Consider the following 57671-nt stretch of genomic DNA (forward strand, 5'->3'; position numbering starts at 1 on the left):
GCAAAGTATCTTCGTGCCGCTGTTCGGGATTCAGGCCGCGACCGTCACTGCCACCAGCAAGTTTGCGCGGTTGGGCAAGGCGCTGGTGGTGCCGTTCACTCAGGAACGTCTGGCGGATGGCAGCGGTTATCGACTGGTGATTCATGCTCCGCTCGAAGGTTTCCCCGGCGAAACCGAAGAAGCCGACTGCCTGCGGATCAACCAATGGATCGAAGGCGTCTTGCGCGAATGTCCGGAGCAATACCTTTGGGCTCATCGTCGCTTCAAGAGCCGTCCCCCGGGTGAGCCGAAGCTGTACGCAAAACGCGGTTGAACCACCGTCCTTATAAGCACCATGGAGTGTTGCGATGAGTCCTGCTGAACCGGTTACAGGGTTGATTCTTTCCGGCGGCGGGGCTCGGGCGGCTTATCAGGTAGGTGTGCTGGCGGCGATTGCCGAACTGTTGCCGGTGGGTGCGAGCAATCCGTTTCCGGTGATCGTCGGCACCTCGGCCGGCGCAATCAACGCGGTCAGCCTCGCCAGTGGGGCGATGGATTTTCGTGGTGCGATTCAACGTCTGACAGCCTTTTGGCAGGGCTTTCGCAGTCATCTGGTGCTGCGCAGCGACTGGCCGGGCGTGATCCACCAGGCCAGCCGTTTTGTCAGCCACAGTTTGCTCGGGATTGGCGCTCAGGTGCCGGTGGCTTTGCTTAACAGTTCGCCGCTGCGCGGATTGCTCGACGACAAACTGCAGATGAGCGGGATTGCCGAGGCCATTGCACAGAAGCAGTTGCAGGCGGTTGCGGTGACCGCGTTCGGTTACGAGTCCGGTCAGGCGGTGACCTTTTATCAGGGCGGCGGCACCATCAATGCCTGGTTGCGCCATCGGCGAATCGGCGTCCCCACGCAATTGACAGTCGATCACTTGCTGGCCAGTTCCGCCATTCCGCTGTTGTTTGCGCCAGTGAAAATCGGTGAAGAGTATTTCGGCGACGGCGCGGTACGTCAGTCGGCACCGATCAGCCCGGCGCTGCACCTGGGCGCCAGCCGGGTGCTGGTGGTGGGCGTCAGCGGCAACCCCCGCGGCGTCGACCCGGAACAACCGCTGCAACGCGCCTACACCGGCCAGCAGCCGAGCCTGGCGCAGATCGGTGGGCACATGCTCAACAGCACGTTCATTGACAGCCTGGAAAGTGACATCGAGTTGCTGCAGCGGCTCAATCAGTTCAGTCATCTGCTGCCCGATGGCACGCCGGCGCGCGCGCTGGGTGTGGCGCCGGTAGATGTGCTGGTGATTTCGCCGAGTCAGCCGATCGATGAGATTGCGGCACGGCATCGGCAGGAGTTGCCGGCGGCGCTGCGCCTGTTTCTGCGCGGGCCGGGGGCGACCAAGACGAGCGGGGCGGGGGTGCTGAGTTATCTGCTGTTCGAGGCGGGGTATTGCAGCGAATTGATTGATCTGGGACGGCGGGATGCGTTGGCCAAGCGGGATGAGTTGTGTCGGTTTCTCGGGTTGGCGGAGCCGGTGGTTCCGGCTTGAGTTTTTTTGTGTTGCGACCATTCGCGAGCAGGCTCGCTCCCACAGTTGAAATGCATTGCAGTGTGGGAGCGAGCCTGCTCGCGAAGACGTCTTTACAGACGCCGCCGGATCAGAAGTGAACCTTGACCAGGAAGCTGGTTACGCTCTGATCGGTTTTGAAGCCCTGACTGTCTTCAATACCGTACTTGTTTTTCCAGTAGTCATACTCGACGCCGACGTACAACTGCTTTTCGCCAAGGTTCAGCGCCTTGCCCAAGTCGTATTTGACCTGTGGATTGAAGTGCAGGTTGGCGTGGTATTCGCCTTTTTTGTTGACGTCGTTGTCGACCACCCAGTCCATGAAACCGTCGATCAGGATGTTCGAATCGCCCACCGGGATGGTGTAGGACCAGACCGGAGTGACCTGCCAGATATTGTCACCTGGGCGGTCGCCTTCGGTATGACGGTTGTAGAAGTTCAGCTGGAAGTAGTCGAAGCCCGGGATCGCCAGGTCGAAAGCGGGACCGATCAGGTAGGACTCGGTGTCGTCTTCACCGAACTCGTAAGTCATGGCCAGCAACACGTCTTTGATTGGGCCGAACTCGAGTTTCTGATCGAAGATCTTGCCGAACGAAAGGCGCGGGCTGATTTCACCGTAATAGGTGTTCTCACCGGCGAAGGAATCTTCCTTGCCGTTGTAGAAAATCTTGTCGATGAACATGAAGTTGTCGCCGTATTTCCAGCCATCGACGTGTTCGAAGGTCACCGTCTGCTGAATGCGCGGGTTGACCTGGAAGTCCTTGCCATACAGGTAGGTCAGGCTGTTGTTCTGCCATTGCAGCAAGTCGCCGGCCATGGCCTGGCCCCCGGCCAGCAAAGATCCCGCCAGCATCAGGCTAGTGCACGTACGTTTCATTCAGTTGCTCCCAAAAAGTAGGTGGTTCCACGTTATTTTTCTAAGGTCGGCGCTCTGGTGTGGCGCCTTTTTCTGTAGCTGTAAAAAATCATCCATTCGGTCAGCTTAAGTGCTGTTAGCAAGAGCTGAGCCAAGGCTTTTTAAAAGCAAAAAAACTCCCGTTCGGCGGCTCAAGAGCAGTCGATTGAGAGTGGTTTTGGAGTGCCTTGGTACCGTCCAGCGCCGGGATAAGTTGGCTTTCTGGTCAGGAATTAAATCCGGGCTTTTTTTTAGACCAGATTCGGGCGGCCGCGGAGAATACTGACTCGTTGGCCAGGTCTCAAGTGCCCCGCAACAGCGCACCGACGACAGGTTTGGAGCACGGTTGCGGGCCATCTTAAAAGTGCACCTTCACCAGCAGGCTGGTGGTGTTTTCATTGGTGTCGAAGTTGCCGTTGTTTTCGATGCCGTACTTGTCTTTCCAGTAGCTGTATTCGACGCCGACGTACACCTGTTTCTCCCGCCAGCCCCAGGCCTTCCCCAGGTCATATTTGATCTGCGGGTTCAAGTGCAGATTGGCGTGGTAGGTGCCCTGTGAGTTCTGGTCGTTATCCACGACCCAGTCGATGTAGCCGTCGATCAACAGGTTCGAGTTGCCCAATGGCAGGGTGTAGGACCAGGCCGGCGTGATCTGCCAGACATCGTCGCCGGGACGCGAGCCTTCGGTCTGGCGATAGTAGAAGTTCAAGGTGAAAAAATTGAAGCCCGGTACCGCGAGGTCGAAACCGGGGCCGATCAGATAGGCCTCGGTGTCGTCTTCGCCATTCTCGTAGGTCATGGCCAGCAACACGTCCTTGATCGGGCCGAATTCGAAACGGCGGTCGAGGATTTTGCCGAAGGAGAGGCGCGGACTGAACTCGCCGTAATAGGCGTGAACGCCTTTGTTCCGGTCTTTCTCGCCGTTGTAGTAAGTGCTGTCGACGAACAGGAAGTTGTCGCCGTACTTCCAGCGGTCGGCGTGCTCAAAGGTTATCGTCTGCTGGATCGACGGATTGACCGCGAAATCCTTGCCATACAGATAGCTCAGGCTGTTGGTCTGCCACAGCAACAAATCGCCGGCCATGGCCTGGCTGGCGGCCAATAGACCGCCGCCTAACAGCATGTTTGTCTGTGTCCGAATCATCTGTTGCTCCCTCTTGTTTTTATTTTTCAAGGCGCAGGAGTTTCCACTGTGGGAGCGAGCTTGCTCGCGATGGCGTCGGTTCAGTCAACATTGATGTTGAATGTGATACGGCTATCGCGAGCAAGCTCGCTCCCACAGGTACTGTGTCGTTACTGGATCAATGCGGGTTAGCGGGGCAGTCGTTGATGGCCGCGCGTTCGGCGCCGCCGAGGATGTTGAACAGCAGGTTCAGCGACAAAGCACTCAACGTCGCCATGGCGATTCCGCTGTGGGTGATGGGACTCATCCACATCGGAAGGTGGGCGAAGAATTCCGGACGCACCACCGGGATCAGCCCCATGCCGATGCTCACCGCCACCAGCAACTGGTTGCGACGGTCACCGATGTCGGCTTCCTGAAGAATCTTGATGCCGGTGGCGGCGACCATGCCGAACATCGCTATCGCTGCGCCACCCAGTACGGCGGGCGGAATCGATGCCACCAGAAACGCCGCTTTCGGCAACAAACTCAACACCACCAGCAAACCGCCGGCAACGATGGTCACCGAGCGGCAACGCACGCCAGTCATCTGCACGAGGCCGATGTTTTGCGCGAAAGAGGAGTGGGTGAAGGTGTTGAAGAAACCGGCGAAGAACGAGGCGCCGGCATCACACAGCAAGCCGCGACGGAGCATTCGTGGGCAGACGTCCTGGCCGGTGATTTTGCCCAGCGCCAGGAACATACCGGTGGACTCGACGAAGATGATTACCACCACCAGGCACATGGACAGGATCGGTGCGAGCTCGAACTTTGGCATGCCGAAATGCAGCGGGGTCACGAATTGCAGCCACGGCGCCTGCGCCATGCCGCTCAGGTCGACCATACCGATCAGGCCGCAGATCACGTAACCCAGGCACATGCCGATCAGCACGGAAATGTTGACCCAGAAACCGCGCATGAAGCGATGGACCAGCAGAATGGTTGCCAGCACCAGTGCGGCGATAGCCAGGTAAATCGGCGAACCGAATTGCGCGGCACCTGCACCGCCGCCGGCCCAGTTCACGGCCACGGGGAACAGCGACAAACCGATCGAGGTGATGACTGTGCCGGTCACCAGAGGCGGGAAGAAGCGTACGACTTTGGACATGAATGGCGCGATGATCATGCCGAAGAATCCGGCGGCAATGGTTGCACCGAAGATCCCTTGCAGACCGATGCCAGGCATGCCGGCCATGGCGACCATGCTGCCGACAGCGGCGAAACTGGCGCCCATCATCACCGGCATACGGATGCCCATGGGGCCGATGCCCAGCGACTGCACGATGGTAGCGATCCCGGCCACCAGCAGGTCGGCGTTGATCAGGAAGGCGATTTCTTCACGACTCAGGCCGGCGGCCTGTCCGATGATCAGCGGCACCGCGATGGCTCCGCCGTACATCAGCAGAACGTGTTGCAGGCCGACCAGGATCAGTTGCAAAAGGGGTAAACGCTGAATGGCGGGTGCGTCGGGGATGCGCGCTTTGGGTAGCTCGGACATGCAACACCTCGGATCTTTTTTTTTATTCTTGTGATTTTTGTATCAGGGGGACCGCGGTGCGGCCAATCGCGAGCAAGCTCGCTCCCACAGGTTCTGCGTAATCCCCTGTGGGAGCGAGCTTGCTCCGGGCGGCGCTCCGACGATGCTTTTCAACGGTTAATTAGTTGGAGCTCCCTGCACAATCCACGCGCCGATCAGGTCACGTTCCTGCTGGGTCATCTGGGTGATGTTGCCCAGTGGCATGATCTGGGTGGTGACGGCTTGAGCCTGGATGCGTGCAGCGTTCTGACGGATCTGCTCAGGGGTATCGAGCATCACGCCGGCAGGTGCGGCACTGAACAGCGGGCTGGTCGGTTTGGCCGAATGGCAAACCGCGCAACGCTCCTGGATCACACTGTGAACCTTGTCGAAACCGGGGCCGGCGTTGGACGCCTGAGCCGGTGCAGCGGCAGGCGCAGCAGGTTTCGCAGCTTCAGGTTTCACACCACCACCGAGGGCAGTTTCCGGCAACGGCTGGTACTCGATGGTGCCAGGCGCCTTGGCTACTTCAGGCGCGCTGGGCATCTGCGCCGGACCAGTCACGTACGCCAGGCAGATCATGCCCACTGCCGCAACGGGCAAGGTCCAGGCAAATTTGTGGCTGTCATGACGGGTGTTGAAGTAGTGACGCACCAACACCGCCAGCACCGCGATCCCGGCCAGGATCAGCCAGTTGTATTGGCTGCCGTAGGTGCTCGGGAAGTGGTTGCTGATCATGATGAACAGCACCGGCAAGGTGAAGTAGTTGTTGTGACGCGAACGCAGCAAGCCTTTGGCCGGCAGCGCCGGATCCGGCGTGCGGTTTTCGGCGATCGCCGCCACCAGTGCACGCTGTGCCGGCATGATGATGCGGAACACGTTGCCGACCATGATGGTGCCGATGATCGCGCCGACGTGCAGGTACGCACCACGACCGCTGAACACTTTGCTGAAGCCGTAAGCAGCGCCAATGATCAGCACGAACAGGATGAAGCCGAGCAGGGCAGGGCGTTTCCCCAGGGCCGAGTCGCAAAGGAAGGAGTAGACGAACCAGCCGACGAACAACGAGGCGATGCCCAGTGCGACCCCTTCAGGGCCGGTCAGGCTGCTGCCCGGTGCCAGCAGGTACAGCGTCGGATTGGAGTAGAACACCACGCACAGCAGCGCGATCCCCGACAGCCAGGTGAAATAGGCTTCCCATTTGAACCAGTGCAGGTTGTCCGGCATGGTCGGTGGAGCCAGTTTGTATTTTTCAAGGTGGTAGATACCGCCGCCGTGGATCGCCCACAAATCGCCCGCCAAACCACTTTTCGGGTTGACCCGATTGAGGTTGTTTTCCAGCCAGACGAAATAGAACGACGCACCGATCCAGGCTACGCCAGTAATCATGTGAACCCAGCGCACGCTCAGGTTCAGCCATTCCAACAGATGTGCTTCCACAGTCTTTACCTCTCGCCTGTCACTCTGTTGTCGAGTGATCAGACCTTCTCTTATTGGTGGGGGGCGAGGATCAAACACTCATCCTCTTTGAAAAAATGCTCATCGCAGTTATTGCCTGTGCCACTGCGATCAACCACCAGGAAGTCATCCCGCTTTTCGATCGTCAGCACCGGATGGTGCCAAACGCCGCGATGGTAATTAATGCCCTGCCTGCCGTTGGTGACGAAGGCGCGGACCAAGCCTGATACAGGTTCATCGCCAAGTGGCGCGACCACGATCAGAAAAGGGTTGCCGAGCAGCGGAATGAAAGCCTGGCTGCCCAGCGGGTGACGCTCCAGCATGCTGACGGTCAGCGGCATGTCCTGCGCGTCGGCGCGGAAGATGCTGATGATCGCGTTGTCCTCTGGCGTGGCGGTTTGCACCGTCGCCAGTTTGTGAAAGCGCATGGTCGAACCGTTGTTGATCATGAAGTGATCGCTGCCGTCGGTTTCGATCACGTCACCGAAAGGGGCGAAGGCTTCTTTGGTCAGCGGTTCAATCGTCAATGTGCGCATGCTGGTCTTCTTACCTTGAGTTCTGTGTTGTTTGTTCTATTGCTTTCGCGAGCAGGCTCGCTCCCACATTTGGAATGCATACCCCTGTGGGAGCGAGCTTGCTCGCGATTGGGTTCAGCGCTTATTTAGCGACCTTGCCCAATACCCGCAGGCGACTCACACCACCATCCGGGAACACATTGAGGCGGATGTGGGTGATCGGCCCCAGCGCCTTGATCTGCTCGGCGAAGGTGTGTTCGGCGTGCATTTCCAGTTTCTGCGCCGGCAGCAATTCGCGCCAGAACAGCGATTGGGTTTCGATCTGGCTGTCGGTGCCGCCCTTCACGAACGCGCCCTGGATCGAGCACGTGTCCGGGTAGTTGCCCTTGAAGTGCAGGGTGTCGACGATGACTTTCTCGATTTCGCCGGCATGACCCAGCGCGACGATCACCCAGTCATTGCCTGGGGTACGACGACGTGCGGTTTCCCAGCCGTCGCCCATGTTGATGCCACGGCCCGGGTTGAGGATGTTGCTCATGCGGCCGAAGTGTTCGTCGGAGCAGGCGAGGGCGCGGCCACCGTTCAGGGCTGCAGCCAGATCTACTTGCTCGTTGTCGCCCACCGCGGACCAGTCGCGGAACGGAACACCGTACACACGCAGACGGGCCACGCCACCATCCGGATAGATGTTGAAGCGCAGGTGGCTGAAGGCCTGGTCGTTGCTGATTTCGTGGTAGTGGTGGCTGTTGCCTTCCAGCTCGACGGCGGACAGCACTTCAGTCCACTGAGTGTTTTCGTCCGGCTCGCCCGAAGCCAGGAAGCACGCTTCCAGGGAGGCCGACGGCGGGAAGTTGCCGGTGAAGAATGAAGTGTCGATGTCCACGCCTTTGATCGAGCCCGGTACGCCCAGGCGGATCACGGCGCTGTCGTAGCCTTCGAAGCGCTTGCGGCGCGACTCCCAGCCGTCCATCCACTTGCCGTTGTCATCGAACACGCCCTCCTTCCACACAGCCGGGGTCGGCTGGAACAGGCGGTTGGCATCAGCGAACCAGTCATCGGTGACCGAGATGATTTTGGTGCCCAGACGGGCGTCGGCCAGGTTGACGAACTTCTCGAAAGGTACGGCGTAAGCTTTCATTCTTCTTGTCTGCCTTTAATTAGTTGGCTTGGGATGCTTGCAGTGCCCTTGGTTATTCGCGTTTTTAACGCCCGGGCTTTTCACAAGGGCTGCTCGCTATAGGGTCAGTAATCGGAACAGGGCGATCTTGTTGATCTCCGCCAGCGCGCATCTGAACTCGGTGTCTTCCGGGTTGTGAATGCGCGTTTCGAACGCCGCGAGGATCTGATGCCGGTTGCTGCCTTTTACCGCCATGATGAAGGGAAACTTGAACTTGGCCTTGTAGGCGTCGTTCAGCTCGGTGAAGCGCTGGAACTCATCGCTCGAGCATTGGTGAATACCGGCGCCAGCCTGTTCATTCGTGCTGGCTTCGGTCAGTTGGCCCTGGACGGCAGCTTTGCCGGCCAGGTCCGGGTGAGCGACGACCAGCTCAAGCTGGCTGGCGTGATCGGCGCTCAACAGGATGTCGCTCATGCGCTGGTGCAGGGTTTCGATCTCGTCGATCGAAGCGTCCTGGCCCAGGTCGAAGGCCTTCTCGGCCACCCATGGCGAATGTTCGTAGATGTCGGCGAAGGCGGCGACAAATGCGTCGCGGCTCAGGGTCGAGGGCTTCAGGGTTTGGAAGTGGCTCATTTCGCGGCCCCTTGGTACGGGTGGGTTTCGTGCCAGTGGCGAGCGATGTCGACGCGACGGCTGAACCACACCTGTTCATGACTTTTAGCGTATTCGATAAAGCGTTTGAGCGAGGCCAGACGCGCCGGACGGCCAATCAGACGGCAGTGCAGGCCGATCGACAACATCTTCGGTGCTTCGGCGCCTTCAGCGTAAAGCACGTCGAACGCGTCTTTGAGGTATTCAAAGAAGTCGTCGCCCTTGTTGAAGCCCTGAACCTGGGTGAAGCGCATGTCGTTGGTGTCCAGCGTGTACGGAATCACCAGGTGCGGCTTGCCGGTCGGGTTGTTCGGTTCCCAGTAGGGCAGGTCGTCGTCGTAGGTGTCGCAGTCGTAGAGGAAACCGCCTTCTTCCATCACCAGTCGACGGGTGTTCGGACCGGTGCGGCCGGTGTACCAACCCAGCGGGCGCTCGCCGGTGATTTCAGTGAGGACGCGGATCGCTTCGAGCATGTGCTCGCGTTCTTGCGCTTCGTCCATGTACTGGTAGTCGATCCAGCGATAGCCGTGGCTACAGATCTCGTGGCCGGCATCGACCATCGCGCGGATCACGTCCGGGTGACGCTGGGCGGCCATGGCCACGGCGAAGATGGTCAGCGGGATGTCGAATTCCTTGAACAGTTTCAGAACCCGCCAGACGCCGGCACGGCTGCCATACTCGTAAAGGGATTCCATGCTCATGTTGCGCGCGCCTTGCAGCGGTTGCGCCGAGACCATTTCCGAGAGGAAGGCTTCAGATTCTTTATCACCGTGCAGGATATTGCGCTCGCCGCCTTCTTCGTAATTGAGTACGAAAGACAAGGCGATGCGGGCATTGCCCGGCCAGTGTGGGTGAGGAGGGTTACTGCCGTAACCGATCAGGTCGCGTGGGTAGTCAGCGCTCACTGCAGTCTTCCTTCTTATTCGTTCGACTTGTTCAAGGTCAGGGTTGTATGGCGGCCTGGCGATGAGATGACAGGCTGGCGTCACAGCGATGGGCTGATTGTATACAACTTTATATCCACTTTGTAAGCCTGTTTTTTTGCATTTTTCACTGACTGTCATCTTCACATGTTATTGCAAGAAACCTGCCTGATTGGTCAGCTAATGGATGGAAGGTCCTTTTAGCCTATGGTTCAGCGTCATATTCAATATGAATCCCCGAGTGTCGTGCGCGGGGCTAAAAAACTCGTTTTTATTGTGTACAATTTTTTTGAAAAGTGTCTTAATCAGTCGCTCGCCGCAGCGTTTCGTGCTCCGAACCGGTGCGGTCTCCTTTTCAACTGACTTCGGGAGGCGCGCGGTCTGACTGCTCCACGCAGGCAGGCGCGCATAATCAATGGGACGTTTGACTACTCACGTTTTAGACGCTGCACATGGTTGCCCGGGCAGCTCGATCAAGGTCGAGTTGTACCGCGTTGAAGGTTCGCAGCTGGAACTGGTGGCCACAGCAGTCACTAACAGCGACGGCCGAGTCGATGCGCCGCTGTTGCAAGGCGATGACTACCGTACCGGGGTCTATCAGGTTCAGTTTCATGCGGGCGATTACTACCGCGCCCGTGGCGTTCAGCTACCGGAACCTGCGTTCCTGGATGTGGTGGTGCTGCGTTTTGGTATCTCTGCGGAACAGGATCACTACCACGTGCCGTTGCTGATTTCGCCGTACAGCTATTCGACCTACAGAGGAAGCTAGGACTTTCCCCCCCAAAAATCCTGCGCATATAGCTTCTTTGGTCTTTCGCCCGCTCACACTGCGGGCTTTTTTTTGCCTGCTGAAAAGGTGTCGCTTGTGCTGACGCCATCGCGAGCAGGCTCACTCCCACATTGGTTTTGTGTTGATCACACATTCCCTGTAGGAGTGAGCCTGCTCGCGATGCTTTTGCTCTTTAGCGGCTCAACAACGACGCAGCACCGGCACCACTGAACAACCCCGCACTCACCCGGTTAAACCAGTTCTGCCCTTTGCCACTGCGCAGATACCGCGCCGCGCCGTGGGCACCCAGCCCATAAGCCAACTTGCACAGCAGGTCCAGCACGGTCCAGGTCACGATCATCACCAGCAACTGCGGCAGGAATGGTTGCTCTGCGCTGAGGAACTGCGGGAGGAAAGCGGCGAAGAACAGAATGTCTTTCGGGTTGCTGGCGCCCAACATAAACGCGCGACCGAACAGTGCGCGAAAGCGTGGCACTGGCGCAGTCTGGGGCACTTCAGCGCCGTGTGAGGGCAGGCGCGATTGCTGCCAGCTCTGCCAGGCCAGGTAGAACAGATACAGCGCACCGACGATCTTCAGGGCACTGAACAGCTGTTCCGATGCCAGCAGCAAGGCGCCCAAACCCAGCGCCGACGCACTGAGCAAGCAGATCGATGCAATCACTCCCCCCAGAAACGCCGGGTAAGAACGACGCAAACCGTAATTCAGACTGTTGCTGATCATCAGCAAAGACAATGGCCCCGGGATCAGGATTACCACCAGCGCAGCGCCGCTGAACAGCAGCCAGGTTTCCAGACTCATCACTTTCCTCCATTTGTACAAAAGCCTCACCCGACGGGGTGAGGCTGTTTTGAAACACTGTTTTTGAAACGTAGACGGCTTACAAGAAAATGAACTTGGCGATGAAGATCGCGCAAAGCACCCACAGGCTGACGGAAATTTCCTTGTGCTTACCGGTGAAAGCCTTCAGCACCACATACGTGATAAAGCCCAGCGCAATGCCATCAGCGACCGAGAAGGTCAGGGGCATCATGATCGCGGTTACGATCGCCGGAATGCTGTCGGTCGCTTCGTCCCATTCGATGTGCGCCATCCCGCCCATCATCAGCATCGCCACATAAATCAGCGCACCGGCAGTTGCGTAAGCGGGGATCATCCCAGCCAGCGGTGCGAAAAACATTGCGGCAATAAATAGCACACCTACGGTCACAGCGGTAAGACCAGTCCGACCACCCGCTGCTACACCAGCGGCACTTTCAACGTAACTGGTAACCGGCGGAACGCCGACCACCGCACCGAATACGCTGGACGCACTGTCGGCTTTCAAGGCGCGGGAGAGGTTTTCGATCTTGCCGTCGGCGTTCACCAGGCCGGCGCGCTGGGCGACGCCCATCAAGGTGCCGGCAGTGTCGAACATGTGCACGAAGAGGAAGGCCAGCACCACGCTGATCATGCTGACGTTGAATACGCCGGCGACGTCCATGGCCATCCAGGTCGGGGCCAGGCTCGGCGGGGCGGACATGATGCCCTCGTAGTGCACCAGGCCCAGGCCCCAACCCGCCAGGGTGACGGTGATGATGCTGATGAGAATCGCGCCGAACACTTTGTGGTAGCTGAGTACAGCGATCATCAGGAAGCAGATGGCGGCCAGCAGCGGGCCAGGTTCGCGCAGGGAGCCGAGCTTGATCAGGGTGGCCGGGCTGTCGACCACGATGCCCGCGGTTTTCAAGCCGATCAGCCCCAGAAACAGTCCCACGCCGGCGCCCATGGCAAAGCGCAAACTCACCGGGATGCTATTGAGCAGCCATTCGCGGATCCGGGAAAAAGTCAGAAACATGAACAACACACCGGAAACAAACACCGCGCCAAGCGCGGTTTCCCAGTTGTAGCCCATGGTGCCGACCACGGTGTAAGTGAAGAAGGCGTTGAGGCCCATGCCCGGCGCGAGGCCGACCGGCCAGTTGGCATAAAGGCCCATCAACAGGCAGCCCAGCGCAGCGGCGATGCAGGTGGCGACGAACGCGGCACCGTGATCGATCCCGGCGTCGGCCATGATGTTGGGGTTGACGAAGATGATGTAGGCCATGGTGATGAAGGTTGTCAGACCGGCAATCAACTCGGTCTTCACCGTGGTGCCATGCAAGCTGAGTTTGAAGATGCGCTCCAGCCAGCCATTGCGTAATGGCGGCGAGAGTTCCAGCGTCGGGGCTTCGGATTTGCGGCTTTCCACAGCGAGTACTCCTCAAGAGTTTTATTGTTATTTCCAGGGCCGGACCCATGAGGGTGGCAGCGACCTTTTGAGGTACTTGCGAATTTGTTGACCGCTTGGTCAGGAACTCGCACGAAGTGGATTATGCTTTTGTATACAAATAAAGCAAATAATGTTTTTGATTTTGTAGACGAAAAGTTTGTTGATCGGGATATATCGGCTATAAACGATCGTTCCCGGTACGGCTGGACGAAGGGCCCAAAAGGCTGGCAGCGGTGCTGCGTCAGGCCCTGGCGGCAAAAGCGGCTTGAGGCTGCTGGTGCGAAGGGTGCAAATACAAATAAACCGGCCAATGGGCCGGTTTATTTTTATCCGAAATCTGTACGGCTTCAGGCGGCGGCAAACCGCTTGTCCAGATAATCGATAATCACCTTGGACTCATACATCCAGGTCGTCTGGCCATTCTCTTCGATGCGCAGGCACGGAACCTTGATCTTGCCGCCCTGTTCCAGCAAGGCTTGGCGATCCTGTTCGTTGTTCTTCGCATCACGCAACGCCACCGGCACGTTCAAGCGGCGCAGGGTGCGGCGGGTTTTCACGCAGAACGGGCAGGCGTGGAACTGATACAGGGTCAGGTCCTTGGCCGCCGTGTTGATCTGAGCCTGAACCTCGGCAGGGCGCTGTTTTTTGCCCGGACGGGTGATGAAGTCGATGAAGATGATCAGTTGGCCGAGGCCGACACGAAGCGCTTTAACGAACACGGGATAAGCCTCACAGGGGGCGAACAGAAGGCGCGCAGCTTACCTGATTTTCGCAGGCGAAAAAAAACCGGCGATGAACGCCGGTTTTCTTGGTGCTGCGAATTACTTGATCAGGCTGAGAAACTCGCTGCGGGTTGCCGCGTTTTCGCGGAACTCACCCAGCATCACCGAGGTGATCATCGACGAATTCTGTTTCTCCACACCGCGCATCATCATGCACATGTGCTTGGCCTCGATCACCACCGCAACGCCCAGGGCGCCGGTGACTTGCTGGACCGCATCGGCGATCTGGCGGCTGAGATTTTCCTGGATCTGCAGGCGGCGGGCGTACATATCGACGATCCGCGCGACTTTCGACAGGCCCAATACCTTGCCGCTCGGGATGTAGGCGACGTGAGCCTTGCCGATAAACGGCAGCAGGTGGTGTTCGCACAACGAGTAGAGCTCGATGTCCTTCACCAGCACCATTTCGCTGTTGTCGGAGCTGAACAAGGCACCGTTGGTGACCTCTTCCAGTGTCTGTTCATAACCGCGGCAGAGGTACTGCATGGCTTTGGCGGCACGTTTTGGCGTGTCGAGCAGGCCCTCGCGGGAGACGTCCTCGCCCAATTGGCCGAGAATCGCGGTGTAATTCTGTTCCAGGGACATGAAACTACCTGTGGGATTTTACGCAAAGGGCAAGGGTACGGTGGCGGACACGACGCTGCAAGCGTGGCGCGACAGGTTTACTCGTCGCGACCTTCCATCATAGTCCGTTTAAGCATCACATAAACCGCTCCGGCGCCGCCGTGTTTCGCTTGGCACGAGGTGAAGCCGAGCACTTGTGAATGTTGGCGCAGCCAGGTGTTGACGTGGCTTTTGATCATTGGCCGCTTGCCGTCCAGACGCACGGCCTTGCCGTGGGTGACACGCACGCAGCGGATTTCGAATTTGGTCGCTTCGGCCAGAAACGCCCAGAGGGTTTCCCGAGCCTTTTCCACGTTCATGCCATGCAGGTCGAGGCTGCCTTCGAACGGGATCTGTCCGATCTTGAGCTTGCGCATCTGGCTTTCCTGAACACCGTCACGCGCCCACATCAGCTCGTCTTCCGGGCCAACATCGATGACGAACTGATCGGACAGCCCGTCTACGGTGGTGGCATCGGTGCGCACGGTGGCGGCCTGACGCAACTTGGCGATTTGTGCGCGGTCAGCTTTGGGTTTGCCGGTTTCGGCGCGATCGTGTTTGATCGGCTTGACGCCTTGGATCGCGCTTTTGAACAGGGAAAAATCGTCGTCTTGCATGTCAGCCTCCGCGAAGGGCGGCCAGTTTACCCAACTCGAGGCGAATGGGGCGCGAGAAAACGCGCAACGCTCGGCTCAGTCGTGCTTTTTCATCAAATGCGGGGAGATGTTCAGCGCTTGCGACTGCCGCGAGCGGCGACGGCAGCGGCGCCACAGCCACACGCCGATGTACAGCACGAACAGGCCAATCGCCAGAATCACTGCCGACCCGACCCGGTTGGTATTCAACTCGCCCAGGGCGGGCGCGTGACCAAGCAGGCTGGCTATGCCTGCCATCGCCAGCAACACACCGCACATCGACAGCAAGGCAGCAAATGCCGCGCCGATTCGAAAACGCCAGTTGCGTTGGCCTTTGGGCCGCAAGCGGCGAGCGTCAAAACCATCGGATAACTTCATTCCGACCTTCCTCAATGGGTATCGGCCCTTCGACCGGGAGTTGACCGGGATGTTCCTGAGGCTAAGACAATTACAGCAAATGATAGGCTTTTGCGGATGAGCGGCGGCATGGACCGCTCATCGAGCGTCGATCAGATCAGTTCATGAGTCAGCGCGAGGGTGGCAAAGTTGTCCGCCATGATCGCCATTTCGGTCTGCTGAATGTGGTCTGCGCTCAATACGCCGCCCTTGTAAGGCAGGTCGCGAGTCGCGCAGGCGTCTTCCACCAGCGTGCAACGAAAGCCCAGGTTCTTCGCGGCGCGCACCGTGGTGCTGACGCTGGAGTGGCTCATGAAACCGCACACGATCAGGTCCAGCGAACCGAGATTCTGCAGGCGTTCCAGCAGTTCGGTGCCGTGGAACGCACTCGGCAGCAATTTACCGATGATGGTTTCGTCGCCCTGTGGTTCCAGGCCCGGGATGAACTCACCGCGCTCACCTTGTGGATCGAACAGCCCGCCGACGGTGCCGAGGTGGCGGACATGGACGATCGGCCGGCCGGCTGCACGGGCAGCGGCCACCAGTTGCTTGATGTTCGCGACGGCAGCATCCATGCCGCTCAAGGCCAACGGGCCGCTGAGGTATTCTTTCTGGGCATCGATGATGACAAGGGTCGCATGGCTCAGAACGGCAGCTGCATAACCGCGGCCGCTGAGTTGAAACATCGTTTTTGGAACGGACATTCTGGGGCTCCTTCGGGTGGGGCTTTTGCGACATTGTCCTCTGGCTGAGCGCTTCTGTGAATCGCTACCATCGTAGGCGCCGTCTTTGCTGGCTCGCAGCCTTGTCAATAGGCCCGTTTTGTTCAATAGCCAGCTGAAAAAATAGAATAGTCCTACATTTGCCCCGGTAGTTTTCCCGCGTCGTCGAGACGCGTTTTGGCTGTTAGAATCGCCAGTCGTTTTTTTTGGAGTTTGCCCCGTGATCACTTCCCGACTTCGTACCCTGCGTGACCATATCCGTTGGGCCGTCAGCCGCTTCCATGGGGAGGATCTGTTTTTCGGCCATGGGACCGACAACGCCTGGGACGAAGCGCGCCAGTTGGTGTTGGGTGCCTTGCACTTGCCGTGGGAAATCGCCGACAGCTACCTCGACTGCAATCTTGAAGAAGACGAGCTGGTCAAGCTGCAACGCATGCTCAAGCGCCGTATCGAAGAACGCATTCCTACCGCCTACCTGTTGGGTGAAGCGTGGTTTTGCGGCATGTCGTTCATTGTCGATGAGCGCGTATTGATCCCGCGTTCGCCGATTGGCGAGCTGATCGAAAAGCGTTTCGAACCGTGGCTGGGCGCCGAACCTGCGCGAATTCTCGACTTGTGCACCGGTTCCGGCTGCATCGGTATCGCCTGTGCCTACGAGTTCCAGAATGCCGAAGTGGTGCTGGCCGATCTGTCGTTCGAAGCGCTGGAGGTGGCCAACCAGAACATCGAGCGCCACGGCGTTGATGAGCGGGTGTACACGGTACAGGGCGATGGCTTTGATGGTTTGCCGGGGCAGCGTTTCGACCTGATCGTGTCGAACCCGCCTTACGTCGATGCGGAAGATTTCGCCGACATGCCGGACGAATACCAGCATGAACCGGAGCTGGGCCTGGCTTGCGGTGATGATGGTTTGAACCTGGTGCGTCGCATGCTCGCCGAAGCGGCGGATCATCTGACGGAGAAAGGTTTGCTGATTGTCGAAGTGGGCAACAGCCAGGTTCACGTCTCGGCGCTGTACCCGGAAGTCGATTTCGCCTGGCTCGATTTCGAGCGCGGTGGGCATGGTGTATTCATGCTGACGGCGGAACAGTGCCGTGATCATCAGGCGCTGTTCGCTTCCCGCGTTTAACCCCGCAATGATCGTTCCCACGCGGTGTGGGAACGATCAGTCAGCGGTGCGTCGCAATCCAGATCAACAACCCCGCCTGAAACACCGCAAACGCCACCAGACAGGTAATGGTAAAGCGCAGCCCGGCGTCTTCGCGCTTGTACTTGCTGACCTTTTCTTCGTGTTTCTTGAGTTTGACTTCCTGCTCGGCCAGATTCTGCTCGGCTTGCTGGAGCATCTGCGCCGCCTCAAGAATTTCCACGACCTGCAATTTTTCCGTGCTCCAGTCACCCAACAGGTCGCCGACCTGCACTTCTTTGACGCTGCCCTTCAAATGCTGGGCGTCGGCGTAGATCACATCAAAACCATGCATCCGCAAAAAGTGATCGCGGCGCAGGCGAGTGTCTTCGTTCAGCGCATCCTTGTTGTTCAGGTCGGTGCCGTCGACGGTGTAGCCGGGCCATCTCTTTTTCGCCCAGGTGATGCCCTGAGCGGCCATGAAACGACCGATGCCACGGTTCATTGGTTCGATCTGCAAACCGCTGTCAGGTCCGAAATGCACGCGCTTGGTGGTGTGATCGACCCACACGTCCAGATGATTCTGTTCCTTGCGCACGCGCTGGCCGGGCAGCGAAATGCTCATGCGCATCAGGCTGTGTTCCTTGTTGTTGCGCTCGGCGTAACCGAACTCAACAAAGCGCAGCGGCCGTCCACCGGTGTTGCGGTCGGTTTTCAATGGCGCCAGACGGAGCATCTTGTGGTGCTCGGCGTGGACGTCCGCCCACGGCAGCTCGACCACTGGTGGTGCGTCTTTTTCGGCAGTGGTGTCGGGTGAAGTCTGGGTATCAGTCATAACGGCGAGATCCTGTCCAAGCTCTGCTTGCCGCCAGTCATAGCGCTGGCGACAAAGGCTTATCGGCCGTTTTTTTCAGGACTGGAGGGTTAGGGGGCGTTCTCAACCAGTTTTCACGCCCCCTGACACCGCTTAACTGGTGCGAAGTCCGTCAATAAACCCGAGGATTCGCGTGCCTAGTTCGGCCGCCAGTGGCAATTGCGGATCTTTGTAAGAGGCCAATTGCCGTTTTACATCGTTGGGCACGATGCGCATGACGTGGTTCATGCCTTCGATCAGCGCCAGTTCGGCGTCCGGTTTGGCGGCCTTCAACAGCCTGGCGTCACCGACGCCGACCTGGATGTCGTTGCTGCCCTGGATAATCAGCGCCGGCATCTTCAACTTGGCGAACGCCGCCGCCGGGTCCTGGCGGAACAATGAAATCAGATACGGCTGCACGCTCGGGCGGAAAATCACCTGCAACTGCGGCGGCACGTTGTCGTCGGTGTGGCCGGCCTTGAGGCTGTCGAGCAGTTCATTGCTGCGCAGCATCAGCGGTGGCGGCAGGCGATTGCTCAATTGCTGGCGCAGCACCTGATCGATCGGCCGGGCGCTGCCGGACATGGAGATGACTGCGGCGGCGTCCAGGCTCGGCGCCGCGAGGCTGGCGATCAAAGCGCCTTCGCTGTGGCCCAGCAGGATCAGTTGGCCAAAGCGCGGGTCGGTTTTGAGCTTCCGGCCCCAGGCCTCGGCGTCGGCCACGTAGGCTTCAACCGAAAGATTGCGTTCATCCGGGGTCGCCGCAAGGCTCGCCGCCACGCCGCGTTTGTCATAACGCACGCTGGCGATGTTGTGTTTGGCCAGTACCCAAGCGAGACGCTTGAGGCTGTCGTTGCGTCCGCCGTCGGGGTTGTTTCCGTCACGATCTGTAGGACCGGAGCCGGAAATGATCAGGACAACCGGTACCGGCGTGTCGGACTTGGGCAGCAACAACGAGCCGAAAAGCTCGCCGGTGCCGGTGTCCAACGTGATCGGGCGTTGCAGGACAGTGGCCTGTACAAAGCCGGTAAAGAGGGTAAGGCTCAAGGCTATAACTCGCAGCATCATCACGCCATCATGAACAAGATGCCGGTTGGACTCGCAGGCACCCATAAGGTTCGAGGATGAACTAGTTGGGTAGCCTGCGTATACTGGCGCGCATTACGTATTTGGTTCGATTTCACGGAGCGTCCTGCATGTCCGGCAATACCTACGGCAAGCTGTTCACTGTCACCACCGCGGGCGAAAGCCATGGTCCGGCGTTGGTCGCCATTGTCGACGGCTGCCCGCCGGGCCTGGAGATCTCTCTGGAGGATCTGCAGCGTGACCTGGATCGCCGCAAACCCGGCACCAGCCGCCATACCACCCAGCGCCAGGAAGCCGACGAAGTCGAAATCCTCTCCGGCGTGTTCGAAGGGCGCACCACCGGTTGCTCCATCGGCCTGTTGATCCGCAACACCGACCAGAAGTCCAAGGATTACTCGGCGATCAAGGATCTGTTCCGTCCGGCCCACGCCGACTACACCTATCACCACAAATACGGCGAGCGCGATTACCGTGGCGGCGGTCGCAGTTCGGCCCGTGAAACGGCCATGCGCGTGGCTGCCGGGGCAATTGCGAAAAAATACCTGGCCACTCAGGGCATCGTTATTCGTGGCTACATGAGCCAGCTCGGCCCGATCGAAATCCCGTTCAAGACCTGGGATTCGGTGGAGGAAAACGCCTTCTTCAGCCCTGATCCGGACAAGGTCCCGGAACTGGAAGCCTATATGGACCAGTTGCGCCGTGACCAGGATTCGGTTGGCGCGAAGATCACTGTCGTCGCCGAAGGCGTCATGCCGGGTCTTGGCGAGCCGATCTTCGACCGTCTCGATGCCGAACTCGCTCACGCGCTGATGAGCATCAACGCGGTCAAAGGCGTGGAAATCGGCGCCGGTTTCGCCAGCGTTGCCCAGCGCGGCACCGAACACCGCGATGAAATGACCCCGCAAGGATTCCTCAGCAACAACGCGGGCGGCATTTTAGGTGGCATTTCGTCGGGTCAGCCGATTGTCGCGCACCTGGCGCTCAAGCCAACCTCGAGCATCACCACGCCGGGTCGTTCCATCGACATCCATGGCAACCCGGTGGAAGTCGTCACCAAGGGTCGCCACGACCCGTGCGTCGGCATCCGCGCCACGCCGATTGCCGAAGCGATGATGGCCATCGTGCTGATGGATCACCTGTTGCGTCACCGTGGGCAGAACCTGGACGTGCGCGTGAGCACGCCGGTGCTGGGTCAGCTTTAATGGCTGACCTTTCAGTCGCTGCGGCCTGATGGCGGTGGCGGCGCTCCCGTACTGGCGGCTCTCCAGTTTCTATTTGTTCTATTTCGCCTTGCTCGGTTCGACAGCGCCGTTTCTGGCGCTGTACTTCGATCACCTGGGCTTTTCCAGCGCGCGCATCGGCGAGCTGGTAGCGATCCCGATGCTGATGCGCTGCGTGGCGCCGAACATCTGGGGCTGGCTCGGTGATTACACCGGCCGACGCCTGGCCATCGTGCGCTTCGGTGCGGTCTGCACGCTACTGACGTTCTCGCTGATCTTCGTCAGCAAGACCTACGCCTGGCTGGCGATGGTCATGGCCTTGCACGCGTTTTTCTGGCACGCGGTGTTGCCGCAGTTCGAAGTCATCACGTTGGCGCACTTGCAGGGCCAGACTAACCGTTACAGTCAGATCCGCCTGTGGGGTTCCATCGGTTTCATCATCACCGTGGTCGCGCTCGGACGGCTGTTCGAAGGGTTGAGCCTGGATATCTATCCGGTGACGCTGGTGCTGATCATGGCCGGGATCGTGGTTAGCAGCCTGTGGGTGCCCAACGCTCAACCCGTCCAGGGTGAGCGGCCGGCGGGGGGCGGTTTTCTCAAGCAGTTGCGCAGTCCTGGGGTGTTGGCGTTTTACGGTTGCGTGGCGCTGATGCAGATGAGCCACGGTCCTTATTACACCTTTTTGACCTTGCACCTGGAGCGACTCGGGTACAGCCGTGGGCTGATCGGCATGCTCTGGGCGGTCGGTGTGGTCGCCGAAGTCTTGATGTTTCTGGCCATGAGCAAGATCCTCGCGCGTTTTTCTGTGCGCCGGGTGCTGCTGGCGAGTTTTCTGCTGGCGGCGTTACGGTGGTTGTTGCTGGGTTCGTTCGCAGAATTTCTTTGGGTGCTGTTGTTCGCTCAGGTGCTGCACGCGGCGACATTCGGCAGCTTTCACGCGGCTGCCATCCAGTTCGTGCAACGTAGCTTCGGTGCGCGCCAACAAGGGCAGGGCCAGGCGTTATACGCCGCACTGGCCGGTACCGGCGGCGCACTGGGCGCGTTGTATTCCGGCTATAGCTGGAATGCCCTCGGCCCCGCATTGACCTTTAGTATTGCCAGCCTCGCAGCCTTCGCGGCAGCCGTTATCATTGCCATACGTATGCAAGAGGACAGGCCATGAGCCTTACCCGTGAGCACCTCGCCCAGGAAATCATCGATGCCGGGCGTTTTCTGTATGGCCGCGGCTGGTCGCCGGCCACCAGCAGCAACTACTCGACGCGCCTGTCGCCGACTGAAGCGCTGCTGACGGTGTCCGGCAAGCACAACGGCCAACTCGGCGTCGACGATGTGCTGGCCACCGATCTGTCCGGCAACAGCCTGGAACCGGGCAAAAAACCGTCCGCCGAAACCCTGCTGCACACCCAGCTCTACAGCTGGCGCCCGGAGATCGGCGCGGTGCTGCATACGCATTCGGTGAACGCCACGGTGCTGTCGCGTCTGACGCCGCAAGACTTCATCGAGTTCGAAGACTACGAACTGCAAAAAGCCTTCAGTGGTGTGTCGACCCACGAATCCCGGGTACGTGTGCCGATTTTCGATAACGACCAGGACATTGCGTGCCTCGCCGCCAAGGTGCAGCCTTGGCTTGAAGCGCATCCCGATTGCGTTGGCTACCTGATCCGCGGCCACGGTCTCTACACCTGGGGCGCGCGCATGAGCGATGCACTGCGGCAGATCGAGGCCTTTGAATTTTTGTTCGAGTGCGAGTTGAAGATGCGCTCACTCTTGAACCATAAAGCATGAACCGTTAAGGAGTTGCCCTGATGAGCAGCCTGTCCGTTTACCACGTCTCAAGCCCTGACTTGCCAAACAAGGTGCTGACGCATTTCGAAGACATCGCCTCGACCCTGGCCGAGCAGGGCGTGCGTTTCGACCGTTGGCAAGCCACGGCGAAAATCCAGCCCGGCGCCAGTCAGGAAGAAGTGATCGCCGCGTATCAGGAGCAAATCGACCAGCTGATGACCGAACGCGGTTACATCACCGTCGACGTCATCAGCCTGAACAGCGATCATCCGCAAAAAGCCGAATTGCGCGCCAAGTTTCTCGACGAACACCGGCATGGCGAAGACGAAGTACGATTTTTCGTCGCCGGCCGTGGCTTGTTCACCCTGCACATCGACGATTACGTCTACGCGGTGCTTTGTGAGAAAAACGACCTGATCTCGGTACCGGCCGGCACCCCGCACTGGTTCGACATGGGCGAGCATCCGCATTTCGTCGCGATCCGTCTGTTCAACAACCCTGAAGGCTGGGTGGCCAATTTCACCGGCGAAGACATCGCCAGTCGCTTCCCGCGTCTTGAGGACTGAGGCGATGCCGATCAAGGCGATTCTCACCGACATCGAAGGCACCACCAGCGCGGTGAGTTTTGTGTTCGACGTGCTGTTTCCCTACGCCGCCAAACATTTGCCGGATTTTGTTCGCCATAACGCCGCGCGTGCGGATGTTGCCGAGCAACTGGACGCGGTTCGCCAGGATACCAACGAGCCGAACGCCGACGTCGAGCGGGTGATCGACATTCTTCTGCACTGGATCGCCGAAGACCGCAAAGCCACGCCGCTGAAAGCGTTGCAAGGTATGGTCTGGGAACAGGGCTATCTGGCCGGAGAGTTGAAAGGCCACGTTTACCCGGACGCCGTTGAAGCGCTCAAACGCTGGCATCAGGACGGCTTCAAACTGTTTGTTTACTCTTCGGGGTCGATTCAGGCGCAAAAGCTGATCTTCGGCTGCTCGGAAGCAGGGGATCTGTCACCACTGTTCAGCGGCTATTTCGACACCACCTCAGGGCCCAAGCGTGAAGCGAAGTCCTACGAGCGCATTACCCAGGCCATTGGCCTGGACGCTTCGCAGATCCTGTTTCTGTCCGACATCGTCGAGGAACTGGACGCGGCGCGTACGGCGAGAATGGCTACGTGCGGGCTGGCCCGAGAGGGCGGGGAATTGGCGGGGCATGTGACGGTGGACAGTTTTGCGCGGATCGATCCTGCGACGTTTTAAACGACAACCGACGCCATAAACAACTCAGGCCGTGAAGCGAAAGCTCTCACGGCCTGTTTGTTTACAGCATTGGAACGGTTTATACCGAGTGATACGTCGGCAGGGCAAACCGCTGCTGGCTTTGCAGCATGGAAATCTGCGGCAGTTCGCTGGCCTGTTCGGCGATGTCACGGCGAATGGCACTGATCACCCAGGACAACTGATCACCGGCATGTAATTGCTGGTACGAAATCGAACGTTTGAAGACTTTGCCGTCGGTGCTGCTCAAGGTCAGCAGAATGCCGCCGTCCGGACGTGGCTGGGTGTTCACTTCGAAGTTGGAGAATAGGGACGAAAATTTTTCTTGGATCAGGTTCATGGCTATCAGCTCCGTTAGCTCTTGAATGGCAAGCATGCAGAGGTAGTTGCAGTGATTGTGCCAGCATCTTATTTTTTAAAAGTCCTTATATATCAATTGGTTATTGTTTCAGTGCTTTTGCACTTTCGTGCAATCTGCATGAATGGCCATCGTGCATCCTGCATTTTGCGTGGTCGACATCGGTTCGATGGAACCAATTGCCCGGCGCAGGCTCACGATTTCAAATGCCGCAGCCGTGGATACAAATCATTTCAAAAACCGCGTGTACAGCTCAGGAACCGCTGACGTATTTTCGGCCTCAATCAACGCCGCCCGAACAATAAAAAGATCGACCGGGAGCAACCATGAGCCGCACGCCGCACGACACGATTACCTGGGGCATGATGCTCCGCAAGCTGCCTTCCATTGCCAAAGCCATTCCTCGCGTGGTGAAAGGTATGAAAGCCGCCAACGTCAAGGACCCGACCCAACCGTGTGGCCTGGGCTGGAGCTTCGAGCAAGCGACGTTGCGCAATCCCGATGGCCCGGCATTGCTGCAGGGCGAGGTGGCGCTGACGTATGCTCAGGTCAACCAATGGGCCAATCGCATTGCTCATCATCTGATTGCCCAAGGCATCCGCAAGGGCGATGTGGTGGCGGTCTTTATCGAGAATCGCCCGGAATTGCTGGTGACGATTCTGGCAGTGGCCAAGGTCGGCGGGATCAGTGCCTTGCTCAATACTTCGCAGACCCGCGATACCCTGGCTCACAGCCTGAACCTGGTGGCACCCGCGGCGATCATTGTCGGAGAAGAGCTGGTGCCGACGTTTTCGGCGGTGCGCGAACGGGTGTCGATCGACGCGGCGCGCACCTGGTTCGTCGCTGATCGAGACACCTTCAGCCATCCGGGGATTGCGCCCGACGGGTTCATCAACCTGATGACCGCCAGTGCCGACAGCTCCAGCGCCAACCCCGTCAGCAGTCAGCAGGTTTTTTTCGACGACCCTTGTTTCTATATCTACACCTCAGGCACCACCGGCTTGCCCAAGGCCGGGGTGTTCAAGCACGGCCGCTGGATGCGCAGCTCCGCCAGCTTCGGGCTGATCGCCTTGGATATGCGCCCGGAGGATGTCGTCTATTGCACCTTGCCGCTCTATCACGCCACCGGGCTGTGCGTGTGCTGGGGCTCGGCAATCAGTGGCGCCTCGGGCTTTGCCATTCGCCGCAAGTTCAGCGCCAGTCAATTCTGGAACGATGTGCGCAAGTACCGCGCGACCACCCTCGGTTACGTCGGTGAATTGTGCCGCTACCTGGTGGATCAACCGCCCAGCGTCGACGACAGCAAGCACAGCGTGACGAAGATGATCGGCAATGGCCTGCGCCCCGGCGCGTGGGGCGAGTTCAAGACACGTTTTGCGGTGAATCACATCTGCGAGCTCTACGCCGCCAGCGACGGCAACATCGGCTTCACCAACATCCTCAACTTTGATAACACTGTCGGTTTTTCCCTGATGTCATGGGAGTTGGCGGCGTACGACCACGACAGCGGCGCGCCGATTCGGGATGCCAAGGGCTTCATGCGCAAGGTTGCCAAAGGCGAGCAGGGACTGTTGCTGGCGAAAATCGACGACAAGGCACCGCTGGACGGCTACACCGATCCGCAGAAGACCGAAAAGGTAGTGCTGCACGACGTGTTCGAGAAGGGCGACCGTTACTTCAATACCGGTGACCTGCTGCGCAACATCGGTTTTGGTCACGCGCAGTTTGTTGACCGTTTGGGCGACACCTACCGCTGGAAGGGCGAAAACGTCTCGACCACCGAGGTCGAAAACATCCTTTTGCAACACCCGAATATTTCCGAAGCCGTGGCCTATGGCGTGGAAGTCCGCAACACCAACGGGCGTGCGGGGATGGCGGCGATTACGCCGGCCGAGTCCCTGGCGACCCTGGATTTCAGTGAACTGCTGGCCTTCGCTCGCGAGCAAATGCCGGCCTATGCGGTGCCGTTGTTCCTGCGGGTGAAGGTGAAAATGGAGACCACCGGCACCTTCAAATATCAGAAGACCCGGCTTAAGGATGAAGCCTTCGACCCCGGCAAAACCGGCGATGATCCGATCTATGCCTGGCTGCCGGGGACCCAGACTTACGTGCAGGTCACTCCGCAGTTGCTGGCGGATATTCACGGCGGCGCTTTTCGTTATTGAATGCAGCGCTATTGAATGTGGCTATGGCCTTCCATGAGAAAAAAGAAGTGACAGCCTCGGGGCTGCTCGGGAAACTGTCGGCTTTGCGAATAACAGAACGTGGAGTCCCCAATGTCAGACCAAAGCCGCCAGATGTCCCCCGAAGAAGCCGCTGAATTTGCCGAACAGGTATTCAACAAAGCGCGCGAGGGCGATGCGGCCATGATGGCTGCGCTGTTGACCAAGGGCCTACCGCCGAACCTGCGTAACCACAAGGGCGACACCTTGCTGATGCTGGCCGCTTACCACGGCCATGTGGAGACGGTAAAAGTCCTGCTCGAACACAAGGCCGACCCGGAAATCCGCAACGACAACGGCCAGAGCCCGATTGCCGGCGCGGCGTTCAAGGGTGATCTGGCTGTGGTCAAGGCACTGGTTGAAGGCGGCGCACAAGTGGAAGGTTCATCCTTCGACGGTCGCACTGCGCTGATGATGGCGGCGATGTTCAATCGCGTGGAAATCGTCGACTACCTGATCAGCAAAGGCGCCGACCCGAAAGCCAAGGACGCCAATGGCGTCTCTGCGCTGGATGCCGCCAAGACCATGGGCGCGGTGGACACCACGGCGCAGCTGCAGAAACTCCTCGGCTAACGGCTCAAGGAATCTTGAGGCAAACGAAAAACCTGTGGCGAGGGGATTTATCCCCGTTGGGTGGCGCAGCCACCCCATTCCAGTCACCTATGCTTCTCAAAAAGACCGCGTTATCCGGATTGACGACTGCTTCGCAGCCGAACGGGGATAAATCCCCTCGCCACAGATAATCCCCCTGCACACTGGTAAATCCACTGACGACAGTGTGGTCGGCCTGAATCAGGCGGGTCTCAATACACCCAAACCTCAACCCGCCGATTCTTGATTCGCCCCTCATCCGCGCTATTGGCCGCCACTGGCATCTCGGCGCCAAAACCACGAATCTCGCGAAACACCACGCCGCTTTTCACCAGTTCCCGCCGCACCGCCATGGCGCGCAGTTTCGACAGCAGATCGGCCCGCGCCGGATCACTCTTGGCGTCGCCAAACCCCACCAGCGTCACCTGCCGATTGGTCTTGTCACGCTGCTTTATATAGTCGAGTACCCGCGACAGGTCCTGTCGGGCCTTGTTGTCCAGCGTCGCACTGCCTTCTTCGAAACGGAAATTCACGGTCAGGCGCTGGGCGTGACGGCTGAGTGCCTGATAACCCTCCGGCATCAATGCATTCGGCGTGACCGTCATGGCCTGGATGGTCTGGGCGATGAAACCATTGGCCGCGACAATCGCCTGACCCTTGCTGCTTTGGGCGAACGCCACCAGTGCTTCGGCCCACGGATTTTTCCCATTGGGCGGCAGGTAAAAGAACAGCCGGCGGGACAACGGATAGTCTTCCGTAGCAATCAGGCTGTTGAGCGGCAACATGGCTTGGGATTGGCCATCGGCAATCGCCACGGCTTTGGCCTGACGCACGTAAGGCAAGCCGATGAAGCCGATACCTTGCTGGTCGAGGCTGACCGCGTCGGACAATTGTTCGCTGGATTCGAAACGTTTCGCAGCGCTGCTCAGCGTTTTCCCACGACGGCTGAGAACCAGTTCCTTGAACGTGTCATAGGTGCCTGATTGGTCATCCCGCGCATAGAGATGAATCGTCCCACCAGTGCCGCCGAGTTCTTCCCAGGTTTTTGCCTCGCCGCTGAAGATTCGCGCCAGTTGTTCGGTGTTCAGTTCGCGCAACGGATTTTGCGGATGAACAATGATCGCCAGACCATCGATGGCGATGACTTGCTCGGCGCCGGCGCTTTTAAAGTCGCCCAAGCGTGCAAGGTCTGCCCGTTCGCTGTCCTTGATCGGGCGCGAGGAGGCGGCGAGGTCGGCGGTGGCGGTTTTCAGGGCGGTGAAACCGGTGCTGGAGCCGTGGGCCGCGACGTCCACCGCGACCCGGCGGCCCTGAACGGTTTCGCCGACGACGCGCAGTTCGTTGGCTTTGTCCGGGGCCTCGCTGTGAATCTTGAGCAGGCCCTGTTCGCGCATCAATCCCTCAACCAGCGCCGGGCCCAATGCCGCGCCAATGGTGTTGGAACCCTGGATGCGCAGCACCGGGCCAGCCTCGGGCGTCGGCAACGCGCCAGCCGAAGCCGTCAGCGGCAGGCAGGCGCACAGCATCAACAGGAACAACACGCGCAGCGTCATGCCAGCACCTTATAAGCCAAAGGAAGTGCCGGGAGAATAAGTCAGTAAGGTTTCTGAAAGATGACAGTTTTCAAATGTGGGAGCGAGCCTGCTCGCGAAGAGGGCGTAACATTCAACGCAAATGTTGAATGTAAGACCGCTTTCGCGAGCAGGCTCGCTCCCACAGGTGATCTATGTCGACGGGCAGAGATCAGCTCAGCTCAAGCCAGATAGGCGCGTGATCCGACGGCTTTTCCATCCCGCGCAATTCGTAATCCACACCCGCATCCTTCACGCGTGGCAACAACCCGTGGGACGCCATGATCAAGTCAATCCGCAGCCCACGCTTGGGCTCATCCTCAAAACCGCGGCTACGGTAGTCGAACCAGCTGAAACGGTCGGCCACCTCCGGGTTCAAGTGACGGAAGCTGTCCACCAGGCCCCAGTTCTTCAAACGGGCCATCCACTCGCGTTCTTCCGGCAGGAAGCTGCATTTGCCGGTTTTCAGCCAGCGTTTCATGTTGTCCGGGCCGATACCGATGTCGCAGTCTTCGGGGGAAATGTTCACGTCGCCCATCACCACCACCGGCTGATCGTTGCTGAACTGGCTTTCCAGCAATTGTTGCAGATCGCTGTAAAAGCGTTCCTTGGCCGGGAACTTGGTCGGGTGATCGCGGCTTTCGCCCTGAGGGAAATAGCCGTTCATGATGGTCACCGGCACGCCATTGGCGTCGGCGAACGTGCCCCAGATGAAGCGGCGCTGAGCGTCTTCTTCATCGGTGGCGAAGCCTTTGTGCAGCGCGATAGGTTCCTGACGCGAGAGTAGGGCCACGCCGTAGTGACCTTTTTGACCGTGGAAATACACGTGATAGCCCAGCGCCTGAACCTCGGCCAGCGGGAATTGGTCGTCGTGAACCTTGGTTTCCTGCAGTCCGATCACATCTGGCTGATGCTTTTCGATCAGCGCCGCCAGCTGATGGGGGCGAGCGCGCAGCCCGTTGATGTTGAAGGAGACGATCTTCATGGTCGGCAGTCCTGGCAAAAGGGCGATGCTAGCTGACATGTAGGATCGGGGCCAGTCTGGGGTGAGGGCATTCACTGTGTTCTGTCAGATCTATATTGGCAGTTAGGGCCTCTTCGCGAGCAGGTCGAATCGTCGCACCGTCGCTCCCACAGGTTATGAGTCTGGTCTATACCTGTGGGAGCGACGGTGCGACGATTCGACCTGCTCGCGAAGACGGCTTAAGCAGCAACACTGATTCGGATCAGCAAGGAACTGTGCCAGCGCTATAGGCTCGTAACCAGAAGAGCGCCGTCATTTGAACAGCGCCCCGGGGAGAAATACCGTTATGCCCGAAACCTCGACCGTCATCGCCGATATTCACATGCTCGACAGCGGCTATTCCCGCGAAGCACGTTCGTTGCTGTACCAGGCTTACCGGCATGAGCCGACCTTCGGCTACCTGTTCGAAGCGGAGCGTCCCGGTTATGAACAGCGGGTCCGCGCCACCGTGCGCGAACTGGTCAAACAACACTTTCTTCAGGACTTGCCGGCCATCGGCCTGCTGGTCAACGACCGGTTGATCGGCATCGCGCTGATCGCGCCGCCGCAACGTCGCCTTGGCATCACAGAGAGTTGGGCCTGGCGTCTGCGCATGGTGCTCAGCACCGGGTTTCGCTGCACCCGACGCTATCTCGAGTATCACGATGCGGTGATGGCTTGCGTGCCGTCCGATTCGGTACACCTGCTCCCATTGCTGGGGGTTCATCCGCAATTTCAGGGCCAACACTTTGGCGAACAACTGCTGCAAGCGGTGCACAACTGGTGCGCGGTGGATGAGCACTCCGAGGGCGTAATCCTTGATACCGGGAATCCTCGTTATCTGGAGTTCTATAAGCGTCAGGGCTATGAGGAAATTGGTGAGGTCGCCGTAGGACCGATTCGCGAGCACGTATTTTTCCACGCCAATCCGCAGGTGTTACAAACAGCAACGGCATAAAGGTAGAACTTTAACCGCACGCCAGGCTCTATCACGCTCCCAAGCTCGTGATAGCATCCGCGCCTATGAAGTTTCCAGGAAGAATTACCAGCGGCGTGCTGATGCTGATTACCAGCTGCGCGGCGTTGGCGCAAAGTGAATTGGATGTGCGGATCAAACCGTCCAACGATGAACTGAAAGCCAATATAGAGGGCTATATCGGCAGCCTCGGCGATCGTGACGAAGAAGCCTTGCTGCGCTTCAGTCGGGGCGCCGAAGAACAGGCACGCAAGGCTGCCCAGGCCTTGGGTTATTACCAGCCGCAGATAGACACGGATGTGAAGGGCGGCAAAACACCGCGTCTGGTGCTGAATATCGAGCCCGGCGAGCCGGTGCATTTGCGCAACGTCACTGTTCGCATCGACGGCCCGGCCGCCGCCCTCAAATCCTTTCGTGTACCCAAAAGCAATGCGCTGAAAACCGGCGCCGTGCTCAACCATGGCCATTACGAAGACGCCAAGCGCCTGATTCAGAATCAGGCCTCGCGCTACGGTTTTTTCAGCGGTTACTTCAGCAGCCAGAAATTGTCGGTCGACCCGCGAGCCGGCGTTGCCGACATCGAACTGATCTACAACAGCGGCCCGCGTTATTCACTGGGTAAGGTCAGTTTCGAAGGTGACACGCCGTTCGACGAAGACCTGCTGCGGCGCATGGTGCCATTCAAAACGGGCGCGCCTTATGACTCCGAACTGATCGCCGAGCTCAATCAAGCCATGCAATCGAGCGGCTATTTCGAAAGCGTGCGGGTGGATGCGGCGCCGACGGCGTCCAAGAACGACGTGATCCCGGTGGACGTCAAACTCGAAACGCGCAAACCACGGACCATGGGTCTGGGACTGGGTTATTCCACCGACGTCGGCCCACGGGTCAAGGCCAACTGGACCCGACACTGGGTCAACCCTCAGGGGCACAGCTATGGCTGGGAGACCGAAGTTTCGGCGCCTCGGCAGAACGTCGGTGTGTTCTACGACATTCCCCTGGACCCGCCGCTGACCGATAAGCTGCGGTTCGCCGGTGGCTATCAAAATGAAGAAATCGCCGACAAGGACTCCCTCAGCAAACTGCTGACCATCGGCCCCGAGTGGCACAGCAAGCTGCCCAGCGGTTGGCAGCGGGTGGTGTCGCTCAAGTGGCAGCGCGAAGAATACAGGCTCGGCGACGACTCGGGGCTCAGTACGTTGCTGATGCCTGGCGTCAGCTATTCCTATCTTAAAAGTGATAACCGCATCGACCCGCACAACGGCTATCGCCTGGAATTCGAGACCAAAGTGGCCAAGGAAGGTTTGGGCTCCGACACCAACCTGCTTTACGGCACCGCGTTGGTGAAAGGCTTGACCACGGTCTTCGACAAACACCGCTTCCTCGGTCGGGTGCAGGTTGGCGGCAGCGCCACCAACGGCTACAAATCGGTACCACCGTCGTTGCGCTTCTTCGCCGGTGGCGATCAGAGCGTGCGCGGTTACGACTATCAGAGCCTGTCCCCGGAAAACTCCGAGGGTGACCGCATCGGTGGCCGTTACATGGTTGCCGGCAGCGTCGAGTATCAGTACTCCATCGCCGAAAAATGGCGGGTCGCGACCTTCATCGACCAAGGCAACTCCTTCAATACCCTCGAACTGCCGGACCTCAAGACCGGCATCGGTATCGGTGTGCGCTGGGTTTCTCCGGTAGGGCCGATACGCCTCGACCTGGCCCATGCGATGGACGACGACGGCGGCATTCGACTGCACTTTTCCATGGGGCCTGAACTGTGAAGCGTGGTTTGAAAGTAACGCTGCTGGCGATTCTGGCGCTGCTGATGCTGGTCGTTTTGACCGTGGCCACGGTGCTTGGCACGGCGACGGGCAGTCGTTGGGCGCTCGGCTTTGTGCCGGGTTTGACCGTCGAGAACTTCCAGGGCCGTTTGGGCGGACAGTGGAGTGCCGACCATGTGCTGTGGCAGCAGGACAGCAGTCGGGTTGAGCTGAACAAGGTGATTTTCGCCTGGTCGCCGCTGTGCCTGACGCGCATGACTCTGTGCATCGAGCAATTGAAAGCCGATCAGGTCAGTCTGCAATTTCCGCCAGGCACCGATGAAGACAGCAGCGGCGATATCGAGCTGCCGGATCTGAAGTTACCGTTGGCCATCGAATTGGGTGATGTCCAGGTCGGCAGCTTGCTGTTCAACGGCAGCGAAGAACTCAAGGGCCTGCAACTGGCGGCGCACTGGACGGTCAACGGCTTGCAGATCGACTCCGTTCATTTGGAAAGGGATGACCTGAGCCTGAATCTTTCAGGCCTGCTGCAACCCAGCGGTAACTGGCCGCTCAAAGCGGAAGGCAAACTGACCCTGCCAGCCCCTGGCACCGGGCCTTGGACGCTGGCCCTGAAGGTCGACGGCGATCTGCTGAAAACCCTGAACCTGAAAGCCGACAGCAGCGGTTACCTGAACGGTCAACTGACCGGCGAGCTGCAACCACTGGTGGAAAACCTGCCGGCCAAGGTGCGGATCACCGCTGACGGCTTCAAACCCAGCACCGATCTGCCGGACACCCTGCAATTCAACCAACTGGAACTGACCGGCGACGGCGACCTGAAAAACGGTTACCAGTTGCTCGGCAAAGCCACGTTGCCCGCAGAACTTGGCCCGGTCGCATTGCTGCTGCAAGGCAAGGTCGACGCCAACGGCGCTCAGATTGCCGGGTTGGACCTCACGGCCAACGACAAGCAAAACCTGAAACTCACCGGCAATCTCGATTGGAGCAAAGGCCTGAACGCCGACGCAAAAATCGACTGGCTGGATTTCCCGTGGCATCGCCTCTATCCGCTGATCGACGAGCCCGAAGTGGCGTTGCGCAGCTTCAACGGTGAAGTCTCCTACACCGACGGTAAATACATCGGTAATTTCAAAGCCGCACTGGACGGTCCGGCCGGCGCGTTCAGCCTGACCAGCCCATTCAGCGGCGATCTGACAAAAATCTACCTGCAACAAATTCAAGTCGAAGCCGGGCAGGGCAAGGCCGAAGGGCACCTGAACCTGCAATTCACCGACGGCATTGCCTGGGACACGGCGCTGGACCTGTCGGCGATCAACCCGGCGTACTGGGTCGCGGAATTACCAGGCATCCTGGCCGGACCGTTGCGCAGCAAAGGCGAGATGAAGAATGAAAAACTCAGCCTGACCGCTGATCTCGACTTGAAAGGCAAACTGCGCGGCCAACCGGCAGTGATCCAAGCCAAAGCCGATGGCGGTGGCGAGCAATGGAATCTCAGCGCGTTGCAAATTCGCCTCGGCGACAACAGCATCAACGGCAAGGGCAGCCTGCAACAGAAGCTTGCCGGCCAGATCGATATCAAGCTGCCGCGCCTGGCTCAGCTGTGGCCGCAACTGCGCGGTCAGCTCAATGGTCGCGTCGATGTCGCGGGGACACTCGAGGCCCCGCAAGGCAAGCTCGGGCTGCAAGGCACGCAACTGGCCTTCGAAGACAATCGCCTGCAAAGCCTGAATCTGGACGCCACCCTCGACAGCGCGCAACGGGCCAAAATCGACCTCAAAGGGAGCGGCATTCAGGCCGGTGAGACGTCACTGGGGACGCTGACCGCCAGCGGCCAGGGCGATATCAAAAACCAGAAACTCAGCCTCGACCTGCAAGGGCCGAAGCTGAAACTCGCGCTCGGCCTCGACGGCAATCTGGACAAAGGCAATTGGCGTGGGCGCCTGGCCAGCGGCGATATCCAGGCCGGGGGGCAGGACTGGAAGCTGCAAGGTCCGGCAAAGCTTGAACGGCTCGCGGACGGCAAGATCAATTTTGGCGCTCATTGCTGGACATCCGGCCCGGCCAGTCTGTGCGGTGAGGATCAGCGCCTGATGCCTGAGCCGAAGCTGCGTTATCACCTCAAACAGTTCCCGATCGACAGCCTGGCGCAGTGGTTGCCGAAGGATTTCGCCTGGAAGGGCCGGCTCAACGCCGACCTGCAACTGGACCTGCCGGCCAGCGGCCCGAACGGCCAGATCAGCGTCGATGCCAGCGGCGGCACGTTGCGCATCAAGGAAAAGGACCAGTGGCTGGACTTCCCGTACCAGACCCTGAAACTCAACAGCAAACTTACGCCCAAGCGCATCGACACTGACCTCAATTTCGTCGGCGGCAAGCTCGGTGAGCTTATGCTCCAGGCGCAGATCAATCCTTTACCGAAGGACAAGCCACTGACCGGCTCATTCCGTTTGAATGGGCTGGACCTGTCGGTGGCGCGGCCATTCGTGCCGATGGTCGAGAAACTGACCGGACGCTTGAATGGCAGTGGCACGCTCGCAGGTACGCTGCTGGCGCCGCAGGTCAACGGCAATCTGCTGCTCAGCGACGGCGAGATTTCCGGGCCTGAACTGCCGATGGACCTCGAAGCGCTGCAACTTCAAGCCGTGATTGCTGGCGAAACCGTGCAATTGAACGGCGGCTGGAAAAGCGGCAAGAGCGGGCAGGGCACCTTGAACGGCAACATCGCTTGGGGTCAGGCGTTGGTGGTGGATCTGGTGCTCAAAGGCACGCAATTGCCAGTCACCGTCGAGCCCTACGCCAAGCTGGAAATGGCGCCGGACCTGAAGATTTCGGTGAAGGACGACAAACTGGCGATTGCCGGCAAGGTACTCGTGCCGAAAGGCGAGATCATCGTGCGCGAGTTGCCGCCATCGACGGTCAAGGTGTCCGATGACACGGTGATCGTCGGCCAGCAGACCGAAGAGGGCAAACCCCCGATGGCCATGGCGATGGACATCGATGTGGTGGTCGGGCAGGACAAACTCAGCTTTGCCGGGTTTGGCCTGACCGCCAACCTGCAAGGTCATGTGCACATCGGCGACAACATGGACACCCGCGGCGAGCTCTGGCTCAACGATGGGCGTTATCGCGCCTACGGTCAGCGATTGACGGTGCGCCGGGCACGTTTGCTGTTTGCCGGCCCGATCGATCAGCCGTATCTGGACATCGAAGCGATTCGCCAGACCGAAGACGTGATCGCCGGCATTCGCCTGAGCGGCAGCGCCGAGCAGCCGACGACCCAGATCTTCTCCGAGCCGGCGATGAGTCAGGAGCAGGCGTTGTCCTATCTGGTGCTGGGGCGTCCGCTGAGCACCAGCGGTGAGGACAACAATATGCTGGCTCAAGCCGCGCTGGGGTTGGGCTTGATGGGCAGTTCGGGGGTGACCAGCGGGTTGGCCAAGAACCTGGGCATTCAGGACTTCCAGCTCGACACCCAGGGCAGCGGCAACGCAACCAGCGTAGTGGCCAGCGGCAATATCTCCGAGAAGCTCAGCCTGCGTTATGGCGTTGGCGTGTTCGAGCCGGCCAACACCATCGCCTTGCGTTACAAGCTGAGCAAGAAGGTTTACCTCGAAGCCGCCGGCGGCGTGGCCAGTTCGCTGGACATCTTCTACAAGCGGGATTTCTAAACCCCGCTCCTTCAAAAAACCGAGGCGCTCCCATCGCGAGCAAGCTCGCTCCCACAGAGATCACACCGAACCTGTGGGAGCGAGCCTGCTCGCGAAGGGCGCGCTGCGGTCGTCGATCAGTAGCAACTTTCCTCGCCATTTATCAGCCAAATAGCAAGCAACCTAACTATTACGTTGACATTCGCTGCCTAGGCAGTAACATCTCGACATACATTCTCTGCCTAGGCAGCTAATTGGTGGTCAGATGAAACATTTCACCCCAGACGCATTCCACACTTGCCATCTCGGCCTCCTGCTCGGGCGCGCTGCGCTGCTCAAGGACCGGATCATCGACACGCACATGGAACCCCACGGCATCACCGCCGCGCAGTTCAAAGTGCTGATCATCATGGCCCAGTTTGGCGTCGATACCCCGGCCGAGCTGTGTCGTCACCTGTCGCTGGACAGCGGATCGATGACCCGCATGCTCGATCGTCTGGAACAGAAAGGCTTCCTCGCCCGCCAACGCTCCGAAGCGGATCGCCGTCAGGTTCAGCTGGTGCTGACCGAGCAAGGCCAGCAGTTGACTGACCGCCTGCCGGAGATCGGCGCCGACGCCATGAATGAACTGGCCGGCGCGATCACCCCAGAGGAGTTGAAAACCCTCGAACAGATCCTGAAGAAAATTTTGGTGGCAGCCGGTGACTCGATCACCCTGCTGCGGGTAGGTGACAAATGAGCAGTAAAACCCTGCGTACCGGCCTGAGCCTGGTGCTGGCGGCCATGACCCTCGCGGGTTGCGCCAGCTACAGCGGCCTGACCACCGAAGGCAAAAGCCTCGATGCGAAAACCCTCAAGGCCGGGCAATCCCTCAGCGGTGTGACCCTGTCGCCCGCGGCATGGCCGAAAAGCGACTGGTGGAAAAGCCTCGGCGACCCACAGCTCGACGGCTTGATCCGCGAAGCCCTGCACGACAGCCCCGACATGCAAATCGCCGACGCCCGCGCCCATCAGGCCAGTGCCGCCGCCTATGCCGCCGACGCCGCTCGTATGCCAACCCTCGATGCCAGCGCTGGCGTCAGCCGTTCGCGTCTGGCCCGGGATCAGGACCCGAGCGGGCAGGGTGATACCTACTCCACCGTGCGTAATATCAGTGCCAGTTTCAATTACAACTTCGACCTCTGGGGCGGTCAGCGTGATGCCTGGGAAGCCGCACTGGGCCAGGCCCGTGCTGCCGAAGTCGATCAACAGGCCGCTCAGCTGACGTTGTCCGCCGACGTGGCTCGCGCCTACAGCGATCTGGGTCAGGCGCATATCCTCTATGACCTGGCCAGTGAAGACCTCAAGCGCACCAAACAAATGCTCGACCTGAGCCAGCGCCGCCTGAGTTCGGGGATCGACAGTCAGTACCAGTTCCAGCAAACCGAGAGTCTGGAAGCCACGTCCGAAGCCAGCCTGATCGACGCCGAAAAACACCTGCAAAGCGCGAAAATCGCCTTGGCCGTGCTGCTCGGTAAAGGCCCGGATCGCGGCAATGAAATCGCCCGGCCGAAAATCCTTCAAGCCAGCGCTGTAGCGTTGCCATCGGTGCTGCCGGCCGAGTTGCTTGGGCGTCGTCCGGACCTGGTGGCCGCGCGTTGGCGGGTCGAGGCGGCGAGCAAGAACATCGACGCCGGCAAAACCCGGTTCTATCCAAACTTGAACCTTAGCGCTGCGGCCGGTGCCGAGTCGTTGCTGGGCGATGCGATGTTCGGTTCCGCCAGTCGTTTCTTCAATATTGCGCCGACGATCTCGGTGCCGATTTTCGACGGCGGCCGTCTGCGTGCCGACCTCGATTCCCGCGACGCCGACTACGACCTCGCGGTGGCGCAGTACAACAAAAGCCTGGTGAAAGCGCTGGGGGATGTCAGCGACACCATCAACCAGTTGCGCGATATCGGCCGGCAGATCGGGGCGCAGCAGCGCGCCACCGACATTGCCCAGGATTCTTACAACACGGTGGTGGAACGTTACGGTTCCGGCATCGGGAACTACCTGGACGTGCTCAGCATCGAGCAGCAATTGCTCCAGGCCCAGCGTCAGCTGGCCAACCTGAATGCCGAGCAGATCGACCTGTCGATCCAACTCATGCAAGCGCTGGGCGGCGGCTTCCAGGGCGAAACCCTGGCCGCAGCCAACGCAACCCCAGCCACGCAGCACAACTAATTCAAGGTAATTGTCATGGCCACTGCCGAAAACACACAAACCCCTGACAACACTCAAGACACGAGTAATTCGCGCAAACGCAAAGTCATGCTGGTAGTGCTCGCGATCGTGGTGATCCTCGCCGGTGTCGGCGTCTGGGGTTATCACGAATTTTACGGTCGCTGGAACGAAAGCACCGACGACGCCTATGTGAACGGCAACGTGGTGGAAATCACGCCGCTGGTCACCGGCACTGTGGTCAGCATCGGCGCCGACGATGGCGATCTGGTCCATGAAGGCCAGGTGTTGGTCAACTTCGACCCGAATGACGCCCAAGTCGGGCTGCAAAGTGCCCAGGCCAACCTGGCCCGCACCGTGCGCCAAGTGCGCGGCTTGTACAGCAACGTCGACGGCATGAAAGCCCAGGTCAACGCCCAGCAGGCCGAAGTGCAAAAGGCCCAGGACAACTTCAATCGCCGGAAAAACCTCGCCGCGGGCGGCGCGATTTCCCAGGAAGAACTGTCCCATGCTCGCGACGACCTGACCTCGGCGCAAAACGCCTTGGCCAACGCCAAACAGCAACTCAAAACCACCAGCGCGCTGGTCGACGACACCGTGGTGTCGTCCCATCCAGACGTGATGTCCGCTGCCGCGCAATTGCGTCAGGCTTACTTGAACAACTCCCGCAGCACCTTGATCGCGCCGGTGACCGGTTACGTGGCCAAGCGTTCCGTGCAACTGGGTCAACGCGTCCAGCCGGGCACCGCATTGATGGCGGTCATTCCGTTGGATCAGCTGTGGATCGACGCCAACTTCAAGGAAACCCAGCTGCGTGACATGCGCATCGGTCAGCCGGTGGACATCGAAGCTGACCTCTACGGCAGCGATGTGAAGTTCAGCGGCACCATCGACAGTCTCGGCGCCGGTACCGGCAGCGCGTTTGCCTTGCTGCCCGCGCAGAACGCCACCGGTAACTGGATCAAGATCGTCCAGCGTGTGCCGGTGCGGATTCACATCAACGCCGAAGAACTGGCCAAGCACCCGTTACGCGTTGGCCTGTCGACTCAGGTCGATGTGAACCTGCGTGACCAGAGCGGCCCGGTGCTGGCGCAACAGCCGCCGCAAAAGGCCTCGTTCAGCACCAACGTCTATGACCGTCAGTTGGCCGAGGCCGACGCGATGATCACTCAGTTGATCCATGACAACAGCGCTGCGGTCAGCAAAACCGTTCAACGCTGATTCGCCAATCCCTCAGCGACGCCCGTTAAAAGGCGCCGCGCCAGCCAAGTTTCAAAGGATTCGCGATGAGCAATAACGCCTCTTTTACACCGCCCAGCCTGTTGCTCAGCACCATCGGCCTGTCGCTGGCGACCTTCATGCAAGTGCTCGACACCACCATCGCCAACGTGGCGCTGCCGACGATTTCCGGCAACCTGGGCGTGAGTTCGGAGCAGGGCACTTGGGTGATTACTTCGTTCGCCGTGAGCAACGCCATTGCGCTGCCGCTGACCGGTTGGCTCAGCCGGCGCTTCGGCGAGGTGAAGCTGTTTCTCTGGGCGACGATTCTGTTCGTGCTGGCTTCGTTTCTGTGCGGTATCTCGACCTCGATGCCGGAACTGATTGGCTTTCGGGTGCTTCAAGGCCTGGTGGCAGGTCCCCTGTACCCGATGACTCAAACGCTGCTGATTGCCGTCTATCCGCCGGCCAGGCGTGGCATGGCCCTGGCATTGCTGGCGATGGTCACGGTGGTGGCGCCGATTGCCGGGCCGATTCTGGGCGGCTGGATCACCGACAGTTACAGCTGGCCGTGGATCTTCTTCATCAACGTGCCGATCGGGGTTTTTGCGGTGATGGTAGTGCGCCAGCAACTCAAGGCGCGGCCGGTGGAAACCAGCTACCAGCCGATGGATTACGTCGGTTTGATCACCCTGATCATTGGCGTCGGCGCCTTGCAGGTGATCCTCGACAAGGGCAATGACCTGGACTGGTTCGAATCGAACTTCATCCTCATCGGCGCGGCCATTTCGGTGATTGCGCTGGCGGTGTTCGTGATCTGGGAAATGACTGACAAACACCCGGTGGTCAATCTGCGGCTGTTCGCTTATCGCAACTTCCGCATCGGCACCATCGTGCTGGTGTTGGGTTACGCCGGGTTCTTCGGGATCAACCTGATTCTGCCGCAATGGCTGCAAACCCAGATGGGTTACACGGCGACCTGGGCGGGGCTGGCGGTGGCGCCGATCGGTATTTTGCCGGTGCTGATGTCGCCGTTTGTCGGCAAGTACGCGCACAAATTCGACCTGCGACTGCTGGCCGGGCTGGCGTTCCTGGCGATTGGCCTGAGCTGCTTCATGCGTGCCGGGTTTACCAACGAAGTGGACTTCCAGCACATCGCCTTGGTCCAGTTGTTCATGGGCATTGGTGTGGCGCTGTTCTTCATGCCGACCTTGAGCATTCTGATGTCGGACCTGCCACCGAGCCAGATCGCCGACGGCGCGGGCCTGGCGACGTTCCTGCGGACGTTGGGCGGCAGTTTTGCGGCTTCGTTGACGACCTGGATCTGGATTCGCCGGGCCGATCAGCACCACGCCTATATGAGCGAAAGCATCAGCACCTATGAGCCGGCTACCCGCGAGGCGCTGAACAGCCTGGGCGGGGCGAGCAATCCGGCGTATGCGCAACTGGATCATGTGCTGACCAGTCAGGCGTACATGCTCTCCACCGTGGATTACTTCACGTTGCTGGGGTGGGCATTCATGGGCTTGATTGTGCTGGTGTGGCTGGCGAAACCGCCGTTTGCGGCGAAGGCGGGGCCGGCGGCGTCTGGGCATTGAGTTGCTAGGCTTGGGATCGCCCCCTCACCCCAGCCCTCTCCCCACGGGGGAGAGGGGAAAGGGAGCCGATCTCCATGCTTTTCAAACCTGAGTTCGACTCGATTTTTCAGGTCGATGTAAATCCAAGAACGCCTCGGTCAGTCCCCTCGCCCCTCTGGGGAGAGGGTTAGGGTGAGGGGTGGTTTTCAGCCGTTCGATAAACCCAGCGGTGCGGCAAAGTCGAACGGCGCCAACGCAAACCCATTCTCATCCACCTGCAACGCCCACCCCTGACGGTCCCAATCCCCCAACACAATCCGCTTGGCCGCCTGCTCGCCAATCTGCAATTTGTGAATGGCCGGGCGATGGGTATGCCCATGAATCAAGGTCTTCACGCCATAGGCCTGCATGATCCGCGGCACTTCTTCCGGCGTGACATCCACAATGTCATTGGCCTTCATCCGCGTCTGCGCACGGCTTTCACTGCGCAGCTTGCGCGCCAGTCTATGGCGAGTCCGCAAAGGCAAGTGCCGCAGGATGAACAGGGTGATCGGATTACGCAGATAGCGACGCAGCTTCATATAAGCCTCGTCGCGGGTGCAGAGGCTGTCGCCGTGCATCAATAGCACCGGCTCGCCGTATAACTGCACGACACTCGGGTCTTTCAACAATGTACAGCCGGCCTGTTTGCAGAAGGCCTGGCCGAGCATGAAGTCGCGATTGCCGTGCATCAGAAAAATGGCCGTGCCGCTGTCGCTGAGTTCGCGCAGGGCCTGGCAGATGGAACGCTGGAAGGCTGTCATGGCATCGTCGCCAATCCACGCCTCGAAAAAGTCGCCCAGAATGTACAACGCACTCGCTGAGCGGGCGCGTCCGGCGAGCAAATCCAGAAACGCCCGGCTGATGTCCGGGCGCTCCTCTTCCAGATGCAAGTCTGAAATCAGCAGTATCACTCAATGATCTCGGCTTTCTCGATGATCACGTCTTCTGCTGGAACGTCCTGGTGGCCGGATTTCATGGTGGTGGAAACACCTTTGATCTTGTCCACGACGTCGGTGCCGGCAACGACTTTGGCGAATACCGCGTAGCCCCAGCCCTGAGTGGTCTTGGCGCTGTGGTTCAGGAAGCTGTTGTCAGCCACGTTGATGAAGAACTGGGCGGAAGCCGAATGCGGCTCCATGGTGCGCGCCATGGCAACGGTGTACTTCTCGTTCGGCAGGCCGTTGTCGGCTTCGTTCTGGATGCTTGGGCGCTTGTCTTTCTTTTCTTTCATGCCTGGCTCGAAACCGCCGCCCTGGATCATGAAGTTACCGATGACGCGGTGGAAAACAGTGTTTTCGTAGTGACCGGCATTAACGTATTCGATGAAGTTGGCAACGGTCAGCGGTGCCTTTTCAGCGTTCAGTTCCAGGACGATGTCGCCATGGTTTGTTGTCAGTTTGACTTGGGTCATGATCGGTACTCTTGATATGAATTCGTGGGTTTCGGGGCATTACGGCCCTCCACCGGTCCGGCCAATATCGGCCAAGATGCGCAGTTTAGCGTGCCGGGCGCGAATTTCGAGGCTGTTTTTCATTTGCATCCGATTAAATGCAGCCGTTTTTTGCCCTGCGCTGTCAGCGACTTGACGGCATCGGCTATGATAAGCCCCTTTGTTTTAACCGCCGCTTTGATTTGGCCAACTGGCCGCGCACTTGTACGTTCAAGGATCCTATGAGCAAGCCCACTGTCGACCCTACCTCGAATTCCAAGACCGGCCCTGCCGTGCCGGTCAATTTCCTGCGCCCGATCATCCAGGCGGACCTGGACTCGGGTAAGCACACGCAGATCGTCACCCGTTTCCCGCCAGAGCCCAACGGCTACCTGCACATCGGTCACGCCAAGGCGATTTGCGTGAACTTCGGCCTGGCCCAGGAATTTGGCGGCGTCACGCACCTGCGTTTCGACGACACCAACCCGGCCAAGGAAGACCAGGAATACATCGACGCGATCGAAAGCGACGTCAAATGGCTGGGCTTCGAATGGTCCGGTGAAGTGCGCTACGCCTCGCAGTATTTCGACCAGTTGCACGACTGGGCCGTTGAGCTGATCAAGGCCGGCAAGGCCTATGTCGATGACTTGAGCCCTGAACAGGCCAAGGAATACCGTGGCAGCCTGACCGAGCCGGGCAAGAACAGCCCATTCCGCGATCGCTCCGTGGAAGAAAACCTCGACTGGTTCGCCCGTATGAAGGCCGGCGAGTTCAAGGACGGCGCACGCGTGCTGCGGGCCAAGATCGACATGGCCTCGCCGAACATGAACCTGCGCGACCCGATCATGTATCGCATCCGTCACGCTCACCACCACCAGACCGGTGACAAGTGGTGCATCTACCCGAACTACGACTTCACCCACGGTCAGTCGGACGCCATCGAAGGCATCACCCACTCGATCTGCACCCTGGAGTTCGAAAGCCATCGTCCGCTGTACGAGTGGTTCCTCGAGAATCTGCCCGTGCCGGCGCAACCGCGTCAATACGAATTCAGCCGTCTGAACCTGAACTACACCATCACCAGCAAGCGCAAGCTCAAGCAACTGGTCGATGAAAAGCACGTATTCGGCTGGGACGATCCGCGCATGTCCACGCTGTCGGGCTTCCGCCGCCGTGGCTACACGCCTGCGTCGATCCGCAATTTCTGCGACATGGTCGGCACCAACCGTTCTGACGGCGTCGTCGATTTCGGTATGCTCGAGTTCAGCATCCGTCAGGATCTGGACCAGAACGCTCCGCGCGCCATGTGCGTGCTGCGTCCGTTGAAGGTGGTGATCACCAACTACCCGGAAGACCAGGTCGAGAACCTCGAACTGCCGCGTCATCCGCAGAAAGAAGAACTGGGCGTGCGCAAGCTGCCGTTCGCCCGTGAAATCTACATCGACCACGATGACTTCATGGAAGAGCCGCCAAAAGGCTACAAACGCCTGGAGCCGAACGGCGAAGTGCGTCTGCGCGGCAGCTACGTGATCCGTGCCGACGAAGCGATCAAGGACGCCGATGGCAACATCGTCGAACTGCGTTGCTCCTACGACCCGGAAACCCTGGGCAAGAACCCTGAAGGCCGCAAGGTCAAAGGCGTGGTGCACTGGGTGCCGGCCGCGGCCAGCGTCGAGTGCGAAGTGCGCCTGTACGATCGCCTGTTCCGCTCGGCCAACCCTGAGAAGGCCGAAGACAGCGCCAGTTTCCTGGACAACATCAACCCTGATTCGCTGCAAGTCCTCACCGGTTGTCGTGCTGAACCCTCGCTGGGCAATGCACAACCGGAAGACCGTTTCCAGTTCGAGCGCGAAGGTTACTTCGTCGCAGATATCAAGGACTCGAAACCAGGTGCTCCGGTATTCAACCGTACCGTGACCTTGCGTGATTCGTGGGGCCAGTGATTCAAGGAACCTAAAGTGCTTACGATCTACAACACGCTCACCAAGAGCAAAGAAGTCTTCAAGCCGCTGGATGGCAACAAGGTGCGCATGTACGTCTGCGGGATGACTGTGTACGACTACTGCCACCTGGGCCACGGCCGCAGCATGGTCGCGTTCGACCTGGTGACCCGCTGGTTGCGGTTCAGCGGCTACGACCTGACTTACGTGCGCAACATCACCGACATCGACGACAAGATCATCAATCGCGCTCGTGAAAACGGCGAGTCGTTCGAAGCGTTGACCGAGCGCATGATCACAGCGATGCACGAAGACGAAGCACGCCTGAACATCAAGAAACCGGACATGGAGCCGCGTGCCACCGGGCATATCCCCGGCATGCACTCGATGATCCAGACCCTGATCGACAAGGGCTACGCCTACGCCCCGGGCAATGGCGACGTGTATTACCGCGTCGCCAAGTTCATGGGCTACGGCAAGCTGTCGCGCAAGAAGATCGAAGACCTGCGCATCGGCGCGCGGATCGAAGTCGACGAGTCGAAACAGGATCCGCTGGACTTCGTGCTGTGGAAAGGCGCCAAGCCGGGCGAGCCGAGCTGGCCTTCGCCGTGGGGCGACGGTCGTCCGGGCTGGCACATCGAGTGCTCGGTGATGTCGACCTGCTGCCTGGGCGAGACCTTCGACATTCATGGCGGCGGCAGCGACCTCGAGTTCCCGCACCACGAAAACGAAATCGCCCAGAGCGAAGCGGCCACCGGCAAGACCTACGCCAACGCGTGGATGCATTGCGGCATGATTCGCATCAATGGCGAGAAGATGTCCAAGTCCTTGAACAACTTCTTCACCATTCGCGACGTGCTGGAAAAGTACCACCCGGAAGTCGTGCGTTACCTGCTGGTGTCGAGCCACTACCGCAGCGCGATCAACTATTCGGAAGACAACCTCAAGGACGCCAAAGGCGCACTCGAGCGTTTCTACCATGCGTTGAAAGGCCTGCCGAGCGTGGCACCTGCTGGCGGCGAAGCTTTTGTCGAGCGTTTCACTCAGGTGATGAACGACGACTTCGGTACACCGGAAGCCTGCGCGGTGCTGTTCGAGATGGTTCGCGAGATCAACCGTCTGCGTGAGAACGATCTTGATGCGGCGGCAGGTCTGGCAGCGCGCTTGAAGGAATTGGCTAGCGTGCTGGGTGTGTTGCAGCTCGAAGCTGATGACTTCCTGCAGGCCGGTGCTGAAGGGCGGGTTGATGCGGCTGAGGTTGATGCGCTGATTGCCGCGCGTCTGGCAGCTCGTGCTGGTAAAGACTGGGCCGAATCCGACCGCATCCGCGACCAGCTCACCGCCATGGGTGTGGTGCTGGAAGACGGTAAAGGCGGCACGACCTGGCGTCTGGCTGACTGATTGCTGCGTTCGTTACAAACAAAACCCGCCTTGTGCGGGTTTTTGTTTTTCTGCTGGTTGGGGGGGGCAGTGGTGTCCTGAGATTTCGCCCTCACCCTAGCCCTCTCCCCCAGGAGAGGGGACTGATTGGGGGATGTTTTGGACATACATCGACCTGAACTTGATGTGCCGAATCCATAATCAACCCGGTCGCTCAGGTCGATTCAGGACGCCAGACACCTCGGTCGGCCCCCTCTACCTCCGGGAGAGGGCTGGGGTGAGGGGTTGCTTTCGGTTTTCGCATACGTCTTGATGTCGGACGCAGCTAACCCTGGCTGCGTCGCGTGCAGCCGGATGCTCATCAGCGGCGAATACAAAATGGAGAAATCATGGCTAATCCCTATCGCGAACTTCTGACGACCCCCGGCGCCACAGGGTTGGTACTCGCGAGCGCCATTGCCCGTCTGCCACAGGCAATGATCGGCATTGGCATCATCACCATGTTGGTGCAGCAGACCGGTGTTTACTGGCTGGCCGGCGCGGTCGCCGGAACGTTTACCTTGGCCAATGCGCTGATCGGCCCGCACATCTCGAAACTGGTTGATCAGCGTGGCCAGAGTCGAGTCCTGCCTGTCGTCACTGCTTTCAGCATTGGCATGTTGCTGGCGCTGATCATCGCTGTGTACCTGCGGGCGCCGGTCGCGCTGCTGTTTGTTCTGGCGGCACTCGCGGGGACGATGCCGAGCATGCCCTCGATGATCAGAGCACGCTGGTCGCAGCTGTTCCGTGGCAAACCGCAATTGCACACGGCGTTCTCTCTGGACACCGTGCTGACTGAACTTGCCTACATCATCGGCCCACCCCTGGCGATTGGTTTGAGCGTGAGTTTTTTCGCCGAAGCCGGGCCGCTGGTTGCCGTCGTGATGCTGGCGGTCGGGGTGACGGCTTTTCTTATGCAGCGCCAGACAGAACCGAAAGTGGTCGTGGGCAACATCAGCCGCACCAGCTCCACATTGCTTATTCCCGGCGTACGCACCATCGTCCTCGCGCTGCTGGCGATGGGGATGATTGGCGGATCGATCGACGTGGCAGTCGTGGCCTTCGCCAACGCACAAGGCTGGCCAGAGTCCGCCACATTCATCCTCGCAGCCTATGCGCTCGGCTCGATGATTGCGGGTCTGACGTTTGGTGCGTTGAGGATTTCTCTGCCGATAGAAAAACAGTTCTTTATCGGGATATTGGTCACGGCACTCACAGGTGTTTTACCGATTTTCTCAGCGGACGTTTATATCCTTTCAGGGATGCTGTTTATCGCTGGCATGTCATTTGCACCAACCATGGTGGTGGTGATGAATCTGGGTACGATCATCGTTCCGCCATCTAGGATTACCGAAGGCCTGACGTGGATGACCACCGGCATCAGCATCGGCGTAGCGCTCGGTGGCATGATTTCGGGTCTGGTTATCGATTCTTATGGCGCGCGGGCAGGATTCGGGGTGGCCATTGGCGCCGGGGGCGTGATGGTAGTAGTCGTGCTGGTTGGGCTGCGCACATTGAGTGCGGTCTCAGCTGCGAATGTTGAGCCAGCCTTTCAATAATTGGCACTGTCCGGAATTTCGCCCTCACACTAGCCCTCTCCCCCAGGAGAGGGGACTGATTGGGGGATGCATCAAGATGCTCGGCAACTTGGAATTCATGCTTTGAATCCATAATCAACTCGGTCGCTCAGGTCGATGTATAGCGCCAGACACCTCGGTCGGCTCCCTCTCCAGGGGGAGAGGGCTGGGGTGAGGGGAGAGCGCCTCACTCAATCTCCAATCTGCCGCAACCGCTTGTAAAGCGTATTCCGGCTAACCCCCAACCTGCGCGCCAGATGCGAAATATTCCCCCCCGCCAACTGCAACTCCCGATTCAACGCCCTAGCATCATTCAAATCCACCGCCAACGGCTCCGGCAAATCCACCGGTTCCATCTCCATATCAACAAAGAAATCATCCGGCAAATGCTCCGGCCGCACCGGTTGGTCCTCGGCCATGACCAGCGCCACCTGCATCACGCTGCTGACCTGGCGCAAATTCCCCGGCCACGGGTGGCGCCCGAACAACTCCAATACCTCTCTGCTCAAGCCGGCCCATTGGCTCGGTTCGCGGTGCTGTTCCCACAGACGTTTGAACAAGGCCTCTTTATCACTGCGTTCTCTTAACGGCGGCAGCTCCAAGGTCAAGCCACCGATGCGGTAATACAAATCCTCACGAAACCGACCCAGCTGAACCTGTTCGCGCAACGAGCGGTTGGTCGCGGAAATAATCCGGATATCTACCGGGAACAACTCGCTGCTGCCCACCGGTTGTACGCAGCGTTCCTGCAAAACCCTTAATAGTCGCGCCTGAGTCGGCAACGGCATGTCACCAATTTCATCAAGGAAGAGGGTGCCTTTGTCGGCCTTGCGGATCAGCCCGATGCTGCCTTTCTGGTTGGCGCCGGTGAACGCGCCTTTCTCGTAGCCAAACAGCTCTGATTCCACCAGTTCGGCGGGGATCGCTGCACAGTTGACGGCAATGAAGGGTTTTTTGCTACGGGAACTGGCCTGATGCAGGGCTTTGACGAAGACTTCCTTGCCAACCCCTGTTTCGCCGTGGATCAGCAGCGGAATGTCTTTCTCCAGCAGCCGCTCGGCCTGGCGCACGGCTTTTTCCACGCGGCTGTCACCGAAATGCAGGGTGTTGAGGCTGATCGCTGCCGGCGTCGCCACCGTGGCCTCGGCAAACACTCGCGCCTGAATCACTGCCTGTTTCGGCCGCTTCAACAGGCACTGAAAGCGGTTGCGTCCTGAGGTTTGCAAGGCGAAGGGCAGGCCGTCCGGCTGGTTCAACAACTCCAGCAGCGAGACCTTGAACAGGCTTTCGACACTGACCCGCGACAGACTGATGCCCAGCAGATTGTCAGCCCTGCGGTTGGCCGACAGCACCTGGCCAGTCTCGTCGAAGATAAGAAGGCCCGCCCATTGACTGTCGAGGTTGTTCAGCCCGGTGTTGAAGGTCAGCTGGAAATGCTGTCCATGGAACAGGTTGAGGATCAGCCGGTTTTCCACGGTCTGACTCATCATCTTGACCATGCCGAGGGTGTGGGACGGCGGCAGGTAGCTGTCGCTGGACACATCCAGCACCGCGATGACCTTGCGTTCGGCATCGAAAATCGGTGCGGCGGAACCGGTCATGAAACGGTTGGCCTTGAGGAAATGTTCATCGTGCTCGATGTGCACCGCCTGCTCGCAGGCCAGCGCGGTGCCGATCGCATTGGTGCCGCTGCAGCGTTCTATCCAGCTGGCACCGGCGCTGAAACCGCGGGTCAGGTTCGGCTCGATAAAACGCTGGGTGCCCCAGGACGTCAGCACCTGGCCCTGATTGTCGGCGAGCATGATCAGGCAGTTGGAGTTGCTGAGGATGTTCTCGTAATACGGCAGGACTTCCTGGTGAGTGGTTTGCACCAGTGAGTGCTGGCTCTCCAGCAGTTGCGCGATGCCCTCGGCCGGCAACTGATCAAACGCCGGTGCACTCTGATGATTGAGACCGTACGCGCGGCAACGGGACCAGGAGTCCTGGATGATGGCGTCGTGGGAGAGCGGCAAGGCGGGTGCGGCCATGGTCGGCAGTCTCTGAAAATGCTTTGTTGTTTTTGTTATGCGCTCGTCTTTGCGAGCCAAAAGCATCCGTAGAGTGTTGTTCACTATTGTTCATTGTCAACCGCCGGGTTGTTCAATTGTTCAGTCGCGGTTGTTCATTTCTGTTCAGCAACGAACGCGGTTTTTCTTCCATTTACAGGATTCTCAAGCCGGATCAAAGGCTTGCAATTTCTGGCACGAAAGTCGCTCTGTAGCTCCGGTCGCTTGACTCCAATAATAAAAAGGCCGAGCCATGTCATTAACCCTGGAGCACGTCAGCCGCACCGTCGAGGGCCAGACCTGGATCGACGATGCGTGCCTTAGTTTCGAAGCCGGATCCTTCAACGTTTTGCTCGGGCGCACGCTGTCCGGCAAAACCAGTCTCATGCGCCTGATGGCCGGTCTGGACAAGCCCGACAGCGGGCGCATCCTGATGAACGGCGTCGACGTCACCCAGCGCCCGGTGCGTTTGCGCAATGTGTCGATGGTCTATCAGCAGTTCATCAACTACCCGACCATGACGGTGTTCGAGAACATCGCCTCGCCATTGCGCCAGGGCGGTGTTTCCAATGAGCTGATCCAGAGCAAGGTGCTGGAAACCGCGAAGATGTTGCGCATCGAGAAGTTCCTCCAGCGCCATCCGCTTGAGCTTTCCGGCGGCCAGCAACAGCGCACGGCGATGGCCCGGGCGCTGGTCAAGGATGCCGAGCTGATCCTGTTCGACGAGCCACTGGTGAACCTCGACTACAAACTGCGCGAAGAACTGCGACAGGAAATGCGCGAGCTGTTCAAGGCCCGCCACACCATCGCCATCTACGCCACCACCGAACCCAACGAAGCCCTGGCGCTGGGCGGCACCACCACCATTCTTCACGAAGGCCGGGTGATCCAGAGCGGCAAGTCTTCCGAGGTTTATCACCAGCCGCAAACCGTGCTGGCGGCGGAGTTGTTCTCCGAGCCGCCGATCAACCTGATGCCGGGGCGTATCGCCGGCAACGAAGTCAGCTTCGCCAATTTCGTGCACTTCCCGCTCAACGTCGATTTGCGGCCGGTGGGCGAGGGCGAGTTCCGCTTTGGCGTGCGACCGAGCCACATCTCATTGGTGCCGAGCAACGACGATGATCTGGAACTGGCGGTGACCGTCGAGGTGGCCGAGATCAGCGGGTCGGAAACCTTCCTGCACGTGCGCAACGAACATTTCCTGCTGGTGCTGCACTTGCCCGGCGTTCACGAATACGACGTCGATGCGCCGATTCGTATCTATATCCCGACCCATAAACTGTTTGTCTTCGATACGCAGGGGCGGCTGGTCCAGGCGCCCGGTCGCCGTATCGCGAGGGTTGCCTGATGGCCGAAATTCGTTTGCAGCATCTCGCCCACAGTTACACCCGCACGCCGACCGGCCCCGAGGATTATGCGATTCGTGAGATGGACCACGTCTGGGAGCAGGGCGGTGCTTACGCGCTGCTCGGGCCTTCGGGCTGCGGCAAGTCGACCTTGCTCAACATCATCTCCGGATTGCTCAGTCCGTCTCAGGGTCAGGTGCTGTTCGACAGCAAAGTGGTCAACGACCTGACCCCGGAGAAGCGCAACATCGCCCAGGTTTTTCAGTTTCCGGTGGTCTACGACACCATGACGGTGTTCGACAACCTGGCCTTCCCGCTGCGTAATCAGGGCATGGCCGAGGCGAAAATTCACAGCAAGGTGCAGGAAATCGCCGAGGTCCTCGACCTCCAGGCGTTGCTGAGCAAGAAGGCGCGCAACCTCACCGCCGATGAAAAGCAGAAAGTCTCCATGGGCCGTGGGCTGGTGCGCGATGACGTGTCGGCGATTCTGTTCGATGAGCCGCTGACCGTGATCGACCCGCACCTGAAGTGGAAGCTGCGGCGCAAGCTCAAGCAGATCCACGAGCAGTTCAACATCACCATGGTCTACGTCACCCACGATCAGCTCGAAGCCTCAACCTTCGCCGACAAGATCGCGGTGATGTACGGCGGGCAGATTGTGCAATTCGGTACGCCGAGAGAACTGTTCGAGCGGCCGAGCCACACCTTTGTCGGCTATTTCATCGGCAGTCCGGGGATGAACCTGATCGAGGTTCAGACACAACCGGGTGGAGTCGGGTTTGCCTCGACGCATTTGCCGCTGTCCGATGCCCAGCAGAAACGCATTGCCGAGTCCGAGTGGAAAACCCTGAAGGTCGGCATCCGTCCGGAGTTCGTGCACGTGTGGGACGAGCCGTTTGATGAGGCGATGCAGGCGCAGGTCGTACACGTCGAAGACCTTGGCACCTACAAGATCATGACCCTGAACCTCGACGGCGCCCCTTTGAAAGTGCGCCTGACCGAAGACAAGCCAGTGCCTGAGGGAACCGCCTACATCAGCTTCCCGGCTCAATGGTTGATGGTGTATGCCGACGAATATCTCTTGGAGACGTAGCCATGAACAAGGTGCAGAACAACAAGGCCTGGTGGCTGGTGTTGCCGGTGTTTTTGCTGGTGGCGTTCAGTGCGGTGATCCCGATGATGACCGTGGTCAACTACTCGGTGCAGGATATCTTCGACCAGTCCAGCCGCTACTTCGTCGGCGCCGACTGGTACAAGCAAGTGCTGCTCGATCCGCGCCTGCATGACTCATTACTGCGTCAGTTCATCTACTCCGGGTGTGTGCTGCTGATCGAAATCCCGCTGGGCATCGCTATCGCCCTGACCATGCCGACCAAGGGCCGCTGGTCGTCGCTGGTGCTGATCATTCTGGCGATTCCATTGCTGATTCCGTGGAACGTGGTCGGCACCATCTGGCAGATCTTCGGACGGGCCGACATTGGTCTGCTGGGCGCCAGCCTCAAGGCCATGGGGCTGAACTACAACTATGCGGCCAACACCATGGATGCCTGGGTCACAGTGCTGGTGATGGACGTCTGGCACTGGACGTCGTTGGTGGCGCTGTTGTGTTTCTCGGGACTGCGGGCGATTCCGGACGTCTACTACCAGGCGGCGCGGATTGATCGGGCATCGGCCTGGGCGGTGTTCCGACACATCCAGCTGCCCAAGCTCAAGAGCGTGCTGTTGATCGCGGTGATGTTGCGGTTCATGGACAGTTTCATGATTTACACCGAGCCGTTTGTGCTGACCGGTGGCGGTCCGGGGAATGCCACGACGTTCTTGAGTCAGACGCTGACGCAAATGGCGATCGGGCAGTTCGACCTCGGCCCGGCGGCGGCTTTCTCGCTGGTGTACTTCCTGATCATCTTGTTGGTGTCCTGGCTGTTTTACACCGCCATGACTCACTCTGACGCCAACCGCTGAGGTCTGCCATGAGCAAGAGAAAGCTGATTCCGTTGTTGATTTACATCCTGTTCCTGCTGGTGCCGATCTACTGGCTGCTGAACATGTCCTTCAAGAGCAACACCGAAATCCTCAGCGGCCTGACGTTGTTTCCGCAGGATTTCACCTTCGCCAACTACAAGGTGATCTTCACCGATCCGGCCTGGTACACCGGTTACCTCAACTCGCTGTACTACGTGAGCCTGAACACGGTGATTTCGCTGAGCGTGGCATTGCCGGCCGCGTATGCGTTCTCGCGCTATCGGTTCCTCGGTGACAAGCACCTGTTCTTCTGGCTCCTGACCAATCGTATGGCGCCACCGGCAGTATTCTTGCTCCCGTTCTTCCAGCTGTATTCCTCGATCGGTTTGTTCGATACGCACATCGCCGTCGCGCTGGCTCATTGCCTGTTTAACGTGCCGTTGGCGGTATGGATCCTTGAAGGCTTCATGTCCGGCGTTCCGAAGGAGATCGACGAAACCGCCTACATCGACGGCTACAGTTTCCCCAAGTTCTTCGTGAAGATTTTCGTTCCGCTGATTGGCTCCGGGATCGGCGTGACGGCATTTTTCTGCTTCATGTTTTCCTGGGTCGAACTGCTGCTGGCGCGAACGCTGACCTCGGTCAACGCCAAACCGATTGCGGCGGTGATGACGCGCACGGTCTCGGCGTCCGGTATCGACTGGGGCGTGCTGGCGGCGGCGGGGGTGTTGACTATCCTGCCAGGCATGCTGGTGATCTGGTTTGTTCGCAACCACGTGGCCAAGGGCTTTGCCCTGGGCCGGGTCTGAGGAGCTGATGATGGAATGGATGAGTTGGACCGGCCCTACGGCGGCATTCTTCAGCGTCATTGCCTTGATCCTGGTGGGCATGACGACCTGGGAACTGCGTTCGCCGAGCATTCTTCGGCGTGGTTTGTTGCCGATTGCCACCACCCGTGGCGATCGGTTGTTTATCGGTCTTCTCGGCAGCGCCTACCTGCATTTGCTGGTAATCGGCGTCACCGACTGGAGCATCTGGGTGGCGTTCGCGTTGTCCCTGGTGTGGCTGTTGGCTGTGATGCGTTGGGGCTAGTCGAATCGCTCGGCAAAGTTGCTCCGAAACCCTAAAAGGAGGTCTCTATGTTCGACAAAAACAATAAGCTGCGACATAGCGTTTCATTGGCAGCCATGCTGGCACTCAGCGGGTTGAGCGCTGCGGCCTGGGCCGATGCCTATGAAGACGCGGCCAAGAAATGGATTGGCAGCGAATTCAAACCGTCCACCCTCACCCCGGAGGAGCAGCTCGCGGAGTTGAAGTGGTTCATCAAGGCGTCCGAGCCGTTTCGCGGGATGAGCATCAAGGTGGTCTCGGAAACCATCGCGACCCACGAATATGAATCCAAAACGCTGGCCAAAGCCTTTACCGAGATCACCGGGATCAAGCTGACCCACGACTTGCTGCAAGAAGGCGACGTGGTGGAAAAGCTGCAGACCCAGATGCAATCGGACAAGAACATCTATGACGGCTGGGTCAATGACTCGGACCTGATTGGCACGCACTTTCGCTACGGCAAAACCGAATCGATCACCGACCTGATGGCCAACGAAGGCAAGGCCTACACCTCGCCGACCCTGGACATCAAAGACTTCATCGGCATCTCGTTCACCACCGCGCCGGACGGCAAGATCTATCAACTGCCCGACCAGCAGTTCGCCAACCTCTACTGGTTCCGCGCCGACTGGTTCGAGCGGGCGGATCTGAAAGCAAAATTCAAAGAAAAATACGGTTATGAACTGGGCGTGCCGGTGAACTGGTCGGCGTATGAAGACATCGCCAAATTCTTCAGCGAAGACGTCAAGGAAATCGACGGCAAGCGTATCTACGGGCACATGGACTACGGCAAGAAAGACCCGTCCCTCGGTTGGCGCTTTACCGATGCCTGGTTCTCCATGGCTGGCGCTGGCGACAAGGGCATTCCCAACGGTTTGCCGGTGGACGAGTGGGGCATCCGCGTCGAGGACTGCCATCCGGTCGGTTCCAGCGTGACCCGCGGCGGCGACACCAACGGCCCGGCGGCGGTCTATGCAACCACCAAGTACGTCGACTGGCTGAAGAAATATGCGCCACCGGAAGCAGCGGGCATGACCTTCTCCGAGTCCGGCCCGGTGCCGTCCCAAGGCAACATCGCCCAGCAGATCTTCTGGTACACCGCGTTCACCGCCGACATGACCAAACCGGGCCTGCCCGTGATGAACGCCGACGGCACGCCGAAATGGCGCATGGCGCCATCACCACGCGGACCGTACTGGGAGGAGGGCATGAAACTGGGGTATCAGGACGTGGGTTCCTGGACGTTCATGAAGTCCACGCCTGAGAAGCAGAAACTGGCGGCCTGGCTGTACGCGCAGTTCGTGACCTCGAAAACCGTATCCCTGAAGAAAACCATCGTTGGCCTGACGCCAATCCGCGAGTCGGACATCAACTCGCAAGCCATGACCGACCTGGCACCGAAACTCGGTGGTCTGGTCGAGTTCTATCGCAGCCCGGCCCGTGTGCAATGGACCCCGACCGGGACCAACGTGCCGGACTATCCGCGTTTGGCGCAATTGTGGTGGAGCCACATCGCCGAAGCCGCCAGCGGCGAGAAAACCCCGCAGCAGGCGCTGGACGGTTTGGCCAAGGATCAGGACGCGATCATGACCCGTCTGGAACGCTCGAAGGCGCAAGCCACCTGCGCACCGAAAATGAACCCCGAGCGCGACGCGCAGTACTGGTTGGACCAACCGGGTGCGCCGAAGCCGAAACTGGCGAACGAGAAGCCTAAGGGTGAAACCGTGAGCTATGCCGAACTGCTGAAATCGTGGGAGGCGGCGCGTAAGTAAACGTCTGTAATGTGAAACGCGAACGGCACCGTAAGGTGCCGTTTTCTTTGGCGCCTGATCCATTGCAATCGCGAGCAAGCTCGCTCCCACAGGTTTCAGTGGTGTTTGCAAACCCGATCACTGTGGGAGCCGGGCTTGCCCGCGAGGGGGCCGACCCGGACATTGGAGGTCTGGAGCCTGACACCTCAGTGCGCCACCCCCTCAACCGCAGGAAATCCCAACCTGAACACCGTCATCGCCCCCGGCAAGCTCTTCACCTCGGCCACCCCCTGATGCAGGCTCATGATCGACCGCACAATCGCCAACCCCAGCCCGGTGCTGCCCTGTGAACGCGAGCGGCTGCTGTCGACCCGGTAGAACCGATCAAACAGGTGCGGCAGATGCTGTGCCTCAATCCCCGCGCCAGGGTTGCTGACCAGCAACGAAACCTGGGTCGCGCCCCGCTCAATCAGCAGTGTCACGGTTTTCCCGACCGGGCAGTGGCGCAGCGCGTTGGACAGCAAATTCGATATCGCCCGTTGAATCATCAACCGGTCACCCATCACCCGCGCATTGCCGACCACGTTCAGATGGATCTGCTTGTCCTGCGCCGACAGGGAAAACATCTCGGCGACTTTCCAGGCTTCTTCTTCCAGGGCAACCGACTCGAACGGCGCGAGCGCCGACGGGTGACTGACCTGTGCCAGAAACAGCATGTCCGAGACAATCCGCGCCACGCGCTCCAGCTCTTCAGTGCAGCAAACCAGCACATCCTTGTACTCATCCACGCTGCGTTCGCGGGACAACGTCACCTGTGCCTTGCCCATCAAATTGTTGATCGGCGTACGCAGCTCATGCGCCAAATCATCAGAGAACTGCGACAGCTGCTGCACACCGGCGTCGAGGCGGTGCAGCATGAAGTTGATGCCCTGCGCCAGTTCGCTCAGCTCCTGGGGCATGTTCACCACCGACAGCCGATGATCCAGATCCTGGGTCGAGACCATCGCCGCCACTTTGCGAAATTCGCGCATCGGCGCCAGACCGCGCTGGACCGCGCCCCAGGCACTCAGTCCGATAAAGATCAGCAACAACGGCAAGGCAATCAGGGTCGAGCGCAGGTAGGCGCTGAGCAAGGCCTCATCGTGGGCGTTGTCCATCGACAACAGCACCGGGACGCGGGTGCCGTCCTTGAGGCTGATCAGCCTGGACGTCGTGAGGAATTTCGCCCCCTTGGCGTCAGTGCTGGTGGTGTAGGCCAACTCGTCGCTGACTGCCCGCACCGCCTTCAATTCAAGTCGCGGATCGGCCATGCCGGTGCCGGATTTGAGCAGTGGTGTGCGCAGGTTGCTGTGGTCGTAAATCGTTAGCGTGAGGTTGTCATGCCCCATGACCTGATCAAGCAGGATGTGCGGTTTCGTGCTGATTTCGCCGGTGTCGGTGTACAGCGACAGGCTGTGTTCAACCTGCTCCATCTTCTTTCCCAGACTGTCCCTGGATAACGCGTTCAGCTCATGGGTCAGGGCGAAATACGCCAGGATCGCCAGGAACACCACCAGCAGCGCGCCGAGAATACTGACCGTCAGCCCCAGCCGCATTGACAGGCTGGCCGGCTTCATTCCCGCGACTCCAGCACGTAGCCGACACCGCGCAGGGTGTGGATCAACTTGTTGTCGAACGGGTCATCGATCTTCGCCCGCAAACGCCTGATCGACACTTCGACCACGTTGGTGTCGCAGTCGAAGTTCATGTCCCACACCAGCGAAATGATCTGGGTACGGGTCAGCACGTCGCCGGACTGGCGCATCAACAGATGCAGCAGGGCGAACTCCTTGGTGGTCAGGTCGATGCGATGTTCGCCACGAAACGCACGATGACGGCCAGGGTCGAGTTCCATGTCGGCGACTTTCAGTACCTGCGGCACCGGGATGTTCTCGCTGCGGCGCATCAAAGTGCGCACCCGTGCCAGCAATTCCGGAAACTCGAACGGCTTGAGCAGATAATCGTCGGCGCCCAGATCGAGGCCACGAATCTTGTCAGCCAGGCGACCGCGCGCGGTGAGCATCATCACCCGCGTGGAGTGAGTGCGCCGCAGTTGTTCCAGCACGCCCCAGCCGTCCAGTTCCGGCAGATTCACATCCAGAATAATCAGGTCATAAACCTGTTGTTGCGCCAGATGCAATCCATCGGCGCCATTGGCGGCGTGGTCAACGATATAGCCACTTTCCGTCAGTCCCTGATGTAAGTATTCGGCAGCTTTAAGCTCGTCCTCGACGACAAGGATTCGCATGATCAATCACCACTTTCATTGAATGGATATTTAATTAAGGTGGCCGGGAAAGTTGTTGTTTTTGTAAAGGCTTCCGGACGGGTTTTAATAACGACTAACTATTTCCCTACAGCGTTTTCTCCGTTTGCAGGCGTGTAAGGTAAAGGCTGTAGTGACTACAGAGTCAACCGATAACTCGGTGTTGAGGCTTTAAAACCGCAGCCTGCGACAGCCTGTCGCAGCAGGCAGGAACAAAAGTCCATCTGCCTCATGAGAGTTGAATTGAGGCAAGTACTGTTCGGCGGATGACGGCACATCATTTGTTTCTATGTATTGCTAGTTAGGTG

Annotated in this window: 52 protein-coding genes (1 of these 52 running past the window's edge); 27 read left to right on the forward strand and 25 right to left on the reverse strand. The window is 59.3% G+C overall.

Annotation, left to right across the window (positions count from 1 at the left end; genetic code table 11):
• On the forward strand, positions 1-313 hold the 3' portion of the coding sequence (locus ACA056_RS09870; RefSeq protein WP_497272308.1) for a lipid A biosynthesis lauroyl acyltransferase. It extends 620 nt beyond the left edge of the window; 313 of the gene's 933 nt are visible here — the last part of the coding sequence; the start codon falls outside the window, past its left edge; its stop codon occupies positions 311-313.
• Positions 314-347: 34 nt separating this feature from the next.
• The gene (locus ACA056_RS09875) at positions 348-1520 is read left to right on the forward strand and encodes a patatin-like phospholipase family protein (protein ID WP_497272310.1); all 1173 of its coding nucleotides are present in this window, start codon (positions 348-350) and stop codon (positions 1518-1520) included.
• A 109-nt stretch (positions 1521-1629) separates the two neighbouring features.
• Here the strand turns inward: ACA056_RS09875 and ACA056_RS09880 are convergent, their stop codons facing one another.
• The 8 genes from ACA056_RS09880 to puuE form a co-directional block, all read right to left on the reverse strand.
• Entirely contained in the window at positions 1630-2415 is a 786-nt protein-coding gene (locus ACA056_RS09880; RefSeq protein WP_497272312.1) for an outer membrane protein OmpK, read from the reverse strand.
• Between the two features lie 376 nt (positions 2416-2791).
• On the reverse strand, positions 2792-3577 hold the full coding sequence (locus ACA056_RS09885; RefSeq protein WP_497272314.1) for an outer membrane protein OmpK: 786 nt from the start codon (positions 3575-3577) through the stop codon (positions 2792-2794).
• Positions 3578-3734: 157 nt separating this feature from the next.
• Positions 3735-5093 (reverse strand): nucleobase:cation symporter-2 family protein, encoded by a 1359-nt coding sequence (locus ACA056_RS09890; protein WP_497272316.1) that lies wholly within the window; start codon positions 5091-5093, stop codon positions 3735-3737.
• Between the two features lie 156 nt (positions 5094-5249).
• A complete protein-coding gene (locus ACA056_RS09895; RefSeq protein ID WP_497272318.1) occupies positions 5250-6551 on the reverse strand; it encodes a urate hydroxylase PuuD in 1302 nt (433 codons plus the stop codon).
• A 50-nt stretch (positions 6552-6601) separates the two neighbouring features.
• A complete protein-coding gene (locus ACA056_RS09900) occupies positions 6602-7105 on the reverse strand; it encodes an ureidoglycolate lyase (RefSeq protein ID WP_497272320.1) in 504 nt (167 codons plus the stop codon).
• Positions 7106-7226: 121 nt separating this feature from the next.
• Positions 7227-8222, reverse strand: coding sequence for an allantoicase (gene alc, locus ACA056_RS09905; protein ID WP_497272322.1), 996 nt, complete (start codon positions 8220-8222; stop codon positions 7227-7229).
• Between the two features lie 96 nt (positions 8223-8318).
• A complete protein-coding gene (uraD, locus tag ACA056_RS09910) occupies positions 8319-8834 on the reverse strand; it encodes a 2-oxo-4-hydroxy-4-carboxy-5-ureidoimidazoline decarboxylase (protein ID WP_497272324.1) in 516 nt (171 codons plus the stop codon).
• Positions 8831-9757: an allantoinase PuuE gene (gene puuE, locus ACA056_RS09915; protein ID WP_008146148.1), complete on the reverse strand. Its 927-nt coding sequence runs from the start codon at positions 9755-9757 to the stop codon at positions 8831-8833. Before puuE ends, uraD begins: the two co-directional genes overlap by 4 nt.
• Positions 9758-10190: 433 nt before the next feature.
• On the opposite strand from puuE, the gene uraH reads away from it, so the two are divergent.
• Positions 10191-10544 (forward strand): hydroxyisourate hydrolase, encoded by a 354-nt coding sequence (gene uraH / locus ACA056_RS09920; RefSeq protein WP_102671806.1) that lies wholly within the window; start codon positions 10191-10193, stop codon positions 10542-10544.
• Positions 10545-10737: 193 nt separating this feature from the next.
• Here uraH and ACA056_RS09925 read toward each other — a convergent pair whose 3' ends face one another.
• The 7 genes from ACA056_RS09925 to ACA056_RS09955 form a co-directional block, all read right to left on the reverse strand.
• A complete protein-coding gene (locus tag ACA056_RS09925) occupies positions 10738-11364 on the reverse strand; it encodes a LysE family translocator (protein WP_497272327.1) in 627 nt (208 codons plus the stop codon).
• A gap of 79 nt (positions 11365-11443) precedes the next feature.
• A complete protein-coding gene (locus tag ACA056_RS09930) occupies positions 11444-12793 on the reverse strand; it encodes an NCS2 family permease (protein ID WP_497272329.1) in 1350 nt (449 codons plus the stop codon).
• 368 nt (positions 12794-13161) lie between these two features.
• Complete coding sequence (locus tag ACA056_RS09935; RefSeq protein WP_056740381.1) at positions 13162-13533, reverse strand: glutathione S-transferase N-terminal domain-containing protein; 372 nt, start codon at positions 13531-13533, stop codon at positions 13162-13164.
• Positions 13534-13635: 102 nt separating this feature from the next.
• On the reverse strand, positions 13636-14181 hold the full coding sequence (folE, locus tag ACA056_RS09940) for a GTP cyclohydrolase I FolE (protein WP_003204506.1): 546 nt from the start codon (positions 14179-14181) through the stop codon (positions 13636-13638).
• A gap of 77 nt (positions 14182-14258) precedes the next feature.
• The gene (locus ACA056_RS09945) at positions 14259-14816 is read right to left on the reverse strand and encodes a Smr/MutS family protein (RefSeq protein ID WP_056740389.1); all 558 of its coding nucleotides are present in this window, start codon (positions 14814-14816) and stop codon (positions 14259-14261) included.
• A 75-nt stretch (positions 14817-14891) separates the two neighbouring features.
• Complete coding sequence (locus ACA056_RS09950) at positions 14892-15212, reverse strand: hypothetical protein (RefSeq protein WP_497272332.1); 321 nt, start codon at positions 15210-15212, stop codon at positions 14892-14894.
• Positions 15213-15343: 131 nt separating this feature from the next.
• On the reverse strand, positions 15344-15934 hold the full coding sequence (locus ACA056_RS09955) for a cysteine hydrolase family protein (protein WP_497272334.1): 591 nt from the start codon (positions 15932-15934) through the stop codon (positions 15344-15346).
• A gap of 238 nt (positions 15935-16172) precedes the next feature.
• Between ACA056_RS09955 and prmB the strand changes: the two genes are divergently transcribed.
• Positions 16173-17081, forward strand: coding sequence for a 50S ribosomal protein L3 N(5)-glutamine methyltransferase (prmB, locus tag ACA056_RS09960; protein ID WP_123366254.1), 909 nt, complete (start codon positions 16173-16175; stop codon positions 17079-17081).
• A 40-nt stretch (positions 17082-17121) separates the two neighbouring features.
• Here prmB and ACA056_RS09965 read toward each other — a convergent pair whose 3' ends face one another.
• Positions 17122-17913 (reverse strand): hypothetical protein, encoded by a 792-nt coding sequence (locus ACA056_RS09965; protein WP_497272336.1) that lies wholly within the window; start codon positions 17911-17913, stop codon positions 17122-17124.
• Between the two features lie 132 nt (positions 17914-18045).
• Positions 18046-19044 (reverse strand): alpha/beta hydrolase, encoded by a 999-nt coding sequence (locus tag ACA056_RS09970; protein ID WP_497272338.1) that lies wholly within the window; start codon positions 19042-19044, stop codon positions 18046-18048.
• An 83-nt stretch (positions 19045-19127) separates the two neighbouring features.
• Between ACA056_RS09970 and aroC the strand changes: the two genes are divergently transcribed.
• From aroC to mtnC, 5 genes are read left to right on the forward strand one after another with little or no spacing between them, the layout of a single operon-like run.
• Complete coding sequence (gene aroC, locus ACA056_RS09975; RefSeq protein WP_008146116.1) at positions 19128-20219, forward strand: chorismate synthase; 1092 nt, start codon at positions 19128-19130, stop codon at positions 20217-20219.
• Between the two features lie 28 nt (positions 20220-20247).
• Positions 20248-21399 carry an MFS transporter gene (locus tag ACA056_RS09980; RefSeq protein WP_497272341.1) on the forward strand — a complete coding sequence of 384 codons (1152 nt, stop codon included), beginning with the start codon at positions 20248-20250 and terminating at the stop codon, positions 21397-21399.
• Entirely contained in the window at positions 21396-22022 is a 627-nt protein-coding gene (locus ACA056_RS09985) for a methylthioribulose 1-phosphate dehydratase (RefSeq protein WP_497272343.1), read from the forward strand. Before ACA056_RS09980 ends, ACA056_RS09985 begins: the two co-directional genes overlap by 4 nt.
• A 20-nt stretch (positions 22023-22042) precedes the next feature.
• The gene (locus tag ACA056_RS09990) at positions 22043-22588 is read left to right on the forward strand and encodes a 1,2-dihydroxy-3-keto-5-methylthiopentene dioxygenase (RefSeq protein WP_201188364.1); all 546 of its coding nucleotides are present in this window, start codon (positions 22043-22045) and stop codon (positions 22586-22588) included.
• A 4-nt stretch (positions 22589-22592) separates the two neighbouring features.
• The gene (gene mtnC, locus ACA056_RS09995; RefSeq protein WP_497272345.1) at positions 22593-23276 is read left to right on the forward strand and encodes an acireductone synthase; all 684 of its coding nucleotides are present in this window, start codon (positions 22593-22595) and stop codon (positions 23274-23276) included.
• A gap of 79 nt (positions 23277-23355) precedes the next feature.
• Here mtnC and ACA056_RS10000 read toward each other — a convergent pair whose 3' ends face one another.
• Positions 23356-23634 (reverse strand): DUF3509 domain-containing protein, encoded by a 279-nt coding sequence (locus tag ACA056_RS10000; protein WP_497272347.1) that lies wholly within the window; start codon positions 23632-23634, stop codon positions 23356-23358.
• A 344-nt stretch (positions 23635-23978) separates the two neighbouring features.
• Here ACA056_RS10000 and ACA056_RS10005 point away from each other — a divergent pair, with 344 nt between their 5' ends.
• Positions 23979-25817, forward strand: coding sequence for a long-chain-acyl-CoA synthetase (locus tag ACA056_RS10005; protein ID WP_497272349.1), 1839 nt, complete (start codon positions 23979-23981; stop codon positions 25815-25817).
• 111 nt (positions 25818-25928) lie between these two features.
• Complete coding sequence (locus ACA056_RS10010; RefSeq protein WP_056740408.1) at positions 25929-26447, forward strand: ankyrin repeat domain-containing protein; 519 nt, start codon at positions 25929-25931, stop codon at positions 26445-26447.
• A gap of 230 nt (positions 26448-26677) precedes the next feature.
• Here the strand turns inward: ACA056_RS10010 and ACA056_RS10015 are convergent, their stop codons facing one another.
• Both ACA056_RS10015 and xthA read right to left on the reverse strand, forming a co-directional pair.
• Entirely contained in the window at positions 26678-28018 is a 1341-nt protein-coding gene (locus tag ACA056_RS10015) for a substrate-binding domain-containing protein (protein ID WP_497272351.1), read from the reverse strand.
• A gap of 190 nt (positions 28019-28208) precedes the next feature.
• Positions 28209-29021, reverse strand: a complete 813-nt coding sequence (xthA, locus tag ACA056_RS10020; protein ID WP_095128964.1) for an exodeoxyribonuclease III — start codon at positions 29019-29021, stop codon at positions 28209-28211.
• 325 nt (positions 29022-29346) lie between these two features.
• Between xthA and ACA056_RS10025 the strand changes: the two genes are divergently transcribed.
• The 7 genes from ACA056_RS10025 to ACA056_RS10055 all read left to right on the forward strand — a co-directional run bounded on the left by ACA056_RS10025 (position 29347) and on the right by ACA056_RS10055 (position 40458).
• On the forward strand, positions 29347-29997 hold the full coding sequence (locus tag ACA056_RS10025) for a GNAT family N-acetyltransferase (protein ID WP_150656295.1): 651 nt from the start codon (positions 29347-29349) through the stop codon (positions 29995-29997).
• 65 nt (positions 29998-30062) lie between these two features.
• Positions 30063-31790: an autotransporter assembly complex protein TamA gene (locus ACA056_RS10030; RefSeq protein ID WP_497272354.1), complete on the forward strand. Its 1728-nt coding sequence runs from the start codon at positions 30063-30065 to the stop codon at positions 31788-31790.
• Positions 31787-35461: a translocation/assembly module TamB domain-containing protein gene (locus ACA056_RS10035; RefSeq protein ID WP_497272356.1), complete on the forward strand. Its 3675-nt coding sequence runs from the start codon at positions 31787-31789 to the stop codon at positions 35459-35461. Before ACA056_RS10030 ends, ACA056_RS10035 begins: the two co-directional genes overlap by 4 nt.
• A gap of 244 nt (positions 35462-35705) precedes the next feature.
• Complete coding sequence (locus tag ACA056_RS10040) at positions 35706-36179, forward strand: MarR family winged helix-turn-helix transcriptional regulator (protein WP_134422670.1); 474 nt, start codon at positions 35706-35708, stop codon at positions 36177-36179.
• Positions 36176-37645, forward strand: coding sequence for an efflux transporter outer membrane subunit (locus tag ACA056_RS10045; RefSeq protein ID WP_497272358.1), 1470 nt, complete (start codon positions 36176-36178; stop codon positions 37643-37645). The genes ACA056_RS10040 and ACA056_RS10045 overlap by 4 nt, the downstream gene beginning before the upstream one ends.
• Positions 37646-37660: 15 nt before the next feature.
• Positions 37661-38863, forward strand: coding sequence for an HlyD family secretion protein (locus ACA056_RS10050; RefSeq protein ID WP_497272360.1), 1203 nt, complete (start codon positions 37661-37663; stop codon positions 38861-38863).
• A 65-nt stretch (positions 38864-38928) separates the two neighbouring features.
• A complete protein-coding gene (locus tag ACA056_RS10055) occupies positions 38929-40458 on the forward strand; it encodes a DHA2 family efflux MFS transporter permease subunit (RefSeq protein WP_095128971.1) in 1530 nt (509 codons plus the stop codon).
• A gap of 185 nt (positions 40459-40643) precedes the next feature.
• On the opposite strand, the gene lpxH is transcribed toward ACA056_RS10055, so the two are convergent.
• Together lpxH and ACA056_RS10065 are read right to left on the reverse strand one after the other, a co-directional pair.
• Positions 40644-41390 carry a UDP-2,3-diacylglucosamine diphosphatase gene (lpxH, locus tag ACA056_RS10060; protein ID WP_497272362.1) on the reverse strand — a complete coding sequence of 249 codons (747 nt, stop codon included), beginning with the start codon at positions 41388-41390 and terminating at the stop codon, positions 40644-40646.
• On the reverse strand, positions 41387-41890 hold the full coding sequence (locus ACA056_RS10065; RefSeq protein WP_131062340.1) for a peptidylprolyl isomerase: 504 nt from the start codon (positions 41888-41890) through the stop codon (positions 41387-41389). Before ACA056_RS10065 ends, lpxH begins: the two co-directional genes overlap by 4 nt.
• 260 nt (positions 41891-42150) lie before the next feature.
• Here ACA056_RS10065 and ACA056_RS10070 point away from each other — a divergent pair, with 260 nt between their 5' ends.
• The 3 genes from ACA056_RS10070 to ACA056_RS10080 all read left to right on the forward strand — a co-directional run bounded on the left by ACA056_RS10070 (position 42151) and on the right by ACA056_RS10080 (position 46826).
• Positions 42151-43851 carry a glutamine--tRNA ligase/YqeY domain fusion protein gene (locus ACA056_RS10070; protein WP_497272364.1) on the forward strand — a complete coding sequence of 567 codons (1701 nt, stop codon included), beginning with the start codon at positions 42151-42153 and terminating at the stop codon, positions 43849-43851.
• 15 nt (positions 43852-43866) lie between these two features.
• A complete protein-coding gene (gene cysS, locus ACA056_RS10075; protein WP_497272366.1) occupies positions 43867-45249 on the forward strand; it encodes a cysteine--tRNA ligase in 1383 nt (460 codons plus the stop codon).
• A gap of 368 nt (positions 45250-45617) precedes the next feature.
• Complete coding sequence (locus tag ACA056_RS10080) at positions 45618-46826, forward strand: MFS transporter (protein WP_497273508.1); 1209 nt, start codon at positions 45618-45620, stop codon at positions 46824-46826.
• A gap of 209 nt (positions 46827-47035) precedes the next feature.
• Here ACA056_RS10080 and ACA056_RS10085 read toward each other — a convergent pair whose 3' ends face one another.
• Positions 47036-48871 carry a sigma-54-dependent Fis family transcriptional regulator gene (locus ACA056_RS10085; protein WP_497272368.1) on the reverse strand — a complete coding sequence of 612 codons (1836 nt, stop codon included), beginning with the start codon at positions 48869-48871 and terminating at the stop codon, positions 47036-47038.
• 271 nt (positions 48872-49142) lie between these two features.
• Between ACA056_RS10085 and ACA056_RS10090 the strand changes: the two genes are divergently transcribed.
• From ACA056_RS10090 to ACA056_RS10115, 6 genes are read left to right on the forward strand one after another with little or no spacing between them, the layout of a single operon-like run.
• Positions 49143-50237, forward strand: coding sequence for an ABC transporter ATP-binding protein (locus ACA056_RS10090; RefSeq protein WP_415757106.1), 1095 nt, complete (start codon positions 49143-49145; stop codon positions 50235-50237).
• Entirely contained in the window at positions 50237-51328 is a 1092-nt protein-coding gene (locus ACA056_RS10095) for an ABC transporter ATP-binding protein (RefSeq protein WP_497272370.1), read from the forward strand. The genes ACA056_RS10090 and ACA056_RS10095 overlap by 1 nt, the downstream gene beginning before the upstream one ends.
• Positions 51329-51330: 2 nt before the next feature.
• Complete coding sequence (locus ACA056_RS10100; protein WP_129436920.1) at positions 51331-52197, forward strand: carbohydrate ABC transporter permease; 867 nt, start codon at positions 51331-51333, stop codon at positions 52195-52197.
• Positions 52198-52205: 8 nt separating this feature from the next.
• Positions 52206-53006 carry a carbohydrate ABC transporter permease gene (locus ACA056_RS10105; protein WP_017339615.1) on the forward strand — a complete coding sequence of 267 codons (801 nt, stop codon included), beginning with the start codon at positions 52206-52208 and terminating at the stop codon, positions 53004-53006.
• 10 nt (positions 53007-53016) lie between these two features.
• Positions 53017-53289 carry a DUF2160 domain-containing protein gene (locus ACA056_RS10110; protein ID WP_008146061.1) on the forward strand — a complete coding sequence of 91 codons (273 nt, stop codon included), beginning with the start codon at positions 53017-53019 and terminating at the stop codon, positions 53287-53289.
• A gap of 47 nt (positions 53290-53336) precedes the next feature.
• Positions 53337-55079 carry an ABC transporter substrate-binding protein gene (locus ACA056_RS10115; protein ID WP_497272373.1) on the forward strand — a complete coding sequence of 581 codons (1743 nt, stop codon included), beginning with the start codon at positions 53337-53339 and terminating at the stop codon, positions 55077-55079.
• A gap of 185 nt (positions 55080-55264) precedes the next feature.
• Here the strand turns inward: ACA056_RS10115 and ACA056_RS10120 are convergent, their stop codons facing one another.
• Together ACA056_RS10120 and ACA056_RS10125 are read right to left on the reverse strand one after the other, a co-directional pair.
• Positions 55265-56674 (reverse strand): heavy metal sensor histidine kinase, encoded by a 1410-nt coding sequence (locus tag ACA056_RS10120; protein ID WP_497272374.1) that lies wholly within the window; start codon positions 56672-56674, stop codon positions 55265-55267.
• Positions 56671-57345: a heavy metal response regulator transcription factor gene (locus tag ACA056_RS10125; protein ID WP_497272376.1), complete on the reverse strand. Its 675-nt coding sequence runs from the start codon at positions 57343-57345 to the stop codon at positions 56671-56673. Before ACA056_RS10125 ends, ACA056_RS10120 begins: the two co-directional genes overlap by 4 nt.
• Between the last annotated feature and the right edge of the window lie 326 nt (positions 57346-57671).

Source organism: Pseudomonas sp. LBUM1666, assembly GCF_059695775.1.

What these genes read in the sequence shown, in the direction of transcription:
- ACA056_RS09980 (WP_497272341.1), top strand. Translation starts at nt 20,248, where the DNA reads ATGGCGGTGGCGGCGCTCCCGTACTGGCGGCTCTCCAGTTTCTATTTG.
- uraD (WP_497272324.1), bottom strand. Translation starts at nt 8,834, where the DNA reads ATGAGCCACTTCCAAACCCTGAAGCCCTCGACCCTGAGCCGCGACGCA.
- ACA056_RS09885 (WP_497272314.1), bottom strand. Translation starts at nt 3,577, where the DNA reads ATGATTCGGACACAGACAAACATGCTGTTAGGCGGCGGTCTATTGGCC.
- ACA056_RS09880 (WP_497272312.1), bottom strand. Translation starts at nt 2,415, where the DNA reads ATGAAACGTACGTGCACTAGCCTGATGCTGGCGGGATCTTTGCTGGCC.
- ACA056_RS09985 (WP_497272343.1), top strand. Translation starts at nt 21,396, where the DNA reads ATGAGCCTTACCCGTGAGCACCTCGCCCAGGAAATCATCGATGCCGGG.
- aroC (WP_008146116.1), top strand. Translation starts at nt 19,128, where the DNA reads ATGTCCGGCAATACCTACGGCAAGCTGTTCACTGTCACCACCGCGGGC.
- ACA056_RS10080 (WP_497273508.1), top strand. Translation starts at nt 45,618, where the DNA reads ATGGCTAATCCCTATCGCGAACTTCTGACGACCCCCGGCGCCACAGGG.
- ACA056_RS10110 (WP_008146061.1), top strand. Translation starts at nt 53,017, where the DNA reads ATGGAATGGATGAGTTGGACCGGCCCTACGGCGGCATTCTTCAGCGTC.
- ACA056_RS10120 (WP_497272374.1), bottom strand. Translation starts at nt 56,674, where the DNA reads ATGAAGCCGGCCAGCCTGTCAATGCGGCTGGGGCTGACGGTCAGTATT.
- folE (WP_003204506.1), bottom strand. Translation starts at nt 14,181, where the DNA reads ATGTCCCTGGAACAGAATTACACCGCGATTCTCGGCCAATTGGGCGAG.
- ACA056_RS10105 (WP_017339615.1), top strand. Translation starts at nt 52,206, where the DNA reads ATGAGCAAGAGAAAGCTGATTCCGTTGTTGATTTACATCCTGTTCCTG.
- ACA056_RS10015 (WP_497272351.1), bottom strand. Translation starts at nt 28,018, where the DNA reads ATGACGCTGCGCGTGTTGTTCCTGTTGATGCTGTGCGCCTGCCTGCCG.
- mtnC (WP_497272345.1), top strand. Translation starts at nt 22,593, where the DNA reads ATGCCGATCAAGGCGATTCTCACCGACATCGAAGGCACCACCAGCGCG.
- xthA (WP_095128964.1), bottom strand. Translation starts at nt 29,021, where the DNA reads ATGAAGATCGTCTCCTTCAACATCAACGGGCTGCGCGCTCGCCCCCAT.
- ACA056_RS09965 (WP_497272336.1), bottom strand. Translation starts at nt 17,913, where the DNA reads ATGACTGATACCCAGACTTCACCCGACACCACTGCCGAAAAAGACGCA.
- ACA056_RS10000 (WP_497272347.1), bottom strand. Translation starts at nt 23,634, where the DNA reads ATGAACCTGATCCAAGAAAAATTTTCGTCCCTATTCTCCAACTTCGAA.
- ACA056_RS10055 (WP_095128971.1), top strand. Translation starts at nt 38,929, where the DNA reads ATGAGCAATAACGCCTCTTTTACACCGCCCAGCCTGTTGCTCAGCACC.
- ACA056_RS09945 (WP_056740389.1), bottom strand. Translation starts at nt 14,816, where the DNA reads ATGCAAGACGACGATTTTTCCCTGTTCAAAAGCGCGATCCAAGGCGTC.
- ACA056_RS10090 (WP_415757106.1), top strand. Translation starts at nt 49,143, where the DNA reads ATGTCATTAACCCTGGAGCACGTCAGCCGCACCGTCGAGGGCCAGACC.
- ACA056_RS09875 (WP_497272310.1), top strand. Translation starts at nt 348, where the DNA reads ATGAGTCCTGCTGAACCGGTTACAGGGTTGATTCTTTCCGGCGGCGGG.
- ACA056_RS10045 (WP_497272358.1), top strand. Translation starts at nt 36,176, where the DNA reads ATGAGCAGTAAAACCCTGCGTACCGGCCTGAGCCTGGTGCTGGCGGCC.
- ACA056_RS10095 (WP_497272370.1), top strand. Translation starts at nt 50,237, where the DNA reads ATGGCCGAAATTCGTTTGCAGCATCTCGCCCACAGTTACACCCGCACG.
- ACA056_RS10050 (WP_497272360.1), top strand. Translation starts at nt 37,661, where the DNA reads ATGGCCACTGCCGAAAACACACAAACCCCTGACAACACTCAAGACACG.
- ACA056_RS10065 (WP_131062340.1), bottom strand. Translation starts at nt 41,890, where the DNA reads ATGACCCAAGTCAAACTGACAACAAACCATGGCGACATCGTCCTGGAA.
- uraH (WP_102671806.1), top strand. Translation starts at nt 10,191, where the DNA reads ATGGGACGTTTGACTACTCACGTTTTAGACGCTGCACATGGTTGCCCG.
- ACA056_RS10010 (WP_056740408.1), top strand. Translation starts at nt 25,929, where the DNA reads ATGTCAGACCAAAGCCGCCAGATGTCCCCCGAAGAAGCCGCTGAATTT.
- ACA056_RS10040 (WP_134422670.1), top strand. Translation starts at nt 35,706, where the DNA reads ATGAAACATTTCACCCCAGACGCATTCCACACTTGCCATCTCGGCCTC.
- ACA056_RS10100 (WP_129436920.1), top strand. Translation starts at nt 51,331, where the DNA reads ATGAACAAGGTGCAGAACAACAAGGCCTGGTGGCTGGTGTTGCCGGTG.
- ACA056_RS09925 (WP_497272327.1), bottom strand. Translation starts at nt 11,364, where the DNA reads ATGAGTCTGGAAACCTGGCTGCTGTTCAGCGGCGCTGCGCTGGTGGTA.
- ACA056_RS10025 (WP_150656295.1), top strand. Translation starts at nt 29,347, where the DNA reads ATGCCCGAAACCTCGACCGTCATCGCCGATATTCACATGCTCGACAGC.
- ACA056_RS10125 (WP_497272376.1), bottom strand. Translation starts at nt 57,345, where the DNA reads ATGCGAATCCTTGTCGTCGAGGACGAGCTTAAAGCTGCCGAATACTTA.
- ACA056_RS10085 (WP_497272368.1), bottom strand. Translation starts at nt 48,871, where the DNA reads ATGGCCGCACCCGCCTTGCCGCTCTCCCACGACGCCATCATCCAGGAC.
- ACA056_RS09950 (WP_497272332.1), bottom strand. Translation starts at nt 15,212, where the DNA reads ATGAAGTTATCCGATGGTTTTGACGCTCGCCGCTTGCGGCCCAAAGGC.
- ACA056_RS09990 (WP_201188364.1), top strand. Translation starts at nt 22,043, where the DNA reads ATGAGCAGCCTGTCCGTTTACCACGTCTCAAGCCCTGACTTGCCAAAC.
- ACA056_RS10005 (WP_497272349.1), top strand. Translation starts at nt 23,979, where the DNA reads ATGAGCCGCACGCCGCACGACACGATTACCTGGGGCATGATGCTCCGC.
- alc (WP_497272322.1), bottom strand. Translation starts at nt 8,222, where the DNA reads ATGAAAGCTTACGCCGTACCTTTCGAGAAGTTCGTCAACCTGGCCGAC.
- ACA056_RS09955 (WP_497272334.1), bottom strand. Translation starts at nt 15,934, where the DNA reads ATGTCCGTTCCAAAAACGATGTTTCAACTCAGCGGCCGCGGTTATGCA.
- ACA056_RS10115 (WP_497272373.1), top strand. Translation starts at nt 53,337, where the DNA reads ATGTTCGACAAAAACAATAAGCTGCGACATAGCGTTTCATTGGCAGCC.
- ACA056_RS09900 (WP_497272320.1), bottom strand. Translation starts at nt 7,105, where the DNA reads ATGCGCACATTGACGATTGAACCGCTGACCAAAGAAGCCTTCGCCCCT.
- ACA056_RS09890 (WP_497272316.1), bottom strand. Translation starts at nt 5,093, where the DNA reads ATGTCCGAGCTACCCAAAGCGCGCATCCCCGACGCACCCGCCATTCAG.
- ACA056_RS09970 (WP_497272338.1), bottom strand. Translation starts at nt 19,044, where the DNA reads ATGGGTGCCTGCGAGTCCAACCGGCATCTTGTTCATGATGGCGTGATG.
- ACA056_RS10030 (WP_497272354.1), top strand. Translation starts at nt 30,063, where the DNA reads ATGAAGTTTCCAGGAAGAATTACCAGCGGCGTGCTGATGCTGATTACC.
- ACA056_RS10070 (WP_497272364.1), top strand. Translation starts at nt 42,151, where the DNA reads ATGAGCAAGCCCACTGTCGACCCTACCTCGAATTCCAAGACCGGCCCT.